Source organism: Wenzhouxiangella sp. YN1, assembly GCF_056324145.1.
Window position 1 is genome coordinate 57,672 of the sequence record NZ_JBJNIO010000154.1, and the last position, 55,731, is coordinate 113,402.

Annotated in this window: 53 protein-coding genes, 3 tRNA genes, 1 other RNA gene and 2 pseudogenes (2 of these 59 running past the window's edge); 31 read left to right on the forward strand and 28 right to left on the reverse strand. The window is 64.7% G+C overall.

What is annotated here, in order from left to right:
• The 5 genes in view from ACEWQZ_RS10090 to ACEWQZ_RS10110 are tightly spaced (at most 2 nt apart) and all read right to left on the reverse strand, a layout consistent with a single transcriptional unit that may run on beyond the window.
• On the reverse strand, positions 1-3,274 hold the 5' portion of the coding sequence (locus ACEWQZ_RS10090) for a DUF6701 domain-containing protein (RefSeq protein ID WP_476482965.1). 932 nt of this gene lie to the left of the window's left edge; 3,274 of the gene's 4,206 nt are visible here — the first part of the coding sequence; the start codon lies at positions 3,272-3,274; its stop codon lies beyond the left edge, outside the window.
• A gap of 2 nt (positions 3,275-3,276) precedes the next feature.
• Positions 3,277-3,675 (reverse strand): hypothetical protein, encoded by a 399-nt coding sequence (locus ACEWQZ_RS10095; protein ID WP_476482966.1) that lies wholly within the window; start codon positions 3,673-3,675, stop codon positions 3,277-3,279.
• On the reverse strand, positions 3,672-4,481 hold the full coding sequence (locus ACEWQZ_RS10100; RefSeq protein WP_476482967.1) for a type II secretion system protein: 810 nt from the start codon (positions 4,479-4,481) through the stop codon (positions 3,672-3,674). Before ACEWQZ_RS10100 ends, ACEWQZ_RS10095 begins: the two co-directional genes overlap by 4 nt.
• Positions 4,468-4,914: a pilus assembly FimT family protein gene (locus ACEWQZ_RS10105; RefSeq protein WP_476482968.1), complete on the reverse strand. Its 447-nt coding sequence runs from the start codon at positions 4,912-4,914 to the stop codon at positions 4,468-4,470. Before ACEWQZ_RS10105 ends, ACEWQZ_RS10100 begins: the two co-directional genes overlap by 14 nt.
• 1 nt (position 4,915) lies before the next feature.
• Positions 4,916-5,335 (reverse strand): type II secretion system protein, encoded by a 420-nt coding sequence (locus tag ACEWQZ_RS10110; protein WP_476482969.1) that lies wholly within the window; start codon positions 5,333-5,335, stop codon positions 4,916-4,918.
• A gap of 181 nt (positions 5,336-5,516) precedes the next feature.
• Here ACEWQZ_RS10110 and ACEWQZ_RS10115 point away from each other — a divergent pair, with 181 nt between their 5' ends.
• A complete protein-coding gene (locus ACEWQZ_RS10115; RefSeq protein WP_476482970.1) occupies positions 5,517-6,014 on the forward strand; it encodes a prepilin-type N-terminal cleavage/methylation domain-containing protein in 498 nt (165 codons plus the stop codon).
• 119 nt (positions 6,015-6,133) lie between these two features.
• Here ACEWQZ_RS10115 and ACEWQZ_RS10120 read toward each other — a convergent pair whose 3' ends face one another.
• The 13 genes from ACEWQZ_RS10120 to pilM form a co-directional block, all read right to left on the reverse strand.
• Complete coding sequence (locus ACEWQZ_RS10120; protein WP_476482971.1) at positions 6,134-6,547, reverse strand: type II secretion system protein; 414 nt, start codon at positions 6,545-6,547, stop codon at positions 6,134-6,136.
• A gap of 264 nt (positions 6,548-6,811) precedes the next feature.
• Complete coding sequence (locus ACEWQZ_RS10125; RefSeq protein ID WP_476482972.1) at positions 6,812-7,354, reverse strand: hypothetical protein; 543 nt, start codon at positions 7,352-7,354, stop codon at positions 6,812-6,814.
• Positions 7,351-8,487, reverse strand: a complete 1,137-nt coding sequence (locus ACEWQZ_RS10130; RefSeq protein ID WP_476482973.1) for a GGDEF domain-containing protein — start codon at positions 8,485-8,487, stop codon at positions 7,351-7,353. The genes ACEWQZ_RS10125 and ACEWQZ_RS10130 overlap by 4 nt, the downstream gene beginning before the upstream one ends.
• Positions 8,484-9,077, reverse strand: a complete 594-nt coding sequence (locus ACEWQZ_RS10135; RefSeq protein WP_476482974.1) for a prepilin-type N-terminal cleavage/methylation domain-containing protein — start codon at positions 9,075-9,077, stop codon at positions 8,484-8,486. The genes ACEWQZ_RS10130 and ACEWQZ_RS10135 overlap by 4 nt, the downstream gene beginning before the upstream one ends.
• Entirely contained in the window at positions 9,061-10,284 is a 1,224-nt protein-coding gene (locus tag ACEWQZ_RS10140) for a type II secretion system F family protein (protein ID WP_476482975.1), read from the reverse strand. The genes ACEWQZ_RS10135 and ACEWQZ_RS10140 overlap by 17 nt, the downstream gene beginning before the upstream one ends.
• Positions 10,281-12,053 carry a GspE/PulE family protein gene (locus ACEWQZ_RS10145; RefSeq protein WP_476482976.1) on the reverse strand — a complete coding sequence of 591 codons (1,773 nt, stop codon included), beginning with the start codon at positions 12,051-12,053 and terminating at the stop codon, positions 10,281-10,283. The genes ACEWQZ_RS10140 and ACEWQZ_RS10145 overlap by 4 nt, the downstream gene beginning before the upstream one ends.
• On the reverse strand, positions 12,050-13,228 hold the full coding sequence (locus ACEWQZ_RS10150; RefSeq protein WP_476482977.1) for a tetratricopeptide repeat protein: 1,179 nt from the start codon (positions 13,226-13,228) through the stop codon (positions 12,050-12,052). The genes ACEWQZ_RS10145 and ACEWQZ_RS10150 overlap by 4 nt, the downstream gene beginning before the upstream one ends.
• Entirely contained in the window at positions 13,225-14,139 is a 915-nt protein-coding gene (locus tag ACEWQZ_RS10155) for an ExeA family protein (RefSeq protein ID WP_476482978.1), read from the reverse strand. The genes ACEWQZ_RS10150 and ACEWQZ_RS10155 overlap by 4 nt, the downstream gene beginning before the upstream one ends.
• 21 nt (positions 14,140-14,160) lie before the next feature.
• Positions 14,161-15,867, reverse strand: coding sequence for a pilus (MSHA type) biogenesis protein MshL (gene mshL, locus ACEWQZ_RS10160; protein ID WP_476482979.1), 1,707 nt, complete (start codon positions 15,865-15,867; stop codon positions 14,161-14,163).
• Positions 15,867-16,217, reverse strand: coding sequence for a general secretion pathway protein GspB (locus ACEWQZ_RS10165; RefSeq protein WP_476482980.1), 351 nt, complete (start codon positions 16,215-16,217; stop codon positions 15,867-15,869). The genes mshL and ACEWQZ_RS10165 overlap by 1 nt, the downstream gene beginning before the upstream one ends.
• Before the next feature lie 2 nt (positions 16,218-16,219).
• On the reverse strand, positions 16,220-16,873 hold the full coding sequence (gspM, locus tag ACEWQZ_RS10170; RefSeq protein ID WP_476482981.1) for a type II secretion system protein GspM: 654 nt from the start codon (positions 16,871-16,873) through the stop codon (positions 16,220-16,222).
• Positions 16,870-17,475, reverse strand: coding sequence for a PilN domain-containing protein (locus ACEWQZ_RS10175; RefSeq protein ID WP_476482982.1), 606 nt, complete (start codon positions 17,473-17,475; stop codon positions 16,870-16,872). Before ACEWQZ_RS10175 ends, gspM begins: the two co-directional genes overlap by 4 nt.
• Positions 17,472-18,395 carry a type IV pilus biogenesis protein PilM gene (gene pilM, locus ACEWQZ_RS10180; protein ID WP_476482983.1) on the reverse strand — a complete coding sequence of 308 codons (924 nt, stop codon included), beginning with the start codon at positions 18,393-18,395 and terminating at the stop codon, positions 17,472-17,474. Before pilM ends, ACEWQZ_RS10175 begins: the two co-directional genes overlap by 4 nt.
• Positions 18,396-18,957: 562 nt before the next feature.
• On the opposite strand from pilM, the gene ACEWQZ_RS10185 reads away from it, so the two are divergent.
• The 4 genes from ACEWQZ_RS10185 to ACEWQZ_RS10200 all read left to right on the forward strand — a co-directional run bounded on the left by ACEWQZ_RS10185 (position 18,958) and on the right by ACEWQZ_RS10200 (position 21,288).
• Entirely contained in the window at positions 18,958-19,806 is an 849-nt protein-coding gene (locus tag ACEWQZ_RS10185) for a glycine/sarcosine N-methyltransferase (RefSeq protein WP_476482984.1), read from the forward strand.
• Between the two features lie 32 nt (positions 19,807-19,838).
• Positions 19,839-20,684 (forward strand): SAM-dependent methyltransferase, encoded by an 846-nt coding sequence (locus ACEWQZ_RS10190; protein ID WP_476482985.1) that lies wholly within the window; start codon positions 19,839-19,841, stop codon positions 20,682-20,684.
• Positions 20,685-21,023: 339 nt separating this feature from the next.
• Positions 21,024-21,114, forward strand: a tRNA-Ser gene (locus ACEWQZ_RS10195).
• Positions 21,115-21,198: 84 nt separating this feature from the next.
• Positions 21,199-21,288, forward strand: a tRNA-Ser gene (locus tag ACEWQZ_RS10200).
• 44 nt (positions 21,289-21,332) lie between these two features.
• On the opposite strand, the gene ffs is transcribed toward ACEWQZ_RS10200, so the two are convergent.
• An RNA gene (gene ffs / locus ACEWQZ_RS10205) (signal recognition particle sRNA small type) lies at positions 21,333-21,430 on the reverse strand.
• A gap of 190 nt (positions 21,431-21,620) precedes the next feature.
• Here ffs and dnaX point away from each other — a divergent pair.
• Genes dnaX through recR form a run of 3 tightly spaced genes read left to right on the forward strand, consistent with a single transcriptional unit; the run spans position 21,621 to position 24,210 of the window.
• Entirely contained in the window at positions 21,621-23,282 is a 1,662-nt protein-coding gene (dnaX, locus tag ACEWQZ_RS10210) for a DNA polymerase III subunit gamma/tau (protein ID WP_476482986.1), read from the forward strand.
• Between the two features lie 2 nt (positions 23,283-23,284).
• On the forward strand, positions 23,285-23,599 hold the full coding sequence (locus tag ACEWQZ_RS10215; RefSeq protein WP_476482987.1) for a YbaB/EbfC family nucleoid-associated protein: 315 nt from the start codon (positions 23,285-23,287) through the stop codon (positions 23,597-23,599).
• A gap of 14 nt (positions 23,600-23,613) precedes the next feature.
• The gene (gene recR / locus ACEWQZ_RS10220) at positions 23,614-24,210 is read left to right on the forward strand and encodes a recombination mediator RecR (protein ID WP_476482988.1); all 597 of its coding nucleotides are present in this window, start codon (positions 23,614-23,616) and stop codon (positions 24,208-24,210) included.
• Positions 24,211-24,267: 57 nt separating this feature from the next.
• Here recR and ACEWQZ_RS10225 read toward each other — a convergent pair whose 3' ends face one another.
• Entirely contained in the window at positions 24,268-24,555 is a 288-nt protein-coding gene (locus ACEWQZ_RS10225) for a ComEA family DNA-binding protein (protein ID WP_476482989.1), read from the reverse strand.
• A gap of 220 nt (positions 24,556-24,775) precedes the next feature.
• On the opposite strand from ACEWQZ_RS10225, the gene ACEWQZ_RS10230 reads away from it, so the two are divergent.
• On the forward strand, positions 24,776-25,024 hold the full coding sequence (locus tag ACEWQZ_RS10230; RefSeq protein WP_476482990.1) for a hypothetical protein: 249 nt from the start codon (positions 24,776-24,778) through the stop codon (positions 25,022-25,024).
• A gap of 325 nt (positions 25,025-25,349) precedes the next feature.
• On the opposite strand, the gene sbcB is transcribed toward ACEWQZ_RS10230, so the two are convergent.
• Complete coding sequence (sbcB, locus tag ACEWQZ_RS10235) at positions 25,350-26,801, reverse strand: exodeoxyribonuclease I (RefSeq protein WP_476482991.1); 1,452 nt, start codon at positions 26,799-26,801, stop codon at positions 25,350-25,352.
• 164 nt (positions 26,802-26,965) lie between these two features.
• Between sbcB and msrA the strand changes: the two genes are divergently transcribed.
• The 3 genes and pseudogenes from msrA to ACEWQZ_RS10250 all read left to right on the forward strand — a co-directional run bounded on the left by msrA (position 26,966) and on the right by ACEWQZ_RS10250 (position 28,955).
• Positions 26,966-27,445, forward strand: coding sequence for a peptide-methionine (S)-S-oxide reductase MsrA (gene msrA / locus ACEWQZ_RS10240; protein ID WP_476482992.1), 480 nt, complete (start codon positions 26,966-26,968; stop codon positions 27,443-27,445).
• Positions 27,414-28,139, forward strand: a pseudogene (locus ACEWQZ_RS10245) (histidine phosphatase family protein). Before msrA ends, ACEWQZ_RS10245 begins: the two are co-directional and overlap by 32 nt.
• Positions 28,140-28,358: 219 nt before the next feature.
• On the forward strand, positions 28,359-28,955 hold the full coding sequence (locus tag ACEWQZ_RS10250; protein ID WP_476482993.1) for a transglycosylase SLT domain-containing protein: 597 nt from the start codon (positions 28,359-28,361) through the stop codon (positions 28,953-28,955).
• A 6-nt stretch (positions 28,956-28,961) separates the two neighbouring features.
• On the opposite strand, the gene ACEWQZ_RS10255 is transcribed toward ACEWQZ_RS10250, so the two are convergent.
• Positions 28,962-30,935: an ATP-binding protein gene (locus ACEWQZ_RS10255; protein ID WP_476482994.1), complete on the reverse strand. Its 1,974-nt coding sequence runs from the start codon at positions 30,933-30,935 to the stop codon at positions 28,962-28,964.
• Positions 30,932-31,642, reverse strand: coding sequence for a response regulator (locus ACEWQZ_RS10260; protein ID WP_476482995.1), 711 nt, complete (start codon positions 31,640-31,642; stop codon positions 30,932-30,934). The genes ACEWQZ_RS10255 and ACEWQZ_RS10260 overlap by 4 nt, the downstream gene beginning before the upstream one ends.
• A 150-nt stretch (positions 31,643-31,792) precedes the next feature.
• Between ACEWQZ_RS10260 and ACEWQZ_RS10265 the strand changes: the two genes are divergently transcribed.
• The 7 genes from ACEWQZ_RS10265 to ACEWQZ_RS10295 all read left to right on the forward strand — a co-directional run bounded on the left by ACEWQZ_RS10265 (position 31,793) and on the right by ACEWQZ_RS10295 (position 38,304).
• Positions 31,793-33,733 (forward strand): marine proteobacterial sortase target protein, encoded by a 1,941-nt coding sequence (locus ACEWQZ_RS10265; protein ID WP_476482996.1) that lies wholly within the window; start codon positions 31,793-31,795, stop codon positions 33,731-33,733.
• Positions 33,734-33,735: 2 nt separating this feature from the next.
• Positions 33,736-34,302, forward strand: coding sequence for a sortase domain-containing protein (locus tag ACEWQZ_RS10270; protein WP_476482997.1), 567 nt, complete (start codon positions 33,736-33,738; stop codon positions 34,300-34,302).
• Positions 34,299-34,550: a hypothetical protein gene (locus tag ACEWQZ_RS10275; RefSeq protein WP_476482998.1), complete on the forward strand. Its 252-nt coding sequence runs from the start codon at positions 34,299-34,301 to the stop codon at positions 34,548-34,550. Before ACEWQZ_RS10270 ends, ACEWQZ_RS10275 begins: the two co-directional genes overlap by 4 nt.
• Positions 34,551-34,594: 44 nt before the next feature.
• Positions 34,595-35,599: a lipoyl synthase gene (gene lipA / locus ACEWQZ_RS10280; protein WP_476482999.1), complete on the forward strand. Its 1,005-nt coding sequence runs from the start codon at positions 34,595-34,597 to the stop codon at positions 35,597-35,599.
• A 14-nt stretch (positions 35,600-35,613) separates the two neighbouring features.
• On the forward strand, positions 35,614-35,973 hold the full coding sequence (locus tag ACEWQZ_RS10285) for a hypothetical protein (protein WP_476483000.1): 360 nt from the start codon (positions 35,614-35,616) through the stop codon (positions 35,971-35,973).
• A 203-nt stretch (positions 35,974-36,176) separates the two neighbouring features.
• Positions 36,177-36,728 carry a hypothetical protein gene (locus tag ACEWQZ_RS10290; RefSeq protein WP_476483001.1) on the forward strand — a complete coding sequence of 184 codons (552 nt, stop codon included), beginning with the start codon at positions 36,177-36,179 and terminating at the stop codon, positions 36,726-36,728.
• Between the two features lie 25 nt (positions 36,729-36,753).
• The gene (locus tag ACEWQZ_RS10295; RefSeq protein WP_476483182.1) at positions 36,754-38,304 is read left to right on the forward strand and encodes a S9 family peptidase; all 1,551 of its coding nucleotides are present in this window, start codon (positions 36,754-36,756) and stop codon (positions 38,302-38,304) included.
• 50 nt (positions 38,305-38,354) lie between these two features.
• On the opposite strand, the gene ACEWQZ_RS10300 is transcribed toward ACEWQZ_RS10295, so the two are convergent.
• Positions 38,355-38,447 (reverse strand) — tRNA-Ser (locus ACEWQZ_RS10300).
• Between the two features lie 173 nt (positions 38,448-38,620).
• On the opposite strand from ACEWQZ_RS10300, the gene ACEWQZ_RS10305 reads away from it, so the two are divergent.
• The gene (locus ACEWQZ_RS10305) at positions 38,621-39,247 is read left to right on the forward strand and encodes a class I SAM-dependent methyltransferase (RefSeq protein WP_476483002.1); all 627 of its coding nucleotides are present in this window, start codon (positions 38,621-38,623) and stop codon (positions 39,245-39,247) included.
• Here the strand turns inward: ACEWQZ_RS10305 and mgtE are convergent.
• Positions 39,236-40,600, reverse strand: coding sequence for a magnesium transporter (gene mgtE / locus ACEWQZ_RS10310; protein ID WP_476483003.1), 1,365 nt, complete (start codon positions 40,598-40,600; stop codon positions 39,236-39,238). The two genes, ACEWQZ_RS10305 and mgtE, sit on opposite strands and share 12 nt — an antisense overlap.
• 248 nt (positions 40,601-40,848) lie before the next feature.
• Here mgtE and rpsF point away from each other — a divergent pair.
• The 11 genes and pseudogenes from rpsF to ACEWQZ_RS10365 form a co-directional block, all read left to right on the forward strand.
• Positions 40,849-41,262, forward strand: a pseudogene (gene rpsF / locus ACEWQZ_RS10315) (30S ribosomal protein S6); the annotation flags it as partial.
• Positions 41,263-41,394: 132 nt separating this feature from the next.
• Positions 41,395-41,619, forward strand: coding sequence for a 30S ribosomal protein S18 (gene rpsR / locus ACEWQZ_RS10320; RefSeq protein ID WP_476483004.1), 225 nt, complete (start codon positions 41,395-41,397; stop codon positions 41,617-41,619).
• Positions 41,620-41,636: 17 nt separating this feature from the next.
• Positions 41,637-42,092 (forward strand): 50S ribosomal protein L9, encoded by a 456-nt coding sequence (gene rplI / locus ACEWQZ_RS10325; protein ID WP_476483005.1) that lies wholly within the window; start codon positions 41,637-41,639, stop codon positions 42,090-42,092.
• A 228-nt stretch (positions 42,093-42,320) separates the two neighbouring features.
• Positions 42,321-43,679 (forward strand): replicative DNA helicase, encoded by a 1,359-nt coding sequence (dnaB, locus tag ACEWQZ_RS10330; protein WP_476483183.1) that lies wholly within the window; start codon positions 42,321-42,323, stop codon positions 43,677-43,679.
• A gap of 18 nt (positions 43,680-43,697) precedes the next feature.
• Positions 43,698-44,777 (forward strand): alanine racemase, encoded by a 1,080-nt coding sequence (gene alr, locus ACEWQZ_RS10335; protein WP_476483006.1) that lies wholly within the window; start codon positions 43,698-43,700, stop codon positions 44,775-44,777.
• Between the two features lie 794 nt (positions 44,778-45,571).
• Positions 45,572-46,549: a hypothetical protein gene (locus ACEWQZ_RS10340; RefSeq protein WP_476483007.1), complete on the forward strand. Its 978-nt coding sequence runs from the start codon at positions 45,572-45,574 to the stop codon at positions 46,547-46,549.
• 203 nt (positions 46,550-46,752) lie between these two features.
• Entirely contained in the window at positions 46,753-48,096 is a 1,344-nt protein-coding gene (gene miaB, locus ACEWQZ_RS10345; RefSeq protein WP_476483184.1) for a tRNA (N6-isopentenyl adenosine(37)-C2)-methylthiotransferase MiaB, read from the forward strand.
• Positions 48,097-49,065 (forward strand): PhoH family protein, encoded by a 969-nt coding sequence (locus ACEWQZ_RS10350; RefSeq protein WP_476483008.1) that lies wholly within the window; start codon positions 48,097-48,099, stop codon positions 49,063-49,065. It begins immediately after the preceding gene.
• A complete protein-coding gene (gene ybeY, locus ACEWQZ_RS10355) occupies positions 49,049-49,531 on the forward strand; it encodes an rRNA maturation RNase YbeY (protein WP_476483009.1) in 483 nt (160 codons plus the stop codon). The genes ACEWQZ_RS10350 and ybeY overlap by 17 nt, the downstream gene beginning before the upstream one ends.
• 63 nt (positions 49,532-49,594) lie before the next feature.
• Entirely contained in the window at positions 49,595-50,446 is an 852-nt protein-coding gene (locus ACEWQZ_RS10360; protein WP_476483010.1) for an HlyC/CorC family transporter, read from the forward strand.
• A gap of 22 nt (positions 50,447-50,468) precedes the next feature.
• Entirely contained in the window at positions 50,469-51,680 is a 1,212-nt protein-coding gene (locus ACEWQZ_RS10365) for a lipoprotein N-acyltransferase Lnb domain-containing protein (protein WP_476483011.1), read from the forward strand.
• Here ACEWQZ_RS10365 and cydC read toward each other — a convergent pair.
• The 3 genes from cydC to cydB all read right to left on the reverse strand — a co-directional run.
• Positions 51,628-53,271 carry a thiol reductant ABC exporter subunit CydC gene (cydC, locus tag ACEWQZ_RS10370; protein WP_476483012.1) on the reverse strand — a complete coding sequence of 548 codons (1,644 nt, stop codon included), beginning with the start codon at positions 53,269-53,271 and terminating at the stop codon, positions 51,628-51,630. The two genes, ACEWQZ_RS10365 and cydC, sit on opposite strands and share 53 nt — an antisense overlap.
• Positions 53,268-54,896, reverse strand: a complete 1,629-nt coding sequence (cydD, locus tag ACEWQZ_RS10375) for a thiol reductant ABC exporter subunit CydD (RefSeq protein WP_476483013.1) — start codon at positions 54,894-54,896, stop codon at positions 53,268-53,270. The genes cydC and cydD overlap by 4 nt, the downstream gene beginning before the upstream one ends.
• 90 nt (positions 54,897-54,986) lie before the next feature.
• Positions 54,987-55,731, reverse strand: the 3' portion of a protein-coding gene (cydB, locus tag ACEWQZ_RS10380) for a cytochrome d ubiquinol oxidase subunit II (protein WP_476483014.1). The gene runs 263 nt beyond the window's last position; 745 of the gene's 1,008 nt are visible here — the last part of the coding sequence; its start codon lies beyond the right edge, outside the window — the gene reads right to left on this strand; its stop codon occupies positions 54,987-54,989.

Genomic DNA, 55,731 nt, shown 5'->3' on the forward strand with positions numbered 1-55,731 from the left:
CCGTGCCGAGATAGGAGCCGCTTTTCAGCCGCGGCTCGAGCGAGATGATGCCGACCTCGGGCCAGAAAAACTCGCCGCAGGCCGTGCCCGCCGCTGCGCTATGGCCATCACAGTCGGTTCCGAAACTGCCGAAGCCCCCGGACAGGCCGGGCGCCAAGCCGCCGGACGGCGCAACCAGTCCCACATCCAGATCCACGCCTTCCGGTGTTGATTCGCGCCCGAAGTTGGGCGTGATGCCGTTGTTGGCGTTGCGCGCGGCAACCGTGATTTCGAAATTTTCACCGGCGGCCATGAAGACATCACCGTTTTCGTCGCTGGCTGCCTCATTGCCCGGGATAACGAGCGTGAACCGGGCAGGGCGGGCGACGAAGTCGTCACGGCCGGTCATGACCAGGCCGGCCTCTTTTCCGCTGCCGACATACCTGGCGTTGATTGCGACTCTGCCCACATCGGGATATTGGAACTGGAAGCTGCCCACGCCGTTGCCGTCAAAAGCGATCGAAATGCCCGTGCCCGGTTGGGCGGTGGCAATCGCGTTGCCGTTGATGCTGGCTTGCAGGCTGCCGCTGCCCGGATTGAAGTACTGAGACCAGAATCGGACATCCTTGGGTTCGTCGAAGCCGGGTACGCATTGTTCAGGGTTGTTCGGGTCCGAACGCACGGCCGCGATGGTTCCGGTGACGGAGGTGTCGGCGACGTGGTCGGGGATGTCGATCACGAAACCGGAGTCGAAGAACTCCATTTCACACGTCGGGTTCACACCGCCGGGCGTAAAGCACTGAGTGGGATTGCTCGCAACTGGATCGATTGCCACAGCGCCCAGTGTCACCATGCCCGGCGTCGTGTGTTGAAGCATGACGTTTCCAGAGCTGTCGAAAGACACCGGATCAGGCGTCCAGCCCGAGGCCGGCGACGTGAAATCGATTGCCACGGTTCCGTCATACAGTGAATCGCAATCGGAATCGGCGCAGGCCTCTACCAGTATGGTCACGGGTGAACAGGTCAGCCCGGTATCAGGATGGTGCAGTCGGATATGGTCATAACCGATATCGCACGGTCGCGTTTCATTGCTGATGGCAGCAATTTCACCTGCACTCAATACGCCTTCGTAGATTCGTACTTCATCCAGTTCGCCGTCAAAATGGTAAGGGGCAGTGCCCGGGTTCGTGTTTTCGATGCGACCGATACTGGAATAGCTGTTGCCGATGATTTGGCCCCCGCCGCTATTGCCCGACTGATTGAGCACGCCATCGATATAAATCTCGGTATCGCCGCTGGCTTGATCCCAGGTCAGCGCAATGTGTCGCCAGGTGCCGTCGTTGATTGGCTGCGTTGATTTCTGGCTTGCGGAGTAGTCATCGCCAACGGAGATTCCGATGCGGCCGGCCTGGTCTATCCAGCCCCAGAAGATATCTTCAGTGCCGCCCACTTGTTCGATACCCGCTATGCCCGGCGACTGCCAGGCTTCGCTGTTGTCACTGGATTGTGTGGTGCGAATCCAGAAAGTCATCGTGGCGGTCTGGTTCAGAATCTCGGAAACACCTGGAGAATGAATGTAGCCGCCCGTCTGGAAATCGCTGGAAGCCTCGAATCTGGCGTAACGGCAGGTGCCCGGGCTGCCGGGGGTGGCCGGATGGTTGAATCGGCTGTCGATGTTGCTGCCCGCTGTGGTGCCGTGGCGTCCGTTGCCACTGCTGTCTTCGACTTCGGCGGGGGTGCCGTCAAAAGAGGATTGTTCGAAGCGATACTCGAGCTCTGGTCCGGAATAGTCGGGGCAGGGTCGACTGTTGGCCCAGAAGCTGTCGATCTCGGAGGATTCAAGGATGCCGCTGTAGATTCGCAGCTCGTCCAGCAAGCCCTGGAAAAAATTGACCGGTGCACTGCCAAAGCTCTCGGCAGCGAGGAACAAGTCGCCGCTGGTTTGCTTGTTGGTGTAGTCAACGTTCAGCGTCTGTTCGGAGACTGCACCGATCTGGCCGGACTCGTCGTAGAGGTGGCCACGCACGAGCACGTCATCGCCGCCCGGCAAGGACATGGCAGTGATTACGAAGAAGTACCAGGTGTCGGCCGAGAGAGAATGCGAACTCACGGTCATGGATCCGGGACTGCCCCAGCGGTTCCAGAGGGTGAACTCGAGCCGGTTGCCGTCGACCGACACCTGGTACTCCTGGGATGGCCCGCCTTCACCCTTGTGGAGCAGTTTGCCGCCAACCTCTTCCATGCGGAACCAGCCGCCGATGCTCATGGCGCCGGCGCTCTCCAGCGGCGATAGGGAAGGCGTGTCGGGAATACTGGCGTAGTGCTGAGCATCGACGTAGTAGGGCGGCGGGTTGACTGGATTGAACCCCTGGCCGCGAAACCGCCCGGCCCGGCAGACCTGGCCCGGCGCAGTGTCGGGCACGGCGTTATCGCCGCCGGCGGTTCGGGCCGTGCCATGGTTGCCATTGCCGCTGCTGTCGACGATTTCTCCGCTGGCGCCGACCCACTTGGCTTCGTCCATGCGCCATTCGGCTCGGATTTCTGCGGGAGGCACTTCGAGCGCCTGATACTTGATGACGATTTTTCCATTGGCACCGGCGCCGCCCGAGCCGCTTCCAAGCCATCTGCCGGCGCCGCCACCACCGCCGCCGCCTGGTGCTTGTCCCGGGTCACCGGCCCCACTGAATATAATCAAGACCGTGCTTCCGCCATCGCCGCCCGAGCCGCCGCCCGCCGGTGCGGCGGCGCCGTTGTTACCGTTGGCATCAACGCCGTTGTGGGCTGGGCCCGCAGAGGATCCTCCTCCCCCTCCTCGTCTGTTCGATGGGTTGTCAGCGCCCCTTCCGCCAGAGAAGCGGACATCGCCTGCGCCATCCGCAGCCTGGCCTCCCTGCGCGCCAACGGAACTGTTGTTGCCCGCGCTCTGCCCGCCTTTGGCGAGAACAGTGGATGGATCTGTAAACCAGGAGTCCTGCCCGGGGGCGGTCGAGCCGCTGCCGGCACCAACATGAAAGCTTAACGTTTGCCCGGGTGTCACCGACAGAACGCTGCGGGAGTAAGCGCCACCGCCACCACCACCGGATGCTCCCAGGTTGTTTCTGTTTCCGCCTCGGCCGCCGCCACCCCAGGCCTCCACGGTGATCTCGTATACAAGGTCAGGCACCGTGAAGGTGTGATTTCCAGGGCTTGTGTAGCGGTCAACCTGCGGTTGGGCAAGGACCTGCGAGCACAGAAGCAGCGCCAGCGGAAGGCAGAGAGCAAGTATCGAATGTGGCAGGGTTCTGCTGGTGCGCATTATCAACTCCCCAGGTCCGTGATTTGGCTGCGGACTGTCCGGCGAACGAACACGGCGCTTGAGCGATCGCCCTGTCCGGCAGTGACGGAAATCGTGTGGATGTCGTATGACCGGTCGCCTTCCTTGACGTTCTGTGGTCCGGCGCAGCGGACTTTCACGAAAAAGGCGTTGACCGTTTCGTCGGCGTTGGTGCAGCCGCTGCCGTTGGCAATATGCTGGGTTTCGGCTTCCAGCCTGCCGACCGCGGTGTACCAGGCCTGTTCTGCCAGCCCCGCCCGTGCCTGGCCGAGGTGCTGGGTGCTCGATGTCAGCGCCACGACCGCGGCGAAGACTACGACGACGGTGATCAGGAAGATGCCGACGAACAGGGCGGCGCCGCGTTGTTGTCTGATGCTGATCATGGCGTGTTGAGTACCTGGGCCTGACCGAGCAGGAAGATGGATTCGCCATCTTTGGCCAGGTCGAGGCGGACGGTCAGCAGGCCGCGGCGGGTGGAGGTGCCAGGGTTGTAGCTGAATGTGCAGCCGGTGATGTTGTCGGCCACGAGATGACCCGGGCCGCTCGGGCTGTTGCCGACACCGTAGCCGGCGTGGCGGTGCAGTTGCCCGTTGCTGCAGGTATAGGCGACGGTTCTGTCGATAACATGAAAGCGCTGCTGCGGCGAGTGGGTCTTGAAGGATGGGCCGCCGCTGTCGTAGCTGATGGAAGTACCGCTGACGTCGGTGATCGCTGCGAGGTTGTCGCCTGACCAGGCATCGAAGCCGCTCTGGCCTGTGTTGTAGACCGACAGACAACTGCCGGCGCTGGTACCGCAGTCGGTGCCTGGAGAGCGGGTGGTAATGGAGCCGGAGTTCAGCAGGCTGCCAAGCACATCGAAGCTGCCCTGTGAATTGGCCGGAAAGAAAGTATCGCCGCTGCCATCGGGAGCCGGCAGCCGCCGATAGCGACCGTGGGCCACCGTCGAGATGAACTCGACCTGATTGCCCGAGACGTTCAGGCTGTTGGGCAGGGCATTGCGGACTTCGCGGGTGATGCGGTTGATGGCAAGATCGGCGGCGTCGACCAGGCTGGCGCGGCGTTCGATATCGGCGGCGGCCTGGAAGGGCGGCAGAATGAAGACCGTGGCGACCACCGCCAGGATGCCGACGAGCACGATCACCAGGATGAGCTCGATCAGGGTGAAGCCGCGGTGGCTAGCGATGGACATAGCCGGTCTCCGCTTCCACGATGATGGTCTCGCCATCGGCCAGCGTGATGCTCAGGCCGCTTGCCGTGCGGCCCATGGCGTCGAAAACGACCGCGCCGCCGGCATCGATGCCGCCGCTGCCGGTAAAGGCGCCGCCGCGGGTGGGGTGGGGCAGGGCTGTCGATCCGCTGCCGCAAGCGCTGCCACCGGCGCCGGTATAGGCCAGGCTGTAGCTGTCGCTTGCTGCATCGACGATGGCCTGAACAGGGCAGCCTGAGCCGATGGCGGTCTTCTGGGCATGGCGCAGGGCGTTGATGAGCTCGTCGCCGAAAGCCGCTCTCTGGAAACCTTCGATATTGATGCGCGGCGCGACGAAGGCGGCAAGCACGCCGACGAGCACGAGAATGATGACGAGCTCGGTCAGGGTGAAACCTTGCTGGCCGTGGGCGGGCATGTCAGTACGCTCCCCGCTGGCTCTGAAGCGAATAATCGACGCTGCCGGAGCTGTGCGAGACAGCCACGGTGATCCCTGCCGGCACGCTGCCGCTGACGGTCACGGTGACCTGGTAGTCGTTCAGCGCCGCAATGGCATTGCCGAACTGATCGGTGGGAGATTCGCTCAGGCCGTCGTAGCAGCGGATCGAATCCCAGCTGCCGCGCCCGCCCGTGCAGTCGCCGGGATCGTGTCGGCGCAGCAGGATTTCGTCCATGTATCCGGCAGCAATCGCGCGCGCCTGTGCCTGGATCATGGGGTCGGCGCTGCCGGCCGCGGGCGTGACGAAGCTGGTAAGAACGGCCGCGCCGACGCCGATGACCACCAGCGCGATCACGAATTCGATCAGCGTGAAGCCGTTTTTCAGAGGGCGCATGGTCATTGAGCGTGTTCGGATCCGGTTTCTCGATGCTGTCATGATTTTAATGCAGCTTGCGTGCCAAACCCGACGGGGTATCGATCCTGGTCGATGGTTTTGCATTTGAGGTGGGTTTGCGGATACGGGTATGCTGCAGCGAACCATCAGGAAGCCGCCGCGGGCGGACGACGTCAAGGGGGAATGAATGGGTCATGCAGCGCGCCGAGCGAATGGTTTCACCCTGATCGAGCTGCTGGTCGTGATTCTGCTGCTGGGCATCGTGGCCGCGGTGGCCCTTCCGCGCTTTCTGGATTTGCGCAGCGAAGCGCGAACGGCTCAGCTCGAGGGCGTGTACCGGGCGACCCACAGTGCCGCGACCATTGCCTTTGCAGCCTGCCAGCTCGACGCGGATTGCAACCCGGCGCTGCCCGCCGACAACTCCAGCACCACCCGCGTGTGCCCGCAGCCAAGCTGCGCGCCCGGCGAATTCATCACCACCCACTACGGCTACCCCAACGCCTCCGAGCCCGGCATCGTGCGCATGCTCATCCGCCAGGGCGTGCGCTTTACCGGCGGCGGCGAGCAGATCAACCTGCGCTCGGGTGAGATGGCCAGCAATCTCAACGGCTGTCGCGTCCGCTACACCCGCGCCGGCGGCCCGGGCGAGCGGCCGCGGATCGAGTTCTTTGCGACCGACTGTTGAAGAGCGGGCTGTGGGAGCTGGCTTCAACAAATACGGCAGACGGGGTTGAGCAAAAATGGAAGGAAAAGACCCCGCATAAAGGCGGGGTCTTTCGCGTGCTGGCACTAGTAGCATTAGGGCTACGGGGTGCCGGTGTAAATGCCCGGGAATGTAGCGGTGACGTTATTATCGTCGTCGGTTACCGTGCACTCGGCGGAATCGCCAGCGGCGCTTCCCAGGGATCCACTGGCGATCGTATAGCGAGCGTTGTCGAATTCGACCATCAAGCCATCGAGTTGATCGCAATCATCGACCAATGTGCACTCGGCTTCGCTGCCGTCAAAGTTTTTGGCAGCACAGGCCGCAAAGTTGATCGCGCTCGCGGATGCCAAGCCTCCAGCCGTTCCTTCCACTGCAGCCTGGGCGGCCTCTTCGCTCAGATCGATAAACCGCGGCACGGCCACGGCAGCGAGGATGCCGAGGATGACGATGACGATTACCAGTTCGATCAGGGTGAAACCGCCCTGGGATTTTTGAATGTTGATGCTCTGCATTGGTCTTTCTCCTTTGGGTTGAATGTTTCGACGCAGACCGCGGTCCGGGGTCGAAATCGAAGGTTGTCGTCAGCAGTGCCGAACCGGCCGCAGCCGTTTTTGGTACTGCGTCGGCGGGTGACAACCCACGACCAAGCATATGCATTTACCGTGCCAATTGGCGCTTTGGCCGGAAAATTCTTTTGGGTGAGGGCCTGAAGGGCCTGCGTGCCGGGGGTTTGCCGGTGAGCGGGTGACGCAATTGGTCAGATTATGCGCATATGTTCAACCGAAAGCTGACGTGATCTGCTGCAGCAGCAGGCTGGCGGAGGCCAGCAGTACGATCAGGCCGACCAGCATCAGCAGTATCGCGGTGATGCGGGGCCTGGCCGGAGGATCCTTGGCGGCAAGTTCCAGGTCGAGCCAGCGATTGCTTACGGTTTCCACCGGCTTGAGCAGGCTTGGCCGGATGAAAATAATCAGGCCGATCAGCAGGGCAAGGGCCTGGCCGATCAGCAGAATCCACAGCAGGATCGATGCCGGTGAGCGGCCGGCCAGCAGGGTCATGAGTTCGGGGCGGGTGAGCTGCCACAAGCAGAAGGCGCTGGCGGCCAGCACCAGAAGACCAAACGGCCGGTGGTGGCGGTAGATCAGGCGCTCGACTGGCCACTGTTTATCCAGCAGTCGCAGGGCGCTTGCCAGCCCGCTGCGCGGCGCTTGCGCATGGTGGCCGCCGGCGAGTAGCGCCAGCGCGCCCGTGAGCAGGGCCAGCGCCAGCACAAACAGTACCGCCAGCACGGTGGATATCAGAATGGCCGAGGTGCTCATGCGGATCTGACCCGGTTGCGCCCGCTGTTTTTAGCGGCATAGAGCGCTTTGTCGGCGCGCGCGATGGTGCGGTGGATTTCTTCGCCGGACTGGTGTTCTGCCAGGCCGATCGAGACGGTGCACTCGATCGGGCCGTCACAGGTAGAAAAGGGCGCGCCGGCCACTTCCGCGCGCAGTCTCTCGGCAGCGAGCGCGGCTCCGGCGAGATCGGAGCCGGGCAGAATCACCAGAAACTCTTCGCCGCCAAAGCGGCCGATATCGGCGACGGTGTCGTCCACCCGCGCCAGCCAGTCGGCACCGCGCAGCACGGCACTTGTCCGGCGGGCAAATTCCGACAGCACTTCGTCGCCGGCCTGGTGGCCGTGGCGGTCGTTGATCTGCTTGAAGTGATCAAGATCGAGCACGGCGATGCTGAATCCTGATTCGCCGCCTGAAGATGCCCGGGCGGCCGCTTCAAGCCTGGAGAGCAGACGCCGGCGGTTCGGCAGGCCTGTCAGCTCATCATGCTCGGCCAGATGCCTCAGTTGCTCGGTGGCGTCGCGTAGCTCGCGGTTGCGGCGGCTGAGCGTGCGGCGCAGGCTCGATATGTGGCTGCCAAACCAGGCCAACCAGACCATCAGCGTGGCAAAGCCGGCCAGCTCGAGAACGACCACCTCGGTTGAGCTGGTGATCTGCCCACTCAGGATGTCGCGCATGACGATGACGGTGTAGCCGGCTACGGCCACGGTGGCCACCAGCATGAATTCACCGCGGCGCAGCTCGAAAGCGCCGAACAGCACGGCCAGAATGAACAGCATCAGCAGCATGGTGCGGGCCTCGCCGGCGCTGCTAATGACCCATAGGGTGGTGATCGTGGCGATCAGGATGTGCGCCAGCGTCATGCTCGGGTCGCGAAAGCGCCTGGACCAGCCGCTGCGAATGGCGACGCGAAAGAACAGCTGGCTGGCCAGCACCAGTATCAGAACGACGCTGACTTCCAGCGTGCTGATTCGCAGCAGGCCCAGGGCCCAGGCGATGCCGGTAATGAACAGCGATATCCCCCAGGCCAGCAGCGCCAAACGCAAAAGTCTCAGGCGGGTTGCGTGGCGCCTGGCCTCGTGTGCATTCATCTGCGGTCCGGAACCGGGGGTCATGGTGCCTCCAGCCCCTCGGTGGCGCGGCCTCCAGTCTCGACCCACCGGGGATTGTTCAGTGCTTCCAGCACCACCCCGCGCAGGGCGTCGGCCCCGGCGTCGTAGCGGTCGTTGCTGTTGTGATCACGATAGCGCAGGCGCAGCGTCCAGGCCAGCTCGACCGGTTTGTCGGTTGCCGGCGCGCCGGCCAGGTAGCGGGGAAAGCGGACGCGGTAGCGCAGCTGATGCGAGCGCGGGTGGTAGTACCAGCTTCCGGGGGGAATGGGTGCCGAGCGGTTGGGGTCGGCCTCGCCGATATAGTTGCCCGGCCTCTGGCCGAGCAGGGAAATCGGATTGCTCCGGTCCAGCGCGGCGACGCTTGCGGACGAGTCCTTGACGATGCGTTCGGCCACCTCCAGACCCAGCGCCGAGCGCAGGGTGCCGATGGTGGTGGCCACGTGTGCCGCTTCAGCGTCGCCGCGCAGCGGCAGCAGTCGCCACCAGACGGCCAGAAACAGCAGCATGACCAGGCTGATGACGATGATCAGCTCGAGCAGGGTAAAACCCGACTGATGGCTTTTCGCCGGGCCGTTGTCAGCCGAGCGCCGCACGACCGACATCCCACATCGGCAGAAACACGCCCAGCGCCAGAACCAGAACGAGGATGGCCAGGAAAATCAGCAGGATCGGTTCGATATAGGCGCTGAGGTTGTCGAGGTCGTAGTCGACCTCGCGCTCGTAGTATTCAGCGGTTTCGTTGAGCATGGCATCGACGTCGCCGGTTTCTTCGCCGATGGTGAGCATTTGCAGAACCAGCGACGAGAACAAGCCGGTGGCGGCGGCCGTGCGCGAGAGCAGCTCACCGCGCTCGACGCCGGTGCGCATGTCGTTGACTGCCTGGCCGATGTACTCGTTTTCGACTGCCCGGGCGGTGAGCGTCAGGCCCTGAATCAGCGGCACGCCGGAGCGGTAGGTCATCGAAAAGGTACGCGCAAAGCGCGCCATGGCGCCCTGGAACAGGATCTTGCCGACCACCGGAAAGCGCAGCTTGAGCCGGTCCCAGCGGTAGCGCCCGTCTTCGGTCTTGATCCAGGCGCGAAAGGCGAGCAGGGCAACACCGAGTGCCAGCAGAATGACCCACCACCATTCGGCGGTGAAGTTGGAGGCGCCGATGATGATGCGCGTGGGCAGCGGCAGCTGGGCGTCAAAGCGGGAAAAGAAATCGGCGAATGTCGGAATGACAAAGGTCATCAGGATGGCCACGGCAATGAACATGGCCACGATCACCATGATCGGGTAGCGCAGCGCCTGCTTGAGTTTGGCGCGGAAGTCGCGCTCGAGCTCGAGGTAATCGGTCAGCTGCGAAAAAGCCTGCTCGAGGTTGCCCGAGTTCTCGCCCACGCGCACGATGCTGACGAACATGGCGGGAAAGATCCGGGGGTTCTGAGCCAGGCCGGTGGCGAGGTCACGGCCGGACTCCAGAGCCTCGACCAGGTCTTCGATGGCGCGCCGCAGCTGTGGGTTGCGCGTCGACTCACTGACGTTGCGCAGGCCGTGAATCAGCGGCACTCCGGCCTTGGTCAGCGTGTACATCTGGCGGGTGAACAGGATCAGATCGTTGATGCCGGGCTGGTCCAGCCCCAGCCGCTGGCGCAGGCTCGGGCTTTCGGCGTTCGCCTCCGGCGCCGGCTCGATCTCGATGGGCGTGATATCCAGCCGCATGAGCTGCTGCGCCACCGCGTCGGTCGAGTCGGCGTCCACGTGGCCGTCGACCAGCTGCCCGCGCGCGTTGCGGCCGCGCCAGCGATACCCGCTCATTGCGCTTCTCCTGCAACCGGCTCGCCAGCCGGATCCATCTTGCTGTCGAGCAGCTCGTCGAGCCCGCCGGCCAGCCGCACCACTTCTTCCAGCGAGGTGATGCCTTCGCGGGCGTAGTCCAGCGCGCACTCGATCAGCGGACGGTAGTCGGCTCGGCTGCGCGCAAGGCGGTTGAAGTCCGATGTGTCCATGCGCCGCAGCGCGTCGGTGAGTTCGTCGTCCATTTCCAGCAGTTCGTAGACGCCGATGCGACCGCGATAGCCGGTGTTGGAGCAGTAGGCGCAGCCGCGGCCGGCGCGAAAGCTCAGGTCTGCCAGGCGCTCTTCGCCCAGCCGGCCCTGCAGCCAGGCGAGCTGGCTGGCATCGGGTTCGGCGTCTTCACCGCAGGAGTCGCACACCCGGCGCACCAGGCGCTGGGCAATGACGCCGTCGAGGGCGGCGGCCACCATGAAACCCTGTGCACCCATGTCGACCAGGCGCATGACCGTGGCCGGTGCCGAATTGGTGTGGAGGGTCGAGAGTACCAGGTGCCCGGTCATGGCCGCGCGCAGGCCGATCTCGGCGGTTTCGCGATCGCGCATCTCGCCGACCATGATGATGTCGGGGTCCTGACGCAGGGCGGTGCGCAGCACGCGCGCGAAGTCCAGCCCGATCTTGCGGTTGACCTGCACCTGATTGATGCGCGGCAGGCGGTATTCGACCGGGTCCTCGACGGTGATGATCTTGCGGTCCGCCTGGTTGATGTGATTGAGCGCGGCATACAGGGTGGTGGTCTTGCCCGAGCCGGTCGGCCCGGTGACTAGCACCATGCCCGAAGGCCGCTGAATCAGACGGCGGATGCGGGCCTCCATCGCGGCGGGGATGCCCAGCCGGTCGAGCTCCAGCAGCCCCGCTGACTGGTCGAGCAGGCGCATGACCATCGATTCGCCGTACTGGATCGGCATGGTCGACAGACGCACGTCGATGTTGTGGTCCTTGACCCGCACCGAAAAGCGCCCGTCCTGGGGCAGGCGTTTTTCGCTGATGTTGAGCGAGGCCATCAGCTTCAGCCGGGTGACCAGGGCCGAGGCCACGCGGCGGCCCTCGATGACCTGCTCTTGAAGCTCGCCGTCGACGCGCTGACGAATGCGCAGCACCTGCTCGTCGGGTTCGATGTGAATATCCGAAGCGCCGATCTGCACGGCGTCTTCGAACATCGACTGCAGCAGCTTGATGACCGGGGCATCGACCTGGCCTTCGTCGTCCTCGAGCTGGGAGATGTCGTAGTCGCTTTCCGAGAGCTCTTCGCCCAGTTCCTCGGCCAGCGAGGAAATCTCTTCGGTGCGTCGGTAGACAATGTCGATGGTGCGCAGCAGGTCCGATTCGCGCACCAGCACGATGTTGACGTGCTTCTTGAGGATGCTGCGCAGCGCGTCGTAGCCGAAGATGTCGGTGGGGTCGGCCATGCCCACCGTGACTTCGTCGTCTTTTTCTGCCAGCACGATGGCGCGGTAGCGGCGGGCATGTGTTTCCGGCAGCAGGCGCACGGTCTGCGGCTTGAAGTTGTAGTGCTTCAGATCGATGACCGGAATATCGAGCTGGCGGCCGAGGAAGTCGAGCAGCTCGTCTTCGCTGACGTGGCCCAGCTGTACCAGGGTGCGTCCGAGCTTGTGCCCGGAGCGCTTCTGCTCGGCCAGTGCTTCCTGAAGCTGGCTCTCAGAGATCAACTTGTGCTGAACGAGCAGATCGCCGATGCGGATTTTCTGTCGCGGCTTGCGCACGCTGCTCATGGAGTTTCTCCGATCATGGGTTCGAGGGCGATCAGGCGCCGGCGGGCAAAGCGGCTTGCGCGCGGGTCGTCGCTTTCCAGCGCGCGCTGGTAGGCCGTGAGCGCTTCGTCGCGCTGCTCGAGTGCCTCCAGAGAGACGCCCAGGCCCACCCAGACAGCGCCGCGGCGCGGCAGCGCGTCGCCAAGCGCACGATATTTTGCGGCGGCGGCTTTGTGGTCGCCGGCCTGGCGCCGGGCGGCGGCCAGCAGCAGGTGATAGTCCGTTGCGCTCTCCAGCGGCGGGGTGTGTTCCTCCAGGAGGGCGCGCGCCCGGGTGGTTTCGCCGCGCTGAAGCAGCAGTCGCGCCAGCGGCGCGGCAAGCTCTGCGGCCTCAGCGGCTTGCTGCAAGCCGCGTTCGAGGCTGGCAATGGCGGCCTGCGGCCGGCGCTGCTGCTGTTGGGCGCGGGCCAGCAGGCGGTACGCTTCAGTCAATTCGGGTTGCTCGGAAATCAGGCTGCGAAGCTGCGCCTCGGCGCGGCGGAACTGGCCGCGCGCCAGTTGGCGTCGCGCCGTGGCCAGTGGGCCGGCAGCACCCGGCGCGGGGTTCGCGCGGCTGATCGAGATGGTCGGCTCCGGCGCCGCCGTTGCGGTCGTTTCCGACTGCGCTTGCCCGGCGCTCGCGGCGACTGCCGTGCCGGAGGGTGCGACCGCAGCGGGCGGCTGCTTTGGCCGCGGCCGGTCGTCGGCGGCTGCCTGTCGCGGCTCGTGGTCGGGTTCCGGCCGGGGCGCTGTGCGCTTTGGTGGCGCCGATGCAGCCACGTCGGCGGGTTTGACCGGTGGAATTGCAGCTGCTGGCTGGGCTGCGACCTCGCGGTGGCTGTCGTCGGAAACTCGCGGCGCGGGTTCAGGGGCGGCGCTGACGGGTTGTGCAGGCGGCAGCGCGGGTGATGCCTTTGCGGCGCCGTCGGCGCGGGCCAGCAGGGGCACTTCTCCGCTGACGGGGTCCGCGTGCCGGGTGTCTTGCAGAGCAAAATGCAGCACCACACCGACGGCCACCGCCGCCAGCAGCCAGAGCGGCCAGCGTGCGCTGATTCGGCGCTGCGCGCGCCCGGGCGGTGACGGCGTGCGCGCCGGGTTCTGCGCTGGGGTGGACTTGCGCTCTTCAAGGTCCCTGAGAACGTCGTTGATCAGGCTCATCCGCCGCTCCGCATCAGTTCAAGCAGTACGAAGGCGCCGGCCGCGACCAGCGTGAAGGCGGCCACGCGGGCGGCGGGCTGCAGCCGCGGCCACCACAGTGCATTGCGGGTGGCTTCGGTATCGGCGATGGCCCGGCGCACATCAGCCGAGCCGGCCTGGCTGGCGCCCTTGCCCCAGGCCGACAGCAAGGCCTTGTCGGCCAGCACGTTGACCAGGCGGGGCACGCCGTCGCTGGCGCGGGCGATGCGATCGAGCGCCCGTGTCGTGAACAGGGGGCGCCTGGCGCCGGCGCGCTCGAGTCGATGACCGATATAGTCGGCCACGCCGCGGCGGTCCAGCGGTTCCAGCTGGCAGGAGTAGGTGATGCGCTGGCGCAGCTGGCGGAACTGCGGCATCGCCAGGCGGCGATCGAGCTCGGACTGGCCGAACAGCACCACCTGCAGCAGCTTGCGGCGCTCGGTTTCCAGGTTGGTCAAAAGGCGCACGGTTTCGAGCGTGCTTGCCGGCAGCGCCTGGGCTTCGTCGATGATCAAAACCGGCTGCTTGCCGGCCGCGGCCATGGCGGCCAGCTCGGTCTGCAAGCGCTCGTGTATCTGCTGTTGGCTGGGCCGGCCGGGCAGGTGAATGCCCAGATCGCGCGCCAGCGCCATGCGCAGCGTGCCCGGCGACAGGTGCGGGTCAGGCATCCAGGCGGTCACGAACGGTGTATCGAGCTGATCGAGCAGGGTGCGGCAGAGCAGCGTCTTGCCCAGACCGACCTCGCCCACGACCTTGATGAAGCCCTCGCCCTGCTCAAGCGCGACGCGCAGGGTGGTGAGCGCTTCGGCCTGGGACGGCTCCGGGTAGCGGAAGGCCAGGTGGGGCGTGAGCCGGAAAGGCCGTTGATCGAGTTCGAAATGCTGGCAGTACATGAATCGGGGCGCCTTGTGTGCTCAGCGCGGCCAGACCGTGCTGTCCATTGCGCCGACGCGATCGAGCGCGCCCTCGGCCTCACGGGCCCAGGTTTGCGGCGAGTCGATCACGATCGGGCGCAGCAGGATGACCAGCTCGGTCTTGACGGTTTGCTCCTGGCGGCTGCCGAAGGCCTGACCCAACAGGGGAATTCGGCTCAGTCCCGGCGTGCCGAAGCGCTTCTGCTCGGACGATTCGCGCATCAGACCGCCGATGACCACGACCTGGCCATTGCGGGCGCGAATGACGCTGTCGGACTGGCGCACGCTGGAAAACGCCAGCGGCAGCGAGGCCTCTTCGCCCTCGACGGTGAAGGTCTTGGTCTGGTCCTTGACCTCGGAGACGGTGGGGTGGACGTGCAGAATGATGTCGCCGCTGCGGTTGATCTGCGGGGTGACGTCCAGGGCAATGCCCGAGAAGAAGGGCGTGAGCTCGACCGAGCTGGCTGCCGTGGTGCTGGCGCCGCCGGTGGCGGTGCGGCCGGTCACGCCGGTAACGAAGAACTCGTCGGTGCCGACCTTGATGACGGCTTTCTGGTTGTTGATCGTGGCCACCCGCGGGCTTGAAAGTACGCGGGTGACGCCCTGGGTTTCGAGCAGCTCGATGAAGGCATTGAAGTTGCCGCTGTCGGCGGTGATCACGGTGCTGCCGCCAAACGCCGAGCTGTCGAAGCCCGAGACCACCTCACCGGGATTGACGCGATAGCCGTCGCCCTGGATCGAGGAGACGCCGTCGTCGAAGATGTTCGGGCCGGCCACCTGGCCAAAGCCGGCCAGGCGGCCGTTGATCTCCTCGAGCGCCTGCCAGTTGATGCCGGAGCGATAGGCGTCGCGCAGCTCGACCTCGACGATCTTGGCCTCGAGGATGACCTGACGCTGCACGCTGCCCTGGATGGCCTCGAGCAGCTCGGCCACGGCGCGCTGTTCGTGCGGCATGGCGCGTACGGCAACCACCCCGGAGATCGGGTTGAGCATGACGTTGCGCCCTTCGGGGCTGTCGAAAATACCGACGATGGCGGTCTGCAGCTGATCCCAGAAGTCGGATTCGCTTTCGGTTTCGATACGTGTGCTGGTGGCCGGGTCCCTGCTGCCCTGGGTGCCCGGCAGGGCCTGCGTCTGGCCGCCGCGCGAGAACTCGTTCTGCAGCGCGTCAGGGTTGTCGGTGGACTGGCCCGAGCTGACGCGGGTGCGCGAGGAGCCCTTGCGGTTGATGTCCAGATAACTGACCTCGTAGACCCGGTTTTCCAGCCGGGGTGGGCGCACGATATAGCTGTTATCGCGGCGCTGGTATTCCAGCCCGTAGATCTCGCGCAGGATGTTCATCACCTCGTCGATGGTGACATCGCGCAACTCCAGCGAGATGGTCTGACTGACGTCGGGATGGACCACCATGTTGAGATCGGTGTCGGCGACCAGGCTCATGAGGAACTGCCGCGCCGGCGCGTTTTCCACCGTGACGTGGAAGCGCTCCTGCGGCGGCGGGGCAAATTCCGGCTCGGGTTCGGGCAGCAGCAGATCCTGCGTTTCGTCCACGTCCGGCGCTTCACGCGCGGCCGCTGCTTCGAGTTCGCTCTGGATGTTGCGGTCGATTTCCGCGGCCCGGTCGCCGGTCGTGGCACAGGCGGTCAGTCCGGCGGCAAGGGCCGCGATGCCGAGCAGGCGTAGCATGGAATAGTCGTTGGGCAGCATCAGTTTCTCGGTTCGTCGGGGTGATGGGTCAGGTGCGTATCAATGGTCAGTTCGATTGCCTGGCCGTCGCGCTCGAGCACCACGCGGCCGGGCTCGATCCGCTGCACTTCGGCGCCTTCGATGGTGTCGCCGGCCTGCAGGCGCTGGCCATCGATGATGGCGATTCGTCGCTGCGAAGAGAGCAGTATCGACTGCAGGTGAAACGGCGTGCTGGCGCGGGTCTGCGCACCCTGGTCAAACCAGGCGGCGACCTCGGCCGCGCTTGGGGGCCGGGTGGGGTCGCGCAGTACGGTCTGGCCAGCGGCCGGCAGGGCAATGGCCAGTGCGATGATCACGGTGAGGATGCGCATGTTTACACTCCCAGCCAGCGGTCGTCGAGAGTCACGCTGTAGAGCATCAGCTCGATCCGGTTGACCGGCCATTGCTCGACGTCGAGCTGCAGCGACTCCCAGAAGACGCCGCGCGGCAGCTGCGCGGTGCGCTCGAGATAGTCGCGAATGCCGTGGAAATCACTTTCGATCACGACGCGCACGCGGTGGACGAACAGGCCGGGCACCGGATCGCCGGAGGCGTTGTGCAGTCGACCGGGTTCGATGTTTTCCAGGGCAATGATGTCCACTCCGGCGCGTTGCGCCAGCAGGCCGGCAAGAACCGAAACCGATTGTCTGGGCGTGGCCACGCCGCCGTGGCGCTCGGCCAGCTGCACTTCCAGGGCTTCGATTCGGCCTTCGAGCATCTCGCGCTCCTGCTCCAGCGCGCGATCGGGATCGTGGCCGCGCGCGCTGGCGAGCTGCTGCAGGTTGTCGGTCAGCGCGCTTACGCGCCGGCTGACCTCGGTCAGCTGGGTGTTGGCGTTCTCGCGGCGTTCGCCAAGCGGCTGCATGGTGGAAAAGTCCCACAGCAGGATGATGACGGCAAAAACGGCCAGCAGCAACAGCCCCCGCTCGCGCAGGCTCATGGCGTTGATGCGTTCGGTCAGCTGCTTGATGCGTTCACGCGGAGTCATTGTTCTTCCCTTGCCGCGGTGGAAATGGTGAACTCGACGCCGGGTCGGTCGTCGGCGCGCTCAGCGATGTGCACCTGGCGAAAACCCATGCCGGAAAACTCCTCCGAGGCGGATAGCTCCTCCAGCCAGGCAGGAATGAGCCGGGCTTCAAGGGCGTTGCCGCTGACGGCAAGCGCCTGACCCTGGTCGGCCATGTGAATGCCGGTCAGCCAGACGCCCGCTGGCACGCGGGCGGCAAGCGCGTCAAGACGGCGGCGCAGGTCGAGTTCGGTGGCGGGCATGCGCCGCTTGAGCACCGCCAGGCTCTCGCTCAGCCCTTCGCGCCGCGCGCGCAGGCGCTCGACCCGGGCGGCAAGCGCGGCATCGGGCTCGTCGGAGGGCATGTTCGCCTGCATCTGCGTGACCTGATCGACTGCGCGCTGCTCGGCCTGCTGCTGGCGCTCCAGCTCCGCTTCCAGACCGGCAACGCGCTGGCCGACCAGCAGCGACCACAGGATCAACAGCATGATCAGGCCCAGGGCAAGCCAGGCAATGGTCTGCGCCGAAAAGACGATTCGCTCCTTGCGAAAGATCGGCTGATAGAGGTTGATCTGTTGATTCACAGGCTCAGCTCCTCCTGGCGCAGCGCAGCGCCAAGCGCAATCAGGAACTCGGCCAGATGCTGGTCGGGCAACTCCACTTCGCTGTCGACGATGTCTTCGGCGCGATAGCCGGCCACGTCCAGGTTCAGGCTGCCGCTGAGTGATTCAACCAGGCCCTGGTGGGCGGCAAAACCGGGCAGGACGCTCAGCGCGGCAACCGGAGGCTGGCTGAAGTGGCTATCGTAGTAGTCCAGCGAGCGCTGCACCTCGAGCGCAATCTGATCCTGAGCGGCTTCAGGTTCGTCGAACAGCTGATTGCTGCCGGTCTCCAGCCGCCGGCTCAGGTACAGGCTGCCCTGGCGGGTGATGGTGATGATGCCGTGTTCCTCTTCGAGATACAGCATGGCCACACCGCGAACGTCGGCCTCGAGTCGGGCGGCGAGATTGCGCAGCGCCATTTCCGTGATGTCGATGACTTCAAGCGCGAGGTCGGCACCCTCGATGGCGTCGATGTACTCGCGCACGTCGCGCGCCCGGGCCGCCACGACGTACATCATGGCCTGCCCGCGGGGCCGATTGCTCTGGCCCGGGATTTCGAATACGTCGATGACGGCATCGTCGATATGAAAGTCGATCAGGTTGCGTACCTTCCAGCGCACCGCCGCGCGCAGCTCCGAAGGCTGCACGCCGGGCGCTTCGACCAGCAACAGATCGTAATGCCCATCGGCCAGCACCAGGTTGATGGCGGAACGTCGGCCCGGTGAAGCCCGCTGTACGACGCGCTCCAGGTCGTCGTCGCCGGACAGTGTCGTGCAGCGGGCCGCCAGCAAGCGTGGCTTGCGACCTTTCTGGTCGTCGAGGGTGGCCGTGGCGAGCACGCGGGGCGTCAGGTGAAGCCCGGTGACGGCCTGGCTGCGGGCGCGCTTTCTGAACGGATTCAAGCTGTTTTCCCCTTTTGCTGCGGATGCCGGGTGCGGCCATGAGAGTGATCGTCGGCAATGCGCTGCAGGCTCATGACCTGTCTGCAGGATACATTCTGTCTCTGTCTCCCGGCTTGGGTCCATGGTCTCTGTCGGCGTTGGCGAAGATGGCGGTTTGATTGCCTGCTGTGATTTCTGATGCAAGATGCATGCCCGGTCATGCGTGCTGTGATGCGTATGCCGCGGCAGGTTAAACAGATGTGATTCATCGCGCAATTTCCGGGTAGCCGAAGAGGTGCTGGGCGCGGTTCAGATTGTCGACCTTCGACAGGTTCTGCAGGCTTGAGCGTGACGCGTGCACAGTTGCTGCCTTGCAGCGGCCCGGTTGGGCCCGTCCTGCAGAGGTTGGTCGGGCTTGTTAGTATCGTTGGCAGTCATCGTGCTGCCGGTCACGGATTTCTGGAGATCCCGTCATTGAGTTGACGCTCGGATCCGGGACCGTGTGCGCATTGCAAAGATACCGCATTCGAGCGCTGCCGGCAGCGAGTTCAAAACGGCACATGCCAGGAGATGCCCACACTACATGTCAAATCAGGCACGTCATTCAAAGAAACAGAATTTTGGCCGTGACCCCGTCGAGGTTCGCGACACCGATCACTATCAGAAAGAGTATGTCCACCGTTTCGTCGACAAGTGGGATGAGCTTATCGACTGGGACGCCCGCTTCGACAGCGAAGGCGACTTCTTCATTCAGCAGCTCAAGGACCGGGGAGCAGAGCGCGTTCTGGATGTGGCCACGGGCACGGGCTTTCACTCCGTTCGCCTGATCGAGGCCGGCTTTGAAGTCAGCAGCGTCGACGGTTCGGCCGAGATGCTGGCCAAGGCGTTCGAGAACGGGCGGCGGCGTAACCATATCCTGCGTACCGTCCAGGCCGACTGGCGCTGGCTCAACCGCGACGTGCACGCCACCTACGATGCGGTGATCTGTCTGGGCAATTCATTCACGCATCTGTTTTCCGAGCACGATCGGCGCAAGGCTCTGGCGGAGTTCTATACCGCCCTCAAGCACGACGGCTGCCTGATCCTGGATCAGCGCAACTACGATGCCATGCTCGACCATGGCTTTACCTCGGCGCACAAATACTACTACTGCGGCGACGAGGTCAGCGCCGAGCCCGAGCACGTCGACAGCGGCCTGGCCCGCTTCCGCTACACCTTTCCCGACGAGTCGGTCTTCCACCTCAACATGTACCCGCTGCGCCGCGATTACACCCGCAGGTTGATGAAGGAGGTCGGCTTCCAGACGGTCACCACCTACGGCGACTTCGAGGAGGATTCCGGCGTGACCGGGGAAGAGCCCGACTTCTTCATCCACGTTGCCGAGAAGAAGTATGTCTCGCCGGAAGAGCCCGGCGACACGAACGCGGAATGATCAGCAGGAACGGATGAACCAAGGAGCAGAACATGAGTGAACAGGCGTATTCCCGCGCAGTGCAGACCGCGCGTGACTACTACAACAGCGAGGATGCCGACAACTTTTACTACCACGTCTGGGGAGGGGAGGATATCCACATCGGTCTGTATGCCTCCGACCACGACCCGATTGCCGATGCCAGCCGGCGGACGGTGGCGCGTATGGCCGAGCTGCTGGATCCGTTGCGCGCCGATCACAGGGTCCTGGATCTGGGTGCCGGCTACGGCGGGTCGATGCGCTATCTGGCGCAGACGTTCGGCTGTCGCTGCACGGCGCTGAACCTCAGCGAGGTCGAAAACGAGCGCGATCACCAGAAGAACGCAGAGCAGGGCCTGGATCACCTCATCGAGGTGACCGAAGGCGACTTCACCAATCTGGCCCAAGCGGATGCGTCCTTCGACGTGGTCTGGTCGCAGGATGCGATTCTGCACTCCGGTGATCGCGCCCGCGTCTGCGCCGAGGCGGCGCGCGTTCTCAAGCCCGGCGGCCGGCTGATTTTTACCGATCCGATGCAAGCCGACGATGCGCCGGTGAACAAATTGCAGCCCATTTACGACCGCATTCACCTGGACTCGCTGGGCTCACCCGGATTTTATCGGGAAACACTCACCGAGCTGGGGCTCGAAGAGCTGAAGTGGGAAGATCATGGCGAGCAGCTGCCCCGACACTATGCCCGAGTCAAACAAGAGCTCGAAGCCAACGAGGACGAGCTGCGCCGACGTGGCGTCAGCGACGACTATATCCAGCGCATGAAAACCGGCCTGCAGCACTGGGTCGACGGCGGTGAGGCCGGCTATCTGGAGTGGGGCATCTTCCTGTTCCGGAAGCCCGCCTGATGCGCGCCGTTGTTTCAACAAGCGTTTGGTGACAACCGGCGTAATTGGGTATAATGGAGGATTGCCGCCGGCGAAACGCTGGCGGCAATCCATTTACCTAGGAGAGGTGCCAGAGCGGTCGAATGGGCTCGCCTGGAAAGCGAGTGTACGGTAACCCCGTACCGAGGGTTCGACCCGAGCGCCAGCGAGGACGATGCGCAGCCGACGGAGTCGGCGGAGCAACCCGCAGCGCAGCGGAGGGCAAGCGCCGACAGGCGCGCAGTCAATCCCTCCCTCTCGCGGCCCGTCAGGGCCGCCCGCCGCGAGGCGGTTGAATTGGCTGGAACAATTGGAGTTTTAGGAGAGGTGCCAGAGCGGTCGAATGGGCTCGCCTGGAAAGCGAGTGTACGGTAACCCCGTACCGAGGGTTCGAATCCCTCCCTCTCCGCCACATCAAGAACCCCGCTCCGAGCGGGGTTTTGTGTCCCGGCCTCCGCGGCCGCGGATCAAGCGTATACAATTCACGAGACCGAACGGAGAGGTGGCAGAGCGGTTGAATGCACTGGTCTTGAAAACCGGCAAGGGCTAGCGCCCTTCGGGGGTTCGAATCCCCCCCTCTCCGCCATTATTGAAAGCCCCGCCTTGTGCGGGGCTTTTTAATGAGAAGGCCCCCACCAGCCCGACCCCAGCACCTGATTGACCCGCTGCCGCTGCTCCCTTCCGGGCCTGACGGGATTGACGGGAAAACCAGTGTGGGAAGACCGGTGGAGGCCAGACGATATTATCCCATTGAAGCCGTCGACCTGGCAAGTCGATTGCCGCATTCCGGCGTTCCGGTGCCCCGGTCCGGGGTATCTTGCGGACAATTTGTTCGTGTAAACTCCGGGGGCGACTGGCGGCGCGCCGGTCGGGCGGCGCGCTGCACGCGCCAGCAATCCATACAGCGGTAGTCGATCAGTGAGTTATCAGGTTCTTGCCAGAAAGTGGCGTCCGCGCAACTTCTCCGAGCTGGTGGGGCAGTCCCATGTCGTCAAGGTGCTGGGCAACGGCCTGGCCGAAGGACGGGTCCACCATGCGTTTCTGTTTACCGGCACGCGCGGGGTGGGCAAGACGACCATCGCGCGTATTCTTGCCAAATCGCTCAACTGCCAGCAGGGCGTGACCAGTACGCCTTGTGGTGAATGCGAGAACTGTGTGGCCATTGATGAAGGGCGGTTCGTCGATCTGCTCGAGATCGACGCCGCCTCGCGAACCAAGGTCGACGATACCCGCGAGCTTCTCGACAACGTGCAATATGCGCCGACGAGCGGGCGCTTCAAGGTCTATCTGATCGACGAAGTGCACATGCTCTCGCGCCACAGCTTCAACGCCCTGCTCAAGACGCTCGAAGAGCCGCCCGACCACGTCAAGTTCGTGCTCGCCACGACCGACCCGCAGCAGATACCGGTCACCATTCTCTCGCGTTGTTTGCAGTTCAACCTGCGCCGTCTCAATACCGAAGAGATTGGCGGCCAGCTGCGCCGCATTCTGGAGGCAGAAGGCGTTGAGGCCGACGAGGCGGCCGTGGAACTGCTGGCGCGGGCGGCCGACGGCAGTATGCGCGACGGGCTGAGCCTGCTCGATCAGGCTCTGGCCGGCAGCGGGCGGCTGCTGGAAGCCGAAGTTCGCGACATGCTTGGCAGCGTCGAACAGCGTCATGTGCACGCTATCCTCGAAGCCCTGGCTGGTCGGGATGCGGCCGCTGCGGTGGCGGCGGTCGGCGAAGTCTTCGCGCAGGCACGCGGCATGGGCCAGCTGCTTGCCGATCTGGCCGAGGCGCTGCACCGCATCGCGCTGATCCAGCAGTTGCCCGACTATCGCGACGACAGTCGTGCTGATTGGGATGAGCTGGTGGCGCTGGCCGCAAGTCTGGATGCCGAGGATGTGCAGCTGTGGTATCAGACCGCGATAATCGGCCGGCGCGATCTGCCGCTGGCGCCAACGGAGAGAAGCGGCTGCGAGATGACCATTCTGCGCATGTTCGCCTTTCAGCCGGCCGAGCCGTCGCCCGGTTGCGATGACGGCGACGGGCAGGCGACGGCTGCGACACCGTCGACATCGGCAGCATCAGCGGGTGCGGCTGCGCCCGCTTCCGGCGCCAGCGCGGCGCCGGTGGCCGCCGCGCCTGCGGAAAACCAGCCGGCGACGCCTGCCGGTTCCGTGTCGGCCGCGGCGCCGGTTGCCCTGAGCCCGGAGTCCTGGCCGCGGGTGCTCGAGGAGCTGCCGCTGAGCGATTCCTTTCGAACCGTGGCTGCCATGCTGGTTGTTGCGCGCTTTGATCGCCCCAAGGTCGGGTTTACAGCCGCGCGTGACGATATGGTGTTCATCAGTGAACGTTTTCGTCAGGCGCTCGAGCAGGCCATCACCGAGTGGGCCGGCGAAAGTCTGAGGATCAGCATCGAGCCGGTCGACACGGCGCTGGAAACGCCTGCCGCGCTCGAACAACAGCAGATGGCGCGTACCCAGGCCGAAGCCGAGGAGGCCATCGACGGCGATCCATTCGTTCAAGGCCTGGTAGAGCAGTTCGACGCACAGGTTGTGCGCGAATCGATTCGTCCGATCAACACACGGAGCCACTGACAATGAAAGGCAATATGGCGCAGCTGATGCAGCAAGCGCAGAAAGTTCAGGAAGATCTCAAGAAGGCGCAGGAAGAGCTGGCCGAGCTGGAAGTGACCGGCGAGGCAGGAGGCGGCCTGGTCAAGGTGCAGATGAATGGTCGGCACGAAGTGCGCCGGGTGAGTATCGACCCGGAAATTGGCGACGACCGCGAAATGACCGAAGACCTGGTGGCTGCCGCCATCAACGACGCAGTCAGCCGAATTCAGGAAACCACCAGGGAGCGCATGTCGGGGCTGACCGGCGGGTTGCCGATGCCGCCGGGGTTCAATCTCTGAGGCCTTCTGCGGGCGTGAGCACCGATCCATTCGATGAATTGCTTGCGGCGCTGCGCTGCCTGCCGGGCGTGGGCGCACGCTCGGCTCAGCGCATGACGCTGCAGCTGCTCGAACGCGATCGCGAGGGCGGTCGCCGCCTGGCGCAGGCCCTGGACGTCGCCATGCGCGAGATTCGCCGCTGCCGCCGCTGCCGCAACTTCACCAGTGACGACGAGTGCCGGATCTGTGCCAGCGAGCGGCGCTCCAGCAGGGTGCTGTGCATTGTCGAAAGCCCCGGCGATGTGCTCGCCATCGAGGCGGCGACCGGGTTTGACGGGCGCTATTTCGTGCTGCTGGGTCGGCTGTCGCCGCTGGATGGCATCGGGCCGGAGGATCTTGGCCTGGAGCTGCTGGCACAGCGCCTGGACAAGGAGGGCGTGGCCGAGATCATCATTGCCACCAACACCACGGTGGAAGGCGAAGCCACCGCCCAGTACCTGCGAGAAATGGCTCAGGCGCGCGGTATTCGCACCACCCGGCTGGCTCAGGGGGTGCCGCTGGGGGGCGAGCTCGAGCATACGGATCGCTCGACGCTGGCACACGCCTTCAGCTCCCGCCTGCCCCTGAGCTGAGAAGGCCCCCGGCGCCGGGCCGAATTGGCTTGGCGCCGGGGAGGCTCATGCTCACCCTCAGTCGTCGGCAGTCGTATCGCCGCCCACTTCGATGCGCTCACGGTTCTGGTCGAGCGTGCGCAGCCCGATGCCCTGCACATTGACCAGCTCGTCGATATGCTCGAAGGGACCGTTGTTTTCGCGATAGTCAACGATCGCCTGAGATTTGCTGGCGCCGACGCCGTCAAGCACCTCGGCCAGCTGTTCGGCAGTTGCGGTGTTGATGTTGACGCTCATCTCCTGTGCCAGCCCGCTCTGGGCCACGGCGAGGGCGAGAATGCCTGCAATCAGTAGCTTGCGAATCATGTTCTCTCTCCTTGCTGCTTTGTGTGGTTTTGGCTGATGCCGCCGGGTGTGCCCGACGGAGCCTCATTGTTGGCAGGCCGGGCAGGGCGCGGCATTGGCAAAACGACGTGCCGGCGTGTAATCAAATCGCGATCGACAGGATCGGAATTTTTCCTTCTCAGGTTTTGAGAAAGCCCTGTGCTGGAATGCCCCTGTAGCCGAAAGAACAGGAGATTTCAGCATGAGCAAGCGTGTAGGCAGCCATAGGTTGCGCGACGAGATTGTGGGCAAGACCGTCAGCGGCGTGATTGCCCGTCCCGGTCGCGCCGGCGAACCGCCGGTCGTGATGATGATGCGTTTCGATGACGGCAGCGTGGTCGAGTTTGTCTCGCCGCGCAGTGATCGTCTTCTGCGCCGGGCTGTGCGCTCGACCGGCGAGGTCGCCGGCCATGACCAGCCGCAGCTTCCCCTGACTGGCCTGGCGGCCTGAATTGCCGGCCGAAGCCGGGCAAGCAAGGGTGATTGTCGTCACAAAACAGCGAGTTGGGGCCGTTTGTGGCCGTTATCCACAAAACCTGTGGATAACCTTGTGGGCAAAATTGCGCTGCATGGCTGTTGGCCGGCATTCAAGCACTTTGATCAATTTGTGGCCAAACCATCAAAGAAGAGAAAAAACAGTGATTTACAATATGTCAAGGTGGTTTTCATCGGGCCTGGCAGCGTGAAGATTCTGTCAATGTCGGAATCAACCAGTTGTGCATAACATTCGAAGATGCTGCTTCATGAAGATGCCGTAACTGCTTGATTCATGGTTTTCATGGCCCGCCGTCGCCGTCATTGGCTTCAGCCAGGCCAAGCGCCGCCGGCCAGGCGGCCAATTCACGCCACAAGGCCTCCTGCTCAGGCCGCTGTTGCATCAGCACTTCGAGTTGCTGGCGGTACTCGTCCAGGCGGATGCTGGCCAGTTCCGGGTCGTCGAGCAGGCGCTTTTTGCGGTATCGCTCCCACTGTTGGCGCTCCGCGGTCGACAGGGAGTCCGGCCACAGACGGGCGCGATAGCGCAGCAGCAGCTCGTTGAGGCGCTCGTCTTCGAAAGGGGCGTCCATTCCGGCCAGCTGCCGGGGCTCGAGCTGCGGCACGCGTGCGATGACCGGGCGGTCGCCGCGGGGCGGGAAGCCGCCGTACAGGTCAAGCTCCGGGTCGATGCCGTCAACCGCTCCGCGCTCCGCGAACAGGCCGCCCAGCCGCTCATCAAAACCTGGGGTCTCACGCAGCAGCTGCGCTCGGTTGGCGAGCTCGTCGAGCTCGATGCCGAGCGCGCCGGCCCGACTGTGTTCGAGCACGTTCATCGGCGCCAGCATGGGGCAGCGGTTGTTGCGCACCAGCTTGACGGGCACGCGCTGCTCGCCTTCGGGCAGGTCGGCGGCGGCAGTCCAGTAGCGGTCGGCGAGCTCGTCGCGGGTGAATTCCAGAAACGGGCGTGGATCGACGTTGAGGTTCCACACCAGCCACTGGCTGGGAATGTGCGGGTGGCGGCCGATCGGCAGTACCGGGGCGACGCCGCAGCCGGGCAGGGCGGGAAAACGCGACGAGGCATGCAGCAGCGGCTGCCCGGCAGCGAGCAGGTCGTCCACGCGCTGGCGCTGGCGCAGGCCGAGCGCCCAATTCCACAACCGGGGCTGGTGTTCCTTCAGGCGCGTGGCCATGGCCAGGGTGAAGTCGACATCCGCCAGGGCGTCGTGGGCCCGGCTGCTGTCCATGCCGTTGGCGGCGGCGAGATCCTCGAGACGGAAGCTGGGTTTGCCGTCGTCGTGGTCGGGCCATTCGATGCCGTCCGGGCGCAGGGCGCGCGCTAGGCGCAGCAGGTCGATCAGGTCGAAGCGGCTGTTGCCGTTGGCCCACTCGCGCGCATAGGGGTCGATGAAGTTGCGCCAGAACAGGTGGCGTACCACCTCGTCATCGAAGCGAAAGTTGTTGTAGCCCACCGAGCAGGTGGCGGGCCGGCTCATCAGGCGGAAGACGCGCTCGGCGAACTCGTTTTCCGGCAGCCCGCGCTCGCGTGCGGTCTGCGGCGTGATACCGGTGATCAGGCAGGCCATTGGCTGTGGCAGCACGTCGTCGGCTGGCCGGCAGTAGAACACCTCGGGCTCGCCGATCGGTTCGAGTGCCGCGTTGGTGCGGCGGGCGGCAAACTGCGCGGGGCGGTCGCGGCGCGGATCGGCACCGAAGGTTTCGAAGTCGTACCAGAGGAAGGTTTCGTCTTTCATGGCACCGCATCATTTCACACGGGCGCGCTGAAGACCAGAAGCCGGCCGGGAGAGGCCCGGAAGTCGCGCGCGAACCTGTCTTGCCCGGCGTGGTCGGATATCATTGATTGGCGCATGCATTCGCATGTCAGCCAGCCGTTGAATCGAGCAAGGAGTCAGAAGGCATGACAGAAAAGGCGACTTTTGGAGCCGGCTGCTTCTGGGGCGTCGAGGTGCGCTTCCGGGAGATGCCGGGGGTGACTGACGTTGTCGTTGGCTACACCGGCGGCCACGTTGACAACCCTGATTATCAACAGGTATGCAGCGACAAGACCGGGCATGCCGAGGCCTGCGAGGTTGAGTTCGACCCGGAAGCAATCTCCTACGAAGCGCTGCTGCGGGCGTTTTTCGAGCTGCATGATCCGACTCAGGTCAACGGCCAGGGGGCAGATCTTGGCAGCCAGTACCGCTCGGTGATTTTCGCCCACGACCCGTCCCAGCGCGAGACCGCAGAGCAGGTCAAGAGCGAACTGGATGACAGCGGTCGTTTCAAGCGCCCGATTGCCACGTCCATCGAGCCGGCAAAGACATTCTGGCCGGCTGAAGACTACCACCAGCGTTACCTGGAAAAGAATGGCGGCAGCTGCGCGGTTTCAGGGTCCTGAAGACCTGCCGCCCCGCCTGATTCTGGTTCGCCACGGGCAGGCCAGCCTGGGCAGCGACGATTATGATCGTCTGTCTGCATGCGGTCATCGTCAGGCGCGCCGCCTGGCCGCACGGCTGGCGCCCCGGCATGGTTCCGGAGCGATTCTCTGGTCGGGTACGCTGCGACGCCATCAGCAGACGCTGGCACCGCTTGTTGCCGACGCAGCCGGGGTGCGGCGCAGTGGCGACCTCGACGAGTTTTCGACCGATGGATTGGTGCGCGCGGCGCTGGCGTAGGCCGCGGAGCTGGGGCTCGAGCGGCCGCCCCGGTACCAGCTGCTCGATCCGGTGCGCTATCTCGATGAGCTGCTGGCCTGGTTCCCGCGGGTGCTGGCTGCCTGGCAGGCCGGCGGATTGAGCGACCCTGAAGCAGGCACCTGGGCGGCGTTCCAGCAGCGGGTGATGCGCGCCTCCAGCGAGTGGGAGGCCAGTCTGCGCTCGGGCAGCAGCGTGATTGTGGTGAGCTCTGCCGGCGTCATTGCCACCCTGCTGGCCGGGCTTGTGGCGCAGGATCTGGCCTGGCAGCGCGAGCTGGCCGTTGCGCTGTACAATGCGTCGGTCAGCGAGCTCGGCTTCGAAGACGGCGCCTGGCGCATCGAGACGCTCAACTGCGTGCGCCACCTGGAGGCCGGGCCGCTGCGAACACGGGCCTGATCGCGCCCGGGTGGCCTGCTTGCCATGACTGTGGTGCATCAACGCGGTTGCCCGGCAATGACTGGAAACCGGGCGCCGAGTGCAGTATTTTGAGGCCACGCCGTCGGTTTCCGGCTGTCGAGGGTCCGGGCAACGCTCGGGGCAGGGCGGCAACCATCACCAGGGCGGCCTGTCCTTACGCTATCGGGGGCTTTTGAAGTGAATCATCCGCAACGCGCCATGAAGGGATTGATTGCCGCAGCGACGCTGGCCCTGTTGTGTCTTGGCGCGGCCGATGCCAGTGCCCAGGTCTATACTTATGTCGACGAAGACGGGATCACCGTCTATACCGATCGCAAGCCCGAAAACCCAAGCTACAAGGTGCGCAACCTGGGCTGCTATGGCACCTGTCGCAAGGGCGTGGACTGGCAGAAAACGCCGCTGATTCCGGGTCTGTACCAGACCGAGATTCATGCCGCCAGCGAAAGCTACGGCGTCGACGCTGCCCTGGTGCGCGCCATCATGCATGCCGAGTCCTGGTTCGAACCTGAGGCGGTGTCACGCACCGGTGCGCAGGGTCTGATGCAGCTGATGCCCGGCACCCAGCGCCGCTTCGGCGTTTCCAATCCTTTCGATCCGCTCGACAACATCACCGCCGGCGTGGCTTATCTGGCGTGGCTGGGCGAGGAGTTCAGCGGTGATCTGGAGCGCATCATCGCGGCTTATAACGCCGGCGAGAACGCGGTTCGTCGCCATGACGGCATTCCGCCATTTCCTGAAACCCGCGAGTATGTGCGGCGGGTGAATATCCTCTATCGGCGCTACAGCCAGTCCTGACGCCGGTTATTGGCCGCGCGGGAAGTCCACTTCGAACCTTGCGCCACCGGGTCGGTCGGCAGCCCGAACGCGGGCGCCGTGCCGTTGGGCAATCAGCCGCACGATGTACAGGCCCAGTCCCAGATGAGCGCCGTCGCCGCCGCTGCGTGAGCTCACCATCGAGTCGAAGATGCGCTCGGATTGCCCGGCGGGCAGGCTGGGGCCGGGGTTGTCGACCTGCAGGCAAACGCGTTCGCCGCGGCGCAGGACGCGCAGGGTGATGCGGCTGCCTTTGGCGCTGAATTCGACGGCATTTTCCACCAGCTTGTCGAGCATCTGGGCAAGCTGCTCGCCGGATGCGGCGATTCGTGCCTCGCCGGGCGCCGGCAGTCGGGCGGTGAAGCGGCGGGCGACAAACGTCTGACGGCAACCTTGAACGTACTGCTCGACGAGCTCGCCGAAATCGATCGTTTCCAGCGCTTCGGCGGCAAGGCTTTCTTCGATGCGCGCCGCCTGGCTCATGGCCTGAAACATTCGCTGCAGGCGTTGGCAGCCCTGATCGGCACGCTGCAGGTAGCGCTCCCGCGATGGGGCATCGTCGACTTCGCCCAGGTTCTCCAGCGATGAGCGGATCATGGCCAGCGGCGTGCGCAGCTCGTGAGAGAGTTTGTCGGCCAGCGTTTGCAGGTAGTCCTGATGCTGGCGCTGGCGTTCGACCATGGCTGAAAGGCTGCGCCCCAGGTCGCCGATCTCGTCGCCGTGCGTTGGCGCCGGCAAGGCTCTGTGCACCCGGCCATCGCGGTCGATGGCCGACTCCGCGGCGTTGCGCAGGCGGCGGATGCGGCCGGAAAGGCGTGCGGCAAAGCCGATCAGAGCGGCGGCGACGATCAACATGCCGGCCAGGCCGAAGACGAACAACTGCAGCAGTGAGCGATAGGCGCGCGCCATGAAGCGGTCGGCGGGGCGCTCGATCACGACATGTGCGCCGACCCTGCCGTTGCGCTCGATCGGCGCGCTGGCGCTGACCACAAAGCCGCTGCCCGATGGCTGTTGATACCAGCGCGCGCCCGGCTGTGGGCCAGCCTTGTCGAGTTGGATCCGGTCGCGATTCTGGCCGCGCTGCGGTGCATTTCCGGGCAGTACGCCCAGCAGCCGCGCGGCGGTCGTGGCCAGCAGCCAGCCGGTGGTTGGCGCCGTATTGTCGGCGGTCTGCGGGTGCTGGCGCTCAGCGCGCGCAATCACCCAGCCGTTGGCCCCGGCAAGCCAGGCGCGGGTGCCCTCGGGCAGGCGCGCGGCCAGCTGCTGCGACAGGTCGCGGGAGGGTCGAATCAGGGGGCGCAGGCCAGCGGTTCCATGAACACCGGCCGGCGATGCTGCCGCCTGGCTGTCGATATCGACCACGCGCAGGTCCAGGGCGCTGATCCGGTCGGGCTGGTCGATGGCCAGTTCGATGCGCCAGCCACGCTCGGTCGGCTGCAGCGCTGCCCGGGCGCGCAGGCCCTGGTTGTCGTCGCGCAGGGCAAGCCAGCCCGGCGCCAGCGGCTTGACCGGCAGTTCGCCGTGCCCTTGCGCAGATCGGATTCCGACCATCAGGTGGTCGCCGGGGCGGCCGTCCGGGCCGCCCAGCACGAGCGCGTCGTCTTCGACCTCCACGAGCAGGTGCAGGCTGCCGCGATAGTCGGCCAGGACCACGCGGGCGCTGCCGCTGGCAGGCTTCGGGCTTGTCAGCGGCTGGGCTTCGTCGAGCCAGAGCGCCCAGTCATCGGTGTGGCCATCGATCACGAAGCCGTTTTCGGCTCGGTGCACGAACAGCCCGTCGGCAGCGGGCAGTTCGATTTCGCCGGCCGCAATCTCGGCCGCCAGAGAGCGGGCGGTATCGATCAGAGTCTGCTGGTAGCTGTCGCGCAGTGATCCTTCCAGCGCGCGCACCAGCTGCCAGCCCGCCAGCGGCAACAAGAGCATCAGGGCCGAAATCAGGGCCAGCCGGGCGCGTAGCCTCACCCCGCGGCCTGATGGCCCGGCCGCCAGCGGTAGCCGGCACCGTGGACGGTCTCGAGCCGGTCGAAATCTGCATCCAGCGCTTCGAACTTGCGCCGGATGCGCTTGATGTGCGAGGTCACGGTGGTTTCATCGACCAGCAGGCTGGCGGCGTCCATCAGCTGCGAGCGGCTCTTGACGTGGCCGGGGCGCTCGAGCAGGCAGTGCACCATCCAGAACTCGGTCACCGTCAGGTTGACCGGATGACCACGCCAGCGCACCTGCATGGTGTCGGGCTCGAGCTCGATCGAGCCCAGCCGCAGCGGAACATCGCGGTTATCCGGCGCGCGCACCGCATCGATGCGCCGGAACAGGGCGAGGATGCGGGCCAGCAGATGCTGGTTGGAGATGTCCTTGGTCAGGTAGTCGTCGGCGCCCAGGCGCAGCCCCGAAACGGCATCCAGATCGCTGTCGCGCGCGGTCAGGAAAATGATCGGCAGGCTGGCCGAGCGCTGACGCAGGGCGCGACACAGATCGAATCCGCCCTCGGGCTCATTGCCCAGCCCGACGTCGATGATCACCAGATCGGGCAGGGGGCCGGCCAACGCCGCCTCGGCCTCGTCGCGGCGCGCGTAGCCGCGGGTGGCAAAGCCGTAGCGCTCGAGGGCCTCGCGATAGTTTTCGCGCAGGCTGTCTTCGTCTTCGACGATGGCGATCAGTCGCTGGGACATCCGGAAGGCCTTGCAGTTTTGCCTCGCCCGCTGCGGGGCGGCCGCCACAAGTTTGCCACATTCGATCAGGATTCCGACAGCGCATGGCAGGTCATCTGCCACCTCGCTGCGCTGAAATGGCGCCCATCGTTTCCATCGGGAGTTCGTTTCATGTTGCGCCTGTCGTTGCTGTTGCTGTGGTTGGTTCTGGGTCCGGCGTTTGCCGCGGAGTCCGGGTTGTGGCTGGAGCACTCTTCCTCCGGCGAGCGTTCGGCGGCGCTGTCGCTGGCGACGAAGGTGGATGTTCAGGTCACCGGTACGCTGGCGCTGGTCGAGCTGCGCCAGCAGTTTTTCAACCACACCGGAGACTGGGCCGAGGGCGTGTATCGCTTTCCGCTGCCTGATCGATCAGCCGTAGAGCAGCTGCAGATTCGCTTGGGCGAGCGTCTGATCGAGGGCGAGATCCAGGAAAAAGGGCGGGCGAAGACGACCTACGAAGACGCTCGCCAACAGGGGCGGATTGCCGGTCTGGTCGAGCGTGATCAGAGCAATCTGTTCGCGACGCGGGTGGCCAATATTCCGCCCGGAGAAATGGTGGAGATCCGGATCGGTTTCACTCAGGCGGTGGCCTACGAACACGGTCAGTTCCGGCTGCAGTTTCCGACCACGTCAGCACCGAATTTCCGGCCCGGCCGGGAATTCGAGCGCGCACTGCAGCGCGGTCTGCAGGCGCTGCCGGGCGACGAACTGCCGCAGCGCCCGGTCGAGCTGACCGTAACGCTGCGCCCGGGCCTGCAGTTGAGCGCTATCCGCTCGAGCCATCACGCCGTCGACGTCACGGACCTCGGCGGTGAGTGGCAGGTCACGCTGGCTGACGGAGTCGATGTCTCCGGGCGCGACTTCGAGCTGATCTGGGAGCCTGAACAGACCGGTGCGGCCGCGAGCGCCGCCTTTGCCGAGTCGTTCAATGGTCACGAGCACGTCATGCTCACGCTGGTGCCGCCGCAGGCTTTCGAGGCCGATGCCACGCCGCGCGCGGTGACTCTGGTGGTGGACACCTCCGGCTCGATGTCCGGCGATCCGATAGCGCAGGCGCGCGAGTCCCTGCGCTATGCCCTGGCCAGCCTCAAGCCCGGCGATCGCTTCAATGTGATTGCCTTCAACCACCGGGCGCAAGCGCTGTATTCACGGCCGCGAGCGTTCAGCCAACAGGCGCACCTTGAAGCCGCCGAGTGGGTGGATGCACTGGCGGCCGGTGGCGGTACCGACATGGGCCCGCCGCTGAATCTGGCTCTGGCGGCGCCGGCCGCGCCCGGTTTTCTGCAACAGATCGTTTTCATCACTGACGGCATGGTGGGCAACGAGCGCGAACTGCTTGAGCGAGCGCGTGGCGAGCTGGGCCGCGCCCGCCTGTTTGCCGTCGGCATTGGCCACGGCGTCAACGGGGCCTTCTTGCGCCGGATGGCCGCGGCCGGTCGAGGCAGTTACACCGCGATTGCCGACACTGCATTGATTGCCGAGCGCATGAGCGAGCTGGTGCTCCAGCTTGAAAGCCCGGTGATTCATGACCTTGAAGTCGAGTGGCCCCGGCCGGTCGAGTTCTACCCGCAGACGCTGCCCGATCTCTACGTCGGACAGCCGCTGCGGGTGATGGCCCGCGCTGATCGGCTCCGCGGCGACGTGGTGGTGCGCGGAACCAGCAACGGACGGCCGTTCGAGCGGGTCGTGGCGCTGGAAGCCTTTCAGCCGGCGCCCGGCGTGGCTGCCCAGTGGGGGCGCTCGCGTATCGCGGCACTGGAAAATGGCGCCCCTCCGGCACTTGCGCCCGGGCAGGTGGCCGACCAGGTGCTCGACACCGCTCTGGCGTACTCGCTGGTCAGCTCGCAGACCAGCCTGGTGGCGGTCGATCAGACGCCGGCGCGCAGCCGCGAAATCGCGCTCGAGCGTCACGCGCTCGAGACCGGCCCCGCCGCCGGGCGTTCGCCCGGCCTGCAGGCCATGCCGGCAACCGACGGCGGCAGCGTGGCGGCGGTTGTGCGCGGCGCGGTGGCCCTGCTGCTGGTCGGGCTGTTGTTGTTCCAGCGCCGTATCCATCGCGGCGAGGAGGAATGAGCATGCGACGGCTGACGATCATTGCGCTGCTGTCGCTGGCCGGCTGGCAATTCGGCTCCGCCGGCTGGACTCAGGGCAAGGCCTGGCTGGGCCAGTTCCTGCTGGAGCGCGCCTGGCAGGAAGCCCGCGGAAGCGACCGAGCGGTTGCCCCCTGGCCGGGTGCGGTCAGTCATCCGGTCGCGCGCCTGCGCATGCCGCGGCTGTCCATCGATCGCCTGGTGCTCGATGGTCTGGAGACACCGGTCATGGCCTGGGGCCCGGGCATGGCGGTGGGCGAGGGCGGCCATCACGTGCTCGCGGCCCATCGGGATACGCATTTTTCCTTTCTGCGGGCGGTTGCGCCGGGCGATCGCTTCGAGCTGATCGCGGCGGATGGTCAGCGCCAATGGTGGCAGGTCGAGACCGTCCGCGTGGTCGATTCGCGCCGGACAGGCATCGACCTTGGCCTGCCCGAACGGGCGATGACGCTGATTACCTGTTATCCCTTCGACGCGCCGGTTGCGGGCGGCCCCGAGCGCCTTGTCGTGCACCTGCGCCCGCTCGACTCGACGAAGGAGGCTGCTTCATGACTGTTTTGTGTATTGACGAACTCTCAAGCGAGCTCAAGCGTCGCTGGGGCTGGGATGCTGCCGCCAGCCATGTTCCGGCAGACGCCGAATGCCCCCTGCCCGGGGTAGTGCAGACAGCGCTCCGTGGTGGCGCGAATACGCGGTGTTCGCGCGCGCCCCTGCCGGCGTGGCTGGAACCCGCGCACGGCTTTGATCGACCGCCCGGAATCAAGCCATTTCATGGCAAGTCCGCGCGGGCCATGGGTTAACATGAGATCCGAGTCAAGCGGAATGATTCAGGAGTGTACCCAGCGTGACCGAAGCCAGACAGATCCCGATTGCCCTCAAAAGCGGGCAGAAGATTCAGAAGCCGCAGGGCTTTACCGCCATTCGTGACGGCATCAAGGCGCGTGCCGGCGCCGAGCCAGCACCGGTTGGCCGCAAGCCCTCCTGGCTGCGGGCAAAGCTGCCCCAGGGCGGCAAGTACGAGAAAGTACGGCGCAACGTCAACGATCACCGCCTGGCCACGGTCTGCCAGGAATCCAAGTGCCCCAATATCGGCGAGTGCTGGTCCAACGGTGTCGCCACGATCATGCTGATGGGCGATGTCTGCACGCGCGCCTGCCGTTTCTGCTCGGTTGATACCGGCAACCCGCGTGGCTGGCTGGACGCCGAGGAGCCAGCCAACTCCGCCGCTTCGGTGCGGCTGATGGATCTCAAGTACGTGGTGTTGACCTCGGTTGATCGCGACGATCTTGAAGACGGCGGAGCCGGGCACTATGCCGCCTGCGTGCGCGAAATCAAGAAGGTCAATCCGCACACCGCGGTCGAGGCGCTGACGCCCGACTTCCAGGGTCGTTTGCACGATGTTGAAACGGTGGTCGATTCCGGACTGGAAGTCTTTGCGCAGAACGTCGAGACGGTGCGTCGCCTGACCCATCCGGTGCGCGACCCCCGCGCCGGCTATGAGCAGACGCTGAAAGTGCTCGAGCATGCCAAGCTCCACAAGCCGAAGGTGCTGACCAAGACCAGCCTGATGCTGGGCCTGGGCGAGACCACCGAGGAAGTCATCGAGACCATGGATGACTTGCGTGCCATCGGCGTTGATATCGTCACCTTCGGTCAGTATCTGCAGCCGACCGTCAATCATCTGCCGGTCGAGCGTTTCGTTACGCCCGAAGAATTTCTTGAGCTGCGGGAAATCGGGCTTGAGAAGGGCTTTCTGGAAGTTGTTTCCGGTCCGCTGGTGCGTTCCAGCTACCGCGCTGACAGGGTTTTCGAGAAAAACAACTGCGGTATTGATTCCGACGTGGCCTGAGCGGGCGCTTTGCCGTGCCCGAAAGCCTGAGCCCCGATGAATACGAAAGCTACCTTGAGCGGCTGGCCGAGCTGCTCGCGCGTGCGCGACGGCAGCAGCGTACGCTGACCTATCTGGAGGTCGCCGACGCGCTGGGCATGCCGGGGCCCGGACGCATTCACAAGACCACCCGCCTGCTCGAGACGCTGCTTGCCCGCGACGCGGAAGCGGGGCGGCCGCTGCGAGCCGCGCTGGTCGTCAGCCGCACCGGCAGCGGGCGGCCGGCCAGAGGCTTCTTCGAGCGCGCACAGCAGTTGGGGCTGCATGACGGTCACGACCCTGAAGGCTTTCATGCCCGACTGCTCGCGCAGCTGTTCGCAGAGCGCGGGGGCTGACGGCGCCACCGCTGCCGGCCCGCTGGCGGCTCGGGCTTGGTGTAATATCACTGGCCTGCGCCCAGCTGCGCAAATCTCTCAACTTCAGGGAGCCCTGCATGATCAGGCAAACGCCATTGGCCGGCCTTGCTGGCCTGTTACTGAGTTTTTTTCTTGTGGCCTGCGACCGCGAGCACGCACCAGCCAATGCAAGTGACGAGATAATGTCTGAATCCCGATCCGAAAATCAGTCCGAAACCCGACCCGACAACACCGCCCGGAAATTGCCCGAGCCGCCAATGGCCGAGCAGCGCGAACACATGGTCAGCGCCCCCGCCGGCGAGCGCGCTGACCCCTGGTACTGGCTGCGCGACGACACACGCCAGGATCCTGACGTGCTTGCCTACTTGACGGCAGAGAACGATTACGCCGATGCCGTACTGGCCAACCAGTCGCAGCTGCGCGAGACTCTGTTCGAGGAGATGCGCTCGCGCGTCAAGGAAAACGACAGCAGCGTGCCGTATTTTGACCGCGGCTACTGGTATTCCACGCGCTACGAGGCCGGTCGGGAGTATCCGATTCACGTTCGCCGCCGCGGCAGCCTCGAGGCCGAAGAGGAGATTCTGCTCGACGTCAACGAACTGGCCGAAGGGCACGATTTCTACAGCGTTGGTGATCGCGACGTCAGCATGAGCGGTCGCTACCTGGCCTGGCTGGAAGACGCGGTGGGCCGTCGGCAAGTACCGCCTGTATATCCGCGATCTGACTACCGGTGAGGATGTCGACACCGGCCTGACGGGTATTTCCAGCGTGTCCTGGTCAGCCAGCGACGAGGTGCTTTACTACGTCGAGAACGAACCTGAAACCCTGCGTTCTTGGCGCGTTCGCCGCTACCACGTCGGCAGTGGTGAGCCGGGCGAGATCGTTCACCAGGAAGACGACACGGCGTTCTACACCAGCGTGTCGCGAACGACTTCAAACGCCTACAACACCGTCTATCTGCGCTCGACCGTGGCCAGCGAGATGCGTATTGTCGAGGCGGATGCCCTTGACCAGCCGCTGCAAGTCTTTTTCCCGCGCGAGCGCGATCACGAGTACCAGGCCGATCATCTGGGTGATCGCTGGCTGATTCGCAGCAACTTCCAGGCGCCCAATTTCCGCATCATGAGCGCACCTGTGAACGAACACGCTGATCGTGCCCGCTGGTCGGATGTTGTTGCCCATCGGGATGAGGTGTTCATTCACGACTTCGACGCCTTTGATCAGTTTCTGGCGGTGAGCGAGCGCTCCAACGGCCTGCGACAGATCCGGATACTGGATTGGGGCAGCGGCAACTCCAGGCTGCTCGAGTTCGACGAGCCCGCTTATACCGTCGTGCTCGGCACCAATCTTGATCAGTCGGCCGGGACGCTGCGCTTTGTCTACTCCTCGTTGACCACGCCGACGAGTACCTGGGAGCTGGATGTGGCCAGCGGCGAACGCACTCTGCTCAAGCGCGAAGAGGTGCCCGGAGGCTATGCGTCATCGGACTATCGCACGCGGCGCGAGTGGGCCACTGCCCGCGATGGCACCCGGGTGCCGGTGTCCATCCTGCACCACCGGAATACGCCGCTCGACGGCACCGCGCCGCTTTATCAGTACGCCTATGGATCCTACGGTTTCACCAGGGACCCGTCGTTTTCAACAGCGCGCCTGAGCCTGGTCGACCGCGGCTTCGTGTTCGCCATCGCGCATGTCCGCGGCAGTCAGGTGATGGGGAGGCATTGGTACGAAGACGGGAAAATGCTCAACAAGATCAATACATTCAATGATTTTGTTGATGTGACAGATCATCTGGTGCGGGCGGGCCTGGTCGACGGTGACCGCGTTTTTGCCGTCGGCGGCAGCGCCGGTGGCCTGCTGATGGGCGCGATTGCCAACCGCGCACCCGACCGCTATCGCGGAATTGCAGCCCACGTGCCGTTTGTCGATATCGTCACGACCATGCTCGACGAGTCGATCCCGCTGACCACCAACGAGTTTGACGAATGGGGCAATCCAAAAGATCCCGAGTACTACGAGTACATGCTTTCCTACTCACCCTATGACAATGTGGTGGCGCAGGACTATCCGGCCATCCTGGCAACGACCGGTCTGTGGGACTCGCAGGTGCAGTACTGGGAGCCAGCCAAGTGGGTAGCGCGGCTGCGGGTGAACAAGACCGACGATAACCCGCTGCTTTTGCGTACCGATATGGATTCCGGACACGGTGGCGCATCGGGACGCTTCAGGCGCCTGGAGCAGACGGCGCTGGAGTACGCCTTTTTCCTGGACCTGGCCGGGCAGGTGGAGGCCGGCACGGATCGCGGTTGAGGCTCGGATTCGGCGATAAAAAAACCCCGCGCGAGGCGGGGTTTTTTGTGTGGCGGAGAGAGAGGGATTCGAACCCTCGATGAGGCTATAAACCCCATACTCCCTTAGCAGGGGAGCGCCTTCAGCCACTCGGCCACCTCTCCGTAAACTGATTGTATCCGCCGATCGAAAACCACCGGATCGACAGGACGCGCATTGTACCGCAAGCGTTGCCGGGGTGTTGGTCGACTTCAAGCGCGCAAGGATAGCGATAAAAACGCTTCGGGTAAACCCCGGGGGATCAGGAATTTCGCGATAGAATGAGTCTTTGACCCGCTTGAACATCCAAGGAGTATTTGTGGAAGGCAACGGCAAAGCGGCACCGCGACAGTCTACGCGCAGCATCGATTTCTTTCGGGGGTTTCTGCGCAGCCCCGAGCAGGTCGGTTCGATCATTCCCAGTTCGCGCTTTCTCGAGCGGCGCATCATCAATACGTCCCGGGTGGCTTCGGCCCGGACCGTGGTCGAGCTGGGCCCCGGCACCGGCGGCACAACGCGCGCCATTCTGGACGCCATGCCGGCCGACGCACGTCTGCTGACCATCGAGCTCGACCCGCAGTTCTCCTCGATTCTGGAGGGGATCGGCGATGCGCGGCTGACGGCACACACCGGCAGCGCCGTCGACCTGGCGGAAATCCTCGCCAGCTACGAGCTCGACGCGCCTGATGTGGTCATTTCGGGGATTCCGTTTTCGACCATGCCGCGTGAGGTCGGGCTGGCCATCATTGCCGCCATTCGCGACACCCTGGCGCCGGACGGGCGCTTTGTCGCCTACCAGTTTCGCGGTGCGGTTGGGCGTCTCGGTGCCGAGGTCATGGGCAAGCCCGACGTCGAGCTGGAGGTGCTCAATGTGCCGCCCATGCGCTTTTATACCTGGCAGCGTGAGGCCGTTTCAGGCGGGTGACAGCCCGAGAATGGCGTTGGCGATCGAGAAGTAGATCAAGATGCCGCCGATGTCGGCCACCGAGGTGATCAGCGGCGTGCTGGCGGTGGCTGGATCCAGGCGCAGGCGGGTCAGCAGAAAGGGCAGCAGCACGCCGATCATCGAACCCATGACAATGACGGCCACCATCGTCAGGCTGACCACTGCGGCGAGCTGAAGGCCCAGCTCCGGGCCGCCGCGCCACATGCCCACGCCGGCCACCGCCAGCCCCATGGTTGCTCCCAGCATGACCGCGACGGCCAGTTCCTTGCCCCAGATCCGCAGCCAGTCGCCGGTGGCGACATCCCCGGTTGCCAGCGCGCGCACCATCAGTGTGGCCGACTGGCTGCCGGCGTTGCCGCTGCTGTCGATGATCAGGGGCAGGAAGAACACCAGCGCAATGACGGCTTCGATGGAATGCTCGAAGTAGCCGATGGCCAGCCCGCTGACCAGGTTGACGGCAACCAGGATCAATAGCCAGCCGATGCGTTTGCGATACAGAAAGGTGGAACTGGCTTCGCGGACCGGCACGTTGAGGCGCCCGCTGGCGCCGAACTTGTGAAAGTCCTCGGTTGTTTCCTCTTCGGCGACGTCCATGATGTCGTCGACGGTGACAATGCCCAGCAGGACGCCGCTGCGGTCGGTGACGGGAAGGGTGTTGATGTCGTAGTGCTGAATGGTCTGGACTGCCTGCTCGCGGTCGGCATCGGCTTCGATCCGGATGACTTCTTCATCCATCAGGTTCTCGACGCGGATATCCTGGCGCGCCAGGATGAAAGCCTTGAGCCGCAGGGCATCGAGCAGCTTGCCGCGCTGGTCGGTGACGAACACGAAGTTGATCGTCTCGCCGCGGTGGGCCTCGTGGCGAATGTGGTCGAGCGCGCGGGTAATGGTCCATTCCGGTCGCACGGAAACATAGTGCGTCGTCATCAGGCGACCCACCGATTCTTCCGGATAGCCCAGCAGCTTCAGCGACTGTTTCAGGTCTTCGGGGCCGAGCAGCTTGAGAAAGCCTTCCAGATCCTGCGGCGCCAGGCTTTCCAGAAAGGCAGTGCGGTCGTCGGGCAGCAGCTCCCTGAGGATTTCCCGGGCCTCATCGGGCTCGAGCAGGTTGATGACTTCAAGCTGAAAGCCGTGGCTGAGATAGGAGAAAGTACCCGCGCGTCGTTCGGCCGGCAGGGCGCGCAGCACCTGGGCGTGCCGCTCGACCGGCATCTGGGAAATTGCTCCGGCAATGTCCTGAACCGCGACGACTTCGAGCTTTTCGGCCAGCGCCTCCTCACGCCCGAGGTTTTGCAGCGTCAGCAGCTCGGCAATCACGTCTTCATCTGACATGTGCTGATCCTCAAGCTTGGGGCGACGGGCCAGCAGTATAGGTCGGCCACCCCGGCTGTCAAGCGGCGCCAGGGATGGTTGAGCAAAACCTGGTCTTGCTCGAGCCCGGGGCAGCGGTATACAATGCCCGGCTTGCTCGCGCTGCGGGCATGACCTTGCTCCACGGCGGCTGTACAACAGTCCGACCGGGGGCTTTGCAGGCCGGGGTCATTCTGCCTCCGGGCCTGGGAATCCACAAGGAGTCGACAATGCGACATTATGAAATCGTTCTCCTGGTTCATCCGGACCAGAGCGAACAGGTGCCCGGTATGCTCGATCGCTACCGTGGCCTGATCGAAGAAAAGGGTGGCAGTGTCCACCGCAGTGAAGACTGGGGGCGTCTGCAGTTGGCCTTTACCATTGCCAAGTTGCACAAGGCGCACTACCTGATGCTCAATATCGAGTGCGACGCTGAAACCCTGGCCGAACTCGAGAGCACCTTCAAGTTCAATGATGCCATTCTGCGCCACCTGGTTGTGCGCAAGGACAAGGCCGAGACCGAGCCGTCGGTGATGCTCAAGCGCAAGGAAAGCAAGGACGAGCGCGACAGCGCCCGTCGCGAGCGCTCGGAAGAGAGCAGCCGTGGTGCGGGTGACAAGCCGGCGGACAAATCCGGTGACGATGCAGCTGCCGAAAAAACGGCTGCCAAGCCAGATGCAGCGGCGGACGAGAAGGCAGAAGAGCAGTCCGATGACCAGCCGGCTGCTGCCGCAGCGGACAACACTGACCAACAGGACAAGGCGGAGGGCTGACCGATGGCACGATTCATGAGAAGACGCAAGTTTTGCCGTTTCACGGTCGAAGGGATCGAGGAAATCGATTACAAGGACGTGGATCTGCTCAAGGATTTCATCGGCGAAACCGGCAAGATCGTGCCCAGCCGCATTACCGGCACCAAGGCACGCTATCAGCGCCAGCTGAGCACGGCCATCAAGCGGGCACGCTATCTGGCCCTGTTGCCGTATACCGATAACCACTGATCGCCTGAGGTGACGTCATGAAGCTGATTCTGCTTGAAAACATCTACAACCTCGGCGAGCTGGGCGACACGGTCAACGTGAGATCCGGTTACGGTCGCAACTTTCTGCTGCCGCGCGGCCTGGCCGTGCCGGCCACCAAGGCCAACGTCGAGGAGTTCGAGGCCCGCCGCGAGGAGCTGCAGCGCCAGGCCGATGAGCGCCTCGCCGCAGCCGAAGCGCGCAAGGAAGCCATCGACGCGCTCGAAGAGGTGCCGTTTGCGGTGCCGGTCAGCCCGGAAGGGCGTCTGTACGGCTCGATCAACCCGCACGAGATCGCCGGCAAGCTGACCGATCTGGGCTTTGCGGTGGAAAAGTCGGAGGTCGACATGCCCGAAGGCCCGATCCGCGAGCCCGGCGAATACACCGTCGGCCTGATCCTGCACGCCGATGTGCAAACCGAAGTCAAGGTCACGGTGACCGCAGCCGAAAGCTGATGAATCGAAACCCGGCGCACCGCGCCGGGTTCGGGTGGAAAACCACCGAGGAAGCCGATTCCGGGCGCTGTTGGTCGCATCCGGACCCTTTCGGTTGAATCGGTGGTTTTTCGTTGTTGCCGGGTGCGGGCACCAGCCGGTTGGCGAGCTGGCCCGAAACGGGTCTATACTGAGCGGCCATTCGCGCAGTAATCAAGCGGTAATTCCAGAGCAGTGGCAGAAGCGCAAATCACTCCCCTGAGCAACGTCAAGGCACCGCCCAACTCCAACGAGGCGGAGCAGTCGCTGCTCGGGGCGCTCATGCTGGGCCCCGATGTCTGGGACCGCGTTGCCGATCAGGTCGACGAGAGCGATTTCTATCGCCAGAATCACCGCTTGATCTTCCGCGCCATAGCCGAGCTGGCCAATGACGGGCAGCCCTGCGATGCGGTCACGGTGGCCGAGTGGTTTGCCCGCCACGGCAAGCTCGACAAGGTCGATTCCGGCGCCTACCTGACCATGCTCGCCAACGAAACGCCCGGGCCGGCCAATGCCGCCGGCTACGCGCACATCGTGCGTGAGAAGTCGATTCTGCGCCAGCTCATCCAGATCGGCACCGAGATTGCCGACAACGCGCTGCAGACCGCCGGCCGCAGCTCCAAGGAAGTGCTCGAGGAAGCCGAACAGCGGATTTACGCCATAGCCGACCAGGGCGCGCACACGGCATCGGGCTATGTGAGCGTGCGTGAGGTCATGTCCAGCGCCATGGATCTGCTGCACGAGCTGCAGCAGAACGAGGGCGACCTGACCGGGGTGCCCACCGGCTTTGCCGAGCTCGACAGCCGGACCTCCGGGCTGCAGGACACCGATCTGATCATCGTTGCCGGCCGCCCGTCCATGGGCAAGACCTCGCTGGCAATGAACATTGCCGAGCGTGCCGCCATTCGCCACAAGGTGCCGGTGGCGGTGTTCTCGATGGAAATGTCGGACACCCAGCTGGTGATGCGCCTGTTCTCCTCGCTGGGCCAGATCAATCAGGAGCGCCTCCGAACCGGCCGCCTGGAGGGTCAGGACTGGGTCAATCTTCGCTCTGCCATGACCCTGCTCAAGGGCGCCAACATCTTCATCGACCAGACCCCGTCGCTGACGCCCATCGACATGCGCGCCCGCGCGCGGCGCATGAAGCGCGAGCACGACATCGGCCTGATCGTGGTCGACTACCTGCAGTTGATGAAGGTGCCCGGCAGCGCCGAGAACCGCACCAACGAGATCAGCGAGATCTCGCGCAGCCTCAAGGCCCTGGCCAAGGAGCTGGAGGTGCCGGTCATCGCGCTGTCGCAGCTCAACCGCGCGCTCGAGCAGCGCCCGGACAAGCGGCCCAAGATGGCCGACCTGCGCGAGTCCGGCGCCATCGAACAGGATGCCGACCTGATCCTGTTCATCTACCGCGATGAGGTCTACAACGAAGACTCGCCGGACCGGGGCATTGCCGAGATCATCATCGGCAAGCACCGCAACGGCGCGACCGGCACTTTCAAGCTCGCTTTTCAGGGCGAGTTCGTCCGCTTTCGCGATTTCACGCCGGACCACTACGGCCAGGACGGCTGACCGGCCGGGGGGCATCCCATGGCGCGCAACACCATCGCCCACATAGATCCGACCGCGATTGCCCACAATCTCCAGCGGGTGCGCGAGTTCGCGCCCGCAAGCCGCGTCATGGCGGTGGTCAAGGCCGACGCCTACGGCCACCGTATCGACCTGTGCCTGCCCGCGCTCGAGCAGGCCGACATGCTGGCGGTGGCCACCATCGAGGAGGCCCGGGCCATTCGCCGATTGGGAAACGGTTTGCCGGTACTGCTGCTCGAGGGCGTCAGCACCTATGGTGACCTGGCCGTGGCCGCCGATCTCGGGCTGGAGCTGACCATTCATCACGCTCATCAGCTCGACGCACTCGAGCGTTTCGGGCGCTCGCCGGCCCGGCGCCTGTGGCTGAAGATCGATACCGGCATGCACCGCCTCGGCGTGCCCGTCGAAGCGGCGGTGGACATGCACGAGCGCCTGAGCGCGATTCCCGGCGTGCAGCAGGTCAACTGCATGAGCCATCTGGCCTGCGCCGAAGAACCGTCACACCCGCTCAACGCGCTGCAGCTCGAACGCTTTGGCCAGGCGACTGACGGACTCGAAGGCGAGCGTTGTCTGGCCAATTCGGCCGGGCTGATCAAACTGCCCGAAGCCCGCCTCGATTGGGTTCGGGCGGGTCTGCTGCTCTACGGCATCTCGCCGCTGCCCGGCCAGCCCGGGGCTGCGCTGGGCCTGGAGCCGGCCATGACCCTGAGCGCCGAGCTGGTGGCCGTCAACCGCGTGGCCGCCGGCGAGAGCATCGGCTACGGCGCGCGTTTCACGGCTGAGCGTGACATGACCGTAGGCGTGGCCGGCATTGGCTACGGCGACGGCTATCCCCGCAGCATGATCGACGGCGCGCCGGTGCTCGTCGACGGCAAGAGCTGCCGCATGTGCGGACGCGTTTCCATGGACATGATCACCATTGATCTGACGCCTTGTCCTGACGCCAGAGCAGGCGATGAAGTCGTGCTCTGGGGGCAGGGCGTTGCAATCGAAACAGCGGCCGAGGCGGCCGGGACCATTCCCTATGAACTGGTCTGCCGGATAACGCGTCGTGTTCGCTTCCGCAGCCGGGGCCGGTGAGGCTGAAAGGGGGAGGGTATGGCGCATGAGAGCTGGCGTACGCCAAGATGTCTACGCGTCGCGCGTTTGCGCAATTCTTCGATCGGGAGAGCTGCAGAGTTGGTGCCACGACAAGCGCTCTGGTGCTGAATTGGTGGCAGTAGCCCGCCGGTGCGGCGGCCGGCAAGAACAGCAAGGCTGTCCTTGACAGGCAGCTTTATCATTTGTAATCATTCGGTTATGGGGAATGAGGTGGCACACGTCTTATCGTCTAATTATGGTTGGCGTTGTTGCTGTTTTGGAAACCGAGCCGTAACAAGAGACGCGGCTTTGAAGGGGTAGGGAGATAAATATGTCTAAATTGGGTCTGTTTCTCATTGGTGTCCTACTTTTTACGCTTTCTTCGGTAGTGAAGGCTGATGAATGTGAGTATGATTTTTGTATTGAGGTTACTGGCTATATTGATGAGTCACGCTGTCTCAATGGGATACACGGGTCCCGCATGGTCTTCAGGCGACTTGCTTCCAAAGGCTGATGAGATTGAAGTGGGGCGTATGTACCAGTTAATTGTTAAAAACTTGGAGCGTATTGATACTGTTGGAGACGAAGATGTGGGCTGCCAGAACGTAGGGGCAGTGCGAAAAGGGGAAGCGGCGAACCAAATCGGTCCAAGATTGCCTTCTGTCAGCATAGGAGAAGCGGTTCGAATCAACTACGGCACTGGTGAATCTGAGTCTTTTGTTATCCAATGTAGGCACTGCAGTTTGCCTGCAGTTCCGATTTTCGGAACTTGTGAATAACGAAGCCATAGAACGGTGAATAGAAAGTTCATTGCAGTTGTTGGAAGTGTGCTGATTGTCGCTCTGGGAGTGGCTTATTTTGCTCAGCACGCTGCTCATGAGGTTGAGCCTGAAGCCGGGCAAGGCCGGCTTCAGGCCGTTCAAGAATCAGATCAAGGTTCTGTCGCGGCCATGGATCCAGGCGTTTCTGCGCCAGAAGCGGCAAAGGAGCCGGATGAGCCGGCAGCACGGCCATCGCAGGATCCAGCGCCTGAAGTAGATGGCGCAGTTGCCCTGCGCGAGTTGGTCAGGCAAGCCCAGGAAGCTGAGTCTGCACCTACTCGCATGGAGGAGTTGGCGGCTCTTGCGGAGTTCAACCCGGACCTTGCTGTAAAAAAAGTGAGTGAACTCAAGGATTTCTGCAGCTCGGAGAACATTGCCGCAGCGGAGCAACTTGGACACTCTCAAGCTTTAATGGCCGCCAGGAAAACCTATTGCAATGGTTACGATCAAACATCCGCAGACAGGATGCTGGAAGAGCTTTCCTCGATGTCTGAGCCAGGGGACGAGATAGACCGCATTGCTCGTGATGCCTACCTCGGTCCTCAGCACGAATTTTCGTCTCGCCTCGAGAGCGCTCCGAAAGCTGAACGTTCGGATGTTTTCACGGCGCTGGTAAGAAACGCGTCTACTCCCGATCAACTAATGGAGCTGATTCACATTAACCAGTCGCACGCCAGCCGCAACGGCGGAGTGCCTTTGTGGACCCTGGGGCGGGATTCATTACAGTTCCACCAGCAGGCAAGCCTGTTGAACGCTCAGAAGGTAGCCATTCTCTTGTTTTCTTGCCGACGTTTCGGGGGTTGCGGACCCAATCAGTATCCGCGACTGGTTCTTTGTTCAATCAATTTTCTGCGCGCCTGCTCTCCGGGAACATCGGTTCAGGACAATCTGCATCAAACCACGCCGCCGGCGGACTTCGAACTCGCTCGGAGCATGCTGATGAGACTGTAGGGATTGATTGCTCGGACATCTGCACGAGTCTTGGCATTCGGGCCAGGTACTTGCCGTGAGCCGGGGCCAATCTCTACCTGGCATAGTCTCCGAACACTTGAATTGACTCGTTCCAGCTTGAAACTGCGAATCTCGCTCACGCTCGCCAGTCGCTGCGTTCCTGCGGTAACATGAGCGGTCATATCAAAACCCAGAGCGACTTCATGGCGGGCAAGCTCTATATCCGCACCCACGGCTGCCAGATGAACGAGTACGACTCGGAAAAGATGGCCGACGTGCTGGCGGCCTCTCATGGCCTGGCGCTGACCGACAGCCCCGAAGAGGCCGACGTCATCCTGATCAACACCTGCTCGATTCGTGAAAGAGCGCAGGAGAAGGTGTTTTCCCAGCTTGGACGCTGGCGCCCGCTGAAAGAGGCCCGTCCCGACCTGGTGATCGGCGTGGCCGGCTGCGTGGCCAGCCAGGAGGGCGAGAACATCATCAAGCGTTCGCCATTTGTGGACATGGTGTTCGGTCCGCAGACCATTCATCGCCTGCCGGGCATGCTCGACAAGGTACGCCAGGCGGGCAAGCCGACCATCGATATCTCGTTTCCCGAGATCGAGAAATTCGATCACCTGCCCAGCCCCGGCAAGAGAGGCGGCAGCGCCTTCGTGTCGATCATGGAAGGCTGCTCCAAGTATTGCTCGTTCTGCGTGGTGCCCTACACCCGCGGCGAAGAAGTCAGCCGCCCGCTCGATGACGTGATTGCCGAGGTGGCCGAGCTGGCCGGGCAGGGCGTGGTCGAGATCAACCTGCTGGGGCAGAACGTGAATGCCTACCGCGGCCCGATGCACGACGGCGGCACCGCTGACCTGGCGCTGCTGATCCGCTATATCGACCACATCGACGGCATCGAGCGAATCCGTTTCACCACCTCGCATCCGGTGGAGTTTTCCGACAGCCTGATCGAGGCCTTCGGCGAGGTCTCGAAGCTGGCCAACTATCTGCACCTGCCGGTGCAGTCCGGCTCGGATCGTGTGCTGTCGCTGATGAAGCGCGGCCACACGATTCTGGAATACAAGCAGAAGATCCGCCGCCTGCGCGAGGTTCGCCCGGACATTACGCTGAGCTCGGATTTCATCATCGGTTTTCCGGGCGAGACCGAGCGCGATTTTCAGCAGACGCTCGATCTTGTGCGCGAGCTCGAGTTCGATCAGAGCTTCAGTTTCATCTACTCGGCGCGGCCCGGCACGCCGGCGGCTTCGTTCCCCGACAACGTGACCCTGGCCGAGAAGAAGGATCGTCTCCAGCGCCTTCAGGAGCAGCTCAACCTTCAGGCTCGCGGCTACGCCGAGGCCATGATCGGAACGCGCCAGCGGGTGGTGGTCGAAAACATCAGCCGCAAGGACGCCCGCGAGCTCGCCGGGCGCACCGAGAACAGCCGTATCGTCAACTTTCCCGGGCCGCCCGAGCTGGTCGGCCGGATGGTCGACGTCGTCATTACCGAGGTCATGAGCAATACCCTCCGGGGGCGCCTCGACAGCAAACAGGACGCGGCCGCTTAAATGTCCGCCGCCGCAGCCGAAAAGGCCGTCACGCTCGAGCTCGAGCCGGTCGACAACGAACGCCTGGCCAACCTCTGTGGCTATCTCGACGAACACATCAGCCTGATCGAAAAGCGGCTGGGCGTGGCGGTTGCCGCGCGTGGCAATCTGTTCAGCATCGAAGGCGAGCCCGATGCAGTGAGCGCGGCCCGGCGGGTATTACGTCAGCTCTATCGCCTGTCAGAGCGCGAGACCCTCAGCCCCGCCATTGTCAATCTGCAACTGCAGCAGTCCGGCCTTGACGAGCCCGAGAGCGACGATGTCGAGGTCGGCATCCGCACTCGTCGCGGCCTGATCCGCGGCCGCGGGCCCAACCAGAAGCGCTATCTCAGGCGCATCAGTGATTGCGACGTCAGCTTCGGCGTCGGGCCGGCCGGCACCGGCAAGACCTTTCTGGCGGTGGCCTGCGCCGTCGACGCGCTGGATTCGGACCGGGTTCAGCGCATCGTGCTGGTGCGCCCGGCGGTCGAGGCCGGCGAGCGGCTGGGCTTTCTGCCCGGCGACCTGGCTCAGAAGGTCGACCCCTACCTGCGGCCGCTGCACGACGCGCTCTACGAGATGCTGGGTTTCGAGAAGGCTGCGCGCCTGACCGAGCGCAATGTCATCGAGGTGGCTCCGCTGGCCTATATGCGCGGGCGCACGCTCAACGATGCCTTCGTCATTCTCGACGAGGCACAGAACACCACCTCCGAGCAGATGAAGATGTTTCTCACCCGCATCGGTTTTGGCTCGAAGGCGGTCATCACCGGGGATCTGACCCAGATCGACCTGCCGCCGAAGGTCAATTCCGGCCTGCGCCAGGCCATCGGTCTGCTCAAGGAAGTCGAGGGCGTGAGCACGACTTTTTTCGACGCCCGCGACGTGGTGCGCCATCCGATCGTGCGCCGCATCGTGGAGGCCTACGAGAACGCCGATGAGCAAGGCAAATGAGGCGGCCGCTGACGCCGGCCTGACCATCCAGCGCGCAAGCGCCAGCCGCAGGCTGCCGGAAGACGACGCCATACGCCGGTTTGCCCGCGCGGCACTGGCCGGCCTCTGCCAGCCGTTGTTGACGCTGCGGATCGTCGATGAACCCGAAGCGCGCGCGCTCAATCACCGCTGGCGGGGGCGTGATTACGCCACCAACGTGCTCAGCTTTCCTGCCGAGCTGCCATCGGGCACCGGCATCAATCTGCTCGGTGACATCGTGATCTGTGCCGCCGTGGTCGAGCGCGAAGCCGAAGAGCAGGGTAAATCCGTCGAAGCGCACTTTGCGCATCTGTTGCTTCACGGCATCTTGCATCTGCAGGGCTTCGACCATATTTCTGCTCAGCAGGCCGAAGCGATGGAGTCCCGGGAAATCGGGCTGCTGTCCGATCTGGGCTTTGCCAATCCGTATGCAAGTGATGACTATTGACCTTCCACCCAATCAACCGGTCGCCGCGGTCATGACCCGCTTCCGACCGCTCCGCTTTCCGACATGAACGAAGAATCCAGCGACAGTTCAAACGGCAGTAGCAGCGCCAGCTCGAAAGGCTGGCTGGAACGAATCGGACGCGCTTTCGGCAGCGAGCCGCGCAGCCGCGAGGACCTGATCGAATTGCTGCGCGATGTCAGCGGGCAGGGCCTGATCGAATCCGACACCCTGACCATGCTCGAAGGCGCACTCGAAGTCGACGAGCTGCAGGTACGCGACGTGATGGTGCCCAGATCACACATGGTGGTCATCGCCGACGGTGCATCGCTGGACGAGATTCTGCCGATCATCATCGAGTCGGGCCATTCGCGCTTTCCGGTGGTGGGCGAGCATCGTGACGAGGTCAAGGGCATTCTGCTGGCCAAGGACCTGCTCAAGGTGGTGGCCAGCGACAATGACATCGGTTTTGTCGAGGAGCTGGTGCGTGCGCCCGTCATCATCCCCGAATCCAAGCGCCTGAACGTGCTGCTGCGGGAGTTCCGGGTCAGCAAGAACCACATGGCGATCGTGGTCGATGAGTATGGCGGTGTTTCCGGGCTGATCACCATCGAGGACGTGCTCGAGGAGATCGTGGGCGACATCGATGACGAGCACGATGCCGAGGCGGTGGAGGATATTCAGCGCTGCGGCAACGGCAAGTATCTGGTGCAGGCGCTGACCGATATCGACGACTTCAACGAGTCCTTCGAAACCGACTTCAGCGATGATGAATACGACACCATCGGCGGGCTGGTGGTCGCCGAGTTCGGTCGTCTGCCGGAGTCCGGTGAGTCGGTGGCCATCGGCGGCTGGGATTTCGTCGTTACCGAGGCCGACGATCGTCGCCTGCATGCCGTGGAGGTGTCCCGGCGCTAGCGCGTGCCGGCGGCCAGCGCCCGTGATTGCCCGTCCTCTCTCCCGCATCCTGTTTCGCGCTCTGCTGGCGCTGGCGCTGTGCCAGGGGCTGGCGTTGACCGCACAGGCGCGGGAGGCCTGGCTGGTCACCTACGGGCCGGGGCAGGAGGTCTGGGAGCGCTTCGGACACAACGCCATCTGGCTGCGCGATGCCGAGCTGGGGCTGGATCACGTCTACAGCTTCGGTTATTTCGAGATGGACCGCCCGGGCTTCTACAGCGATTTTGCCCGCGGCATCATGAAGTATTTCGGCTCGGTGTCGTCGCCCGAGCGCGAGTTCGCTTTCTATCGCATGCGCGACCGCTCAATTCGTATCCAGCAGCTCGACCTTGACGCGGCTCGGTTTCGTGAACTTCACGGGCTGCTGCAGGAAAACGTCTTCCCGATACCGCAGTACTACGACTACGATTATTTCTTTGCCAACTGTTCGACCTGGCTGCGCGACCTGATCGATCAGGTGGTCGACGGACAGGTGCGACAGCAGCTCGAAGACCGGCCCGCCCGGCTCAATTTCCGCGATCATATCCGCCGCTACAATCAGGGCCGCCCGGCGCTGCACGCCGGCCTGATGTTGCTGCTGGGACCGATGGTCGACCGGCCACGCACCGCCTGGGAGGAAGGCTTCATTCCCGCAGCGCTTGCGGACTGGATGGCCACGATCACCGTCGACGGCAAGCCGCTGGTTGGCGAGGCCGAAGCGCTGTATGTTTCGCGCCAGCACGGCGCCCCGGATTACCCGGCGTCGCAATGGCCAGTCTACGGGGTGGTTTCACTGCTGCTGGCGGTACTGGTCGCCGTGGCCTTGCGCTTTGGCTCCGGTTTCTGGGGCCGGCTGCCCTGGCGGGCTGCGGTTGTGGCCATCGGGCTGTCGGGCGCGCTGGTCTTGCTGATGTGGTTCGGCAGCGGCCATGAGGTCGTTGACGACAACCGCGTGGTGTTGTTGCTCAACCCCGCCTGGCTGCTCATGCTGCTGCCGCTGCCCCGAGCACCGCGCATCGCGTTGTGGTGGCTGCTGGCGGCTGCAGCGCTGGCCGGCGCGGTGCTGCTGGCCAGTCCGGGCAGTCCGCAGCTGCGGCCGCAGGTCGTGGCCGGCTTGCTGCCGCTGCTCGCCGCGGTGTTCTGGGGCGCGCGGCGGTGCCTGCCTACAGCTGCAAAACCCGGTTGTGGCGCGGCAGCCGCTCGGGCTCGTGGCTGATCATGATCGTGGTTCGGTCTGCCAGCCATGCCTCGAGGCTGGATGACAGGCCGTCTGCCGTGGCTTGATCCAGCCCGGTCGTGGGTTCGTCCAGAATGACCGCCGGCGGGTCGATCAGCATCAGGCGGGCCAGGCCGATGCGGCGCTGCTCGCCGCCCGACAGGCTGGCCCCGCCTTCGTCCAGCCAGGTTGCGAGGCCATCATCAAGGCTTTCCAGCCAGTCAGCCAGGCCAGCGCGGCGCAACGCGCGCGCCATCTGCGCCCGATCGGCACCAGGGGCGGCCAGCTGCAGATTGGCGGCCAGCGTGTCGGCAAAGATCACCGGTTGCTGCGGCAGGTAGCCGATATGCCGTCGCAGGCTTTCGGGCCTGATCGTGCGCAGATCAAGCCCGCCGATGAAAACGGCCCCGTCCTGCGGATCTATCTGGCGCATCAGCAGCAGCGCAAGGGTGGTCTTGCCGCTGCCGCTCGGGCCGGAGATCAGCAGCCGTTCGCCCGCCGCGATTTCGAGGTCCAGACCGTCGATGACGGGGCGTGAGTTCGCCGCCCAGGCAAAGCGAACGCCCGCCATGCGGATGTCGGCAGGCGCAGCAGGGGCGGCGTTGGCACCGCCGGCGCTCAGTCGTGGCTGTGTTGCGGCCAGCTCGGCGACCCGCTGTGCTGCCAGCCGGGTCTGAGTCAGCTGGCGCCAGGCCGGCGGCAGCACCTGCCAGACTTCGTTCATGCCCAGCATGACGATGACCGCCATCACCGCGATCGGCGCGGAGATGCGGCCGTCGGAGGTGCCCTGAAGCACTGCCAGCAGCATGGCCCAGGCGGCGATGAAGCCGGCAGCGTTGGTCAGCAGGCGCCCCGCGGCATCGAGACGATCGAGCCGTCTTTGCTGCCCCACACGGGTCGAGGCCAGGGTTTCAAGCCGGCGGCCGTGGTCGTCGACGCGGTGTTCGGCCACCAGCGACTTGAGGCCTTCCAGGCTTTCGCTGCAATGGCGCCGCAGCTCGGGCTCGCCCTGGGCCAGCTGGCGGCCCGGCGTTCTGCCGGCCCGCCCCATCGCCGCGGTGATGGCCGCTCCCGTCAGGCCCAGGGCCAGGGTCACCACCGCGGCCTGGGACGAGACCAGGAGCCGCAGGACGAGGGCAAGGCCCAGGGTGGTCACGGCCGCTGCGATCAGCGGCCCGGCCACGCCGGCAAACAAGTGGTCGAGAGCTTCGACATCGCGGGTCAGGCGATTGAGCGTGTCGCCGCGCCGCAGTCGGCGCAGCTGCAGTTCATCGAGACGCAGCAGACGGCCCAGAAGCTTCAATCGCAGTGCGGCCAGCAGTCCCAGCGTTGCACGGTGTGTTGCCAGGCGCTCGCCGTAGCGCGCCAGGGTACGCGTGATTGCCGCCAGGCGAATGCCGCCGCCGGGCGTGAAGATGTCGAGCATGGCAATGGCGCCCAGGCCGGTCAGGGCGCTGGCGGTGATCAGCCAGCCCGAGAGTCCGAGCAGAGCCAGCCCGGCGATGGTCGACGCCAGCATCAGGGCCACACCCAGGGCCAGCCAGCGCCAGTGCCGCCGCCAGGCGGGCCCGAGCAGCTGTCGCAACTTCATGGCGCAGCCTCCCTGAGGTGGCCGCCGTCGAGCTCCAGGATGCGCTCGGCCCATTCGGCTGCAGCCGGATCATGGCTGGCGCAGATGATGGTCGGCCCGGCGCCTTGCGAGAGCGCTCCGAGCGTGGCCCATAGCGTGGCAGCGGTGGCGGCATCGAGGCTGGCGGTGGGTTCGTCGAGCAAAAGCAGCGGGCGCGGTTGCAGCAGGGTGCGCGCCAGCAGCAGCCGACGGGCCTGTCCGCCCGACAGCCCTTCGCCGGAGGCGCGAATGGTGGTCGCCAGGCCGTGGGGCAGATCGGCGATCCAGCCATCGAGGCCGGCGGCCGCAGCGGCGGCTGCCAGCTCGTGGTCGCCGGCGTCGGGTTTCGACAGGCGGAGGTTGTCGGCCAGTGTGCCCTCGAAAAGCCCACCTTGCTGGCCCATCCAGCCGCGCAGCGAGGCCAGCGTGTGGGCGTCGATGCGCTCCAGCTCGACGCCGTCGATGCGCAGGCAGCCCGAGTCGGCGGTCAGAAAGCCGCCGATCAGGTCGAGCAGGGTGGATTTGCCGCTGCCGCTGGGGCCGCGAATCAGCACCCGCTGGCCGGGGTTGATGCGGAAGTCGAGGCGGTCAAGCACCGTGCCGCGGCCGGGGCGCGACAGCGACAGCCCGCGGCCTTCGATCCGGCAGGCGCGACCGGGCTTGACTGCCGCCGGGTCTTCGGGCTCGCGGCGTGCCGGCGGTGTTTCCAGGATCGCGCGGATCGCGCCGGCGGCGGCCAGCGAGTCGGCCCGGTCGTGCCAGGCCTGCGAGAGCTGGCGCAGGGGCAGGAAGTACTCCGGCGCCAGCAGCAGCACGAACAGGCCGCTTTGGAGCGTCAGCGCCGGCGCCGGGCCGAACTCGATATGCCCGAGCAGACCCAGGCCGACGTAGATGGCCACGGCGGCGATCGCCACCGAGCTGAAGAATTCGAGCGCGGCGGTCGACAGGAAGGCGATCTTGAGCACCGCCAGGGTGCGCTGACGGAAACGCTCGATCAGTGCCTCCAGCCGGCCGAGCACGTGCGCCTCGCTGCCGAAGCGGCGAATGGTGTCGAGTCCGCGCAGGCGATCGAGAAAAACGCCGCCGAGGCGAACCAGCTCGCGCTGCTGGTCGCGGCTGGCCTGCTCGGCGCCCCAGCCGATCAGCGCCATGAACAGCGGGATCAGCGGCGCGGCCAGGGCAAGAAACAGGCCGGCGAGCCAGTCCTGCCAGAACACGGCGATCAGCAGTACCGGAATGATCACGACCGCGGCGATGCGCTGCGGCAGGAATTGCCCGTACCACTTTTCCAGCAGGTCGACCTGTTCGATCAGCGTGGTCGACAGAGATCCGACGCCGCTGCGGGCGGCAAAGGCCGGGCCGGCGTCGGCGATATGCGTGAACAGCCGCGGCCGCAGGCGGGCCCGGACCACGGCGGCGGCGTCGGCGGCCAGCCAGCGGCGCGCGGAGTCGACCAGCGCGCGGCCGAGAAAGATCGCCAGCAGGGCGGCCAGTGAGGGCGCGAGCTCGCCTGGTGTTCTTTCAGCGAGCAGGGCGTCGGAGACGATGGCCGCCAGCAGCCACGCCTGAGCCGCTGTCAGCGCCGCCTGCAGCGCGGTCAGCGCCATCAGGCGGGCGCGAAAGCCGGCGGGTTCCTGCGCCGTCAGCCAATCATTGTCTGTCTGCCCTGCGTGAGTGATGCTGGCGTGTCCGGCTGGTCAGTGACTGTAGCCTTCGCCGGGTTTGACCTTGCCGCGGAACACCCAGTAGGTCCAGGCCGTATAGCCCAGTATGATGGGCAAGAGAAACAGTACGCCCAGCAGCAAGAACAGCTGCGTTCCGGGGTCGGATGCCGCGTCCCAGAAGGTGTGCTCCGGCGGCACGGCCCAGGGCCACATGGACGCCAGCAGCCCGAGATAGAACAGCGCGAACAGCGTCATCGAGCCGATGAAGGGCGCGACATCCGAGCGCTGCCGGAGTTTGCGATAAATCCAGGCGGCAGACGCCACGGCCAGAATCGGAAAGGCCCACAGCACCGACACCTGATCGAACCAGCGCGCACGCACGTGTTCGCTGGTCAGCGGTGTCCAGACGCTGACGACGATGAAGAAGACCATGACCACTGCCAGCAGCGCGGGCGCCATGCGGCAGGCCCAGTCGCGGGTCTCACCTTCGGTCTTGAGAATGGTCCAGGTTGCGCCCAGCAGGGCATAGCCGGCAATCACGCCCAGGCCGGTCATGACGGTAAACGGCGTCAGCCAGTCGAACGTTCCGCCAACGTAGGAAAAACCCTCGACCTCGAAGCCCTGAATGTAGGCACCAACGACGGCGCCCTGGACAAAGGAGGCGACGGTCGAACCGAGCCAGAAGGAGCGGTCCCACCAGTGGCGGTGGTGCTCGTGCGACTTGAAGCGGAACTCGAAGGCAATGCCGCGGAAGATCAGGCCGGCCAGCAGCAGGAAG

Coding starts and splice junctions, on each gene's coding strand:
- ACEWQZ_RS10095 (WP_476482966.1), bottom strand. CDS start 3,675: ATGATCAGCATCAGACAACAACGCGGCGCCGCCCTGTTCGTCGGCATC.
- ACEWQZ_RS10100 (WP_476482967.1), bottom strand. CDS start 4,481: ATGTCCATCGCTAGCCACCGCGGCTTCACCCTGATCGAGCTCATCCTG.
- ACEWQZ_RS10105 (WP_476482968.1), bottom strand. CDS start 4,914: ATGCCCGCCCACGGCCAGCAAGGTTTCACCCTGACCGAGCTCGTCATC.
- ACEWQZ_RS10110 (WP_476482969.1), bottom strand. CDS start 5,335: ATGACCATGCGCCCTCTGAAAAACGGCTTCACGCTGATCGAATTCGTG.
- ACEWQZ_RS10115 (WP_476482970.1), top strand. CDS start 5,517: ATGGGTCATGCAGCGCGCCGAGCGAATGGTTTCACCCTGATCGAGCTG.
- ACEWQZ_RS10120 (WP_476482971.1), bottom strand. CDS start 6,547: ATGCAGAGCATCAACATTCAAAAATCCCAGGGCGGTTTCACCCTGATC.
- ACEWQZ_RS10125 (WP_476482972.1), bottom strand. CDS start 7,354: ATGAGCACCTCGGCCATTCTGATATCCACCGTGCTGGCGGTACTGTTT.
- ACEWQZ_RS10130 (WP_476482973.1), bottom strand. CDS start 8,487: ATGACCCCCGGTTCCGGACCGCAGATGAATGCACACGAGGCCAGGCGC.
- ACEWQZ_RS10140 (WP_476482975.1), bottom strand. CDS start 10,284: ATGAGCGGGTATCGCTGGCGCGGCCGCAACGCGCGCGGGCAGCTGGTC.
- ACEWQZ_RS10145 (WP_476482976.1), bottom strand. CDS start 12,053: ATGAGCAGCGTGCGCAAGCCGCGACAGAAAATCCGCATCGGCGATCTG.
- ACEWQZ_RS10150 (WP_476482977.1), bottom strand. CDS start 13,228: ATGAGCCTGATCAACGACGTTCTCAGGGACCTTGAAGAGCGCAAGTCC.
- ACEWQZ_RS10155 (WP_476482978.1), bottom strand. CDS start 14,139: ATGTACTGCCAGCATTTCGAACTCGATCAACGGCCTTTCCGGCTCACG.
- mshL (WP_476482979.1), bottom strand. CDS start 15,867: ATGCTGCCCAACGACTATTCCATGCTACGCCTGCTCGGCATCGCGGCC.
- ACEWQZ_RS10165 (WP_476482980.1), bottom strand. CDS start 16,217: ATGCGCATCCTCACCGTGATCATCGCACTGGCCATTGCCCTGCCGGCC.
- gspM (WP_476482981.1), bottom strand. CDS start 16,873: ATGACTCCGCGTGAACGCATCAAGCAGCTGACCGAACGCATCAACGCC.
- ACEWQZ_RS10185 (WP_476482984.1), top strand. CDS start 18,958: ATGTCAAATCAGGCACGTCATTCAAAGAAACAGAATTTTGGCCGTGAC.
- ACEWQZ_RS10190 (WP_476482985.1), top strand. CDS start 19,839: ATGAGTGAACAGGCGTATTCCCGCGCAGTGCAGACCGCGCGTGACTAC.
- ACEWQZ_RS10215 (WP_476482987.1), top strand. CDS start 23,285: ATGAAAGGCAATATGGCGCAGCTGATGCAGCAAGCGCAGAAAGTTCAG.
- ACEWQZ_RS10225 (WP_476482989.1), bottom strand. CDS start 24,555: ATGATTCGCAAGCTACTGATTGCAGGCATTCTCGCCCTCGCCGTGGCC.
- ACEWQZ_RS10230 (WP_476482990.1), top strand. CDS start 24,776: ATGAGCAAGCGTGTAGGCAGCCATAGGTTGCGCGACGAGATTGTGGGC.
- sbcB (WP_476482991.1), bottom strand. CDS start 26,801: ATGAAAGACGAAACCTTCCTCTGGTACGACTTCGAAACCTTCGGTGCC.
- msrA (WP_476482992.1), top strand. CDS start 26,966: ATGACAGAAAAGGCGACTTTTGGAGCCGGCTGCTTCTGGGGCGTCGAG.
- ACEWQZ_RS10250 (WP_476482993.1), top strand. CDS start 28,359: ATGAAGGGATTGATTGCCGCAGCGACGCTGGCCCTGTTGTGTCTTGGC.
- ACEWQZ_RS10260 (WP_476482995.1), bottom strand. CDS start 31,642: ATGTCCCAGCGACTGATCGCCATCGTCGAAGACGAAGACAGCCTGCGC.
- ACEWQZ_RS10265 (WP_476482996.1), top strand. CDS start 31,793: ATGTTGCGCCTGTCGTTGCTGTTGCTGTGGTTGGTTCTGGGTCCGGCG.
- ACEWQZ_RS10270 (WP_476482997.1), top strand. CDS start 33,736: ATGCGACGGCTGACGATCATTGCGCTGCTGTCGCTGGCCGGCTGGCAA.
- ACEWQZ_RS10275 (WP_476482998.1), top strand. CDS start 34,299: ATGACTGTTTTGTGTATTGACGAACTCTCAAGCGAGCTCAAGCGTCGC.
- ACEWQZ_RS10290 (WP_476483001.1), top strand. CDS start 36,177: ATGTCTGAATCCCGATCCGAAAATCAGTCCGAAACCCGACCCGACAAC.
- mgtE (WP_476483003.1), bottom strand. CDS start 40,600: ATGTCAGATGAAGACGTGATTGCCGAGCTGCTGACGCTGCAAAACCTC.
- rpsR (WP_476483004.1), top strand. CDS start 41,395: ATGGCACGATTCATGAGAAGACGCAAGTTTTGCCGTTTCACGGTCGAA.
- rplI (WP_476483005.1), top strand. CDS start 41,637: ATGAAGCTGATTCTGCTTGAAAACATCTACAACCTCGGCGAGCTGGGC.
- alr (WP_476483006.1), top strand. CDS start 43,698: ATGGCGCGCAACACCATCGCCCACATAGATCCGACCGCGATTGCCCAC.
- miaB (WP_476483184.1), top strand. CDS start 46,753: ATGGCGGGCAAGCTCTATATCCGCACCCACGGCTGCCAGATGAACGAG.
- ACEWQZ_RS10350 (WP_476483008.1), top strand. CDS start 48,097: ATGTCCGCCGCCGCAGCCGAAAAGGCCGTCACGCTCGAGCTCGAGCCG.
- ybeY (WP_476483009.1), top strand. CDS start 49,049: ATGAGCAAGGCAAATGAGGCGGCCGCTGACGCCGGCCTGACCATCCAG.
- ACEWQZ_RS10360 (WP_476483010.1), top strand. CDS start 49,595: ATGAACGAAGAATCCAGCGACAGTTCAAACGGCAGTAGCAGCGCCAGC.
- cydC (WP_476483012.1), bottom strand. CDS start 53,271: ATGAAGTTGCGACAGCTGCTCGGGCCCGCCTGGCGGCGGCACTGGCGC.
- cydD (WP_476483013.1), bottom strand. CDS start 54,896: ATGGCGCTGACCGCGCTGCAGGCGGCGCTGACAGCGGCTCAGGCGTGG.